Origin of the sequence: Parendozoicomonas haliclonae, from assembly GCF_900174585.1 — a bacterium.
GTDB lineage: Bacteria > Pseudomonadota > Gammaproteobacteria > Pseudomonadales > Endozoicomonadaceae > Sansalvadorimonas > Sansalvadorimonas haliclonae.
Map to the genome: position 1 here is coordinate 632246 of NZ_FWPT01000002.1, position 57671 is coordinate 689916.

Annotated in this window: 51 protein-coding genes and 1 riboswitch (2 of these 52 running past the window's edge); of the genes, 21 read left to right on the forward strand and 30 right to left on the reverse strand. The window is 51.0% G+C overall.

Annotated features, from left to right (window positions below):
• The 3 genes in view from EHSB41UT_RS06070 to EHSB41UT_RS06080 are tightly spaced (at most 2 nt apart) and all read right to left on the reverse strand, a layout consistent with a single transcriptional unit that may run on beyond the window.
• A protein-coding gene (locus EHSB41UT_RS06070; RefSeq protein ID WP_087107812.1) for an MlaD family protein crosses the window boundary here: on the reverse strand, positions 1–822 show its 5' portion. The gene continues 69 nt to the left of window position 1, outside the view; only the first 822 of its 891 coding nucleotides appear in the window; it begins with the start codon at positions 820–822; the stop codon falls past the left edge of the window.
• Complete coding sequence (locus tag EHSB41UT_RS06075; protein WP_087107814.1) at positions 822–1622, reverse strand: ABC transporter ATP-binding protein; 801 nt, start codon at positions 1620–1622, stop codon at positions 822–824. The genes EHSB41UT_RS06070 and EHSB41UT_RS06075 overlap by 1 nt, the downstream gene beginning before the upstream one ends.
• A gap of 2 nt (positions 1623–1624) precedes the next feature.
• A complete protein-coding gene (locus EHSB41UT_RS06080; RefSeq protein WP_087107816.1) occupies positions 1625–2710 on the reverse strand; it encodes an MlaE family ABC transporter permease in 1086 nt (361 codons plus the stop codon).
• Between the two features lie 236 nt (positions 2711–2946).
• Here EHSB41UT_RS06080 and EHSB41UT_RS06085 point away from each other — a divergent pair, with 236 nt between their 5' ends.
• The 6 genes from EHSB41UT_RS06085 to EHSB41UT_RS06110 are packed head-to-tail and all read left to right on the forward strand — an operon-like array spanning position 2947 to position 10466.
• A complete protein-coding gene (locus EHSB41UT_RS06085) occupies positions 2947–3468 on the forward strand; it encodes a GspH/FimT family pseudopilin (RefSeq protein ID WP_165767164.1) in 522 nt (173 codons plus the stop codon).
• Between the two features lie 2 nt (positions 3469–3470).
• A complete protein-coding gene (pilV, locus tag EHSB41UT_RS06090) occupies positions 3471–3920 on the forward strand; it encodes a type IV pilus modification protein PilV (RefSeq protein ID WP_087107818.1) in 450 nt (149 codons plus the stop codon).
• A complete protein-coding gene (locus tag EHSB41UT_RS06095; protein WP_087107819.1) occupies positions 3917–4825 on the forward strand; it encodes a PilW family protein in 909 nt (302 codons plus the stop codon). Before pilV ends, EHSB41UT_RS06095 begins: the two co-directional genes overlap by 4 nt.
• Positions 4822–5247, forward strand: coding sequence for a hypothetical protein (locus EHSB41UT_RS06100; protein WP_087107821.1), 426 nt, complete (start codon positions 4822–4824; stop codon positions 5245–5247). The genes EHSB41UT_RS06095 and EHSB41UT_RS06100 overlap by 4 nt, the downstream gene beginning before the upstream one ends.
• Before the next feature lie 18 nt (positions 5248–5265).
• Positions 5266–10017: a pilus assembly protein gene (locus EHSB41UT_RS06105; protein ID WP_165767165.1), complete on the forward strand. Its 4752-nt coding sequence runs from the start codon at positions 5266–5268 to the stop codon at positions 10015–10017.
• 50 nt (positions 10018–10067) lie between these two features.
• Positions 10068–10466: a type IV pilin protein gene (locus EHSB41UT_RS06110; protein ID WP_087108003.1), complete on the forward strand. Its 399-nt coding sequence runs from the start codon at positions 10068–10070 to the stop codon at positions 10464–10466.
• A gap of 21 nt (positions 10467–10487) precedes the next feature.
• On the opposite strand, the gene EHSB41UT_RS06115 is transcribed toward EHSB41UT_RS06110, so the two are convergent.
• Positions 10488–10997 (reverse strand): TIGR00645 family protein, encoded by a 510-nt coding sequence (locus EHSB41UT_RS06115; protein ID WP_242667243.1) that lies wholly within the window; start codon positions 10995–10997, stop codon positions 10488–10490.
• Between the two features lie 176 nt (positions 10998–11173).
• On the opposite strand from EHSB41UT_RS06115, the gene gcvA reads away from it, so the two are divergent.
• The 6 genes from gcvA (at position 11174) to EHSB41UT_RS06145 (ending at position 18059) form a co-directional block, all read left to right on the forward strand.
• On the forward strand, positions 11174–12091 hold the full coding sequence (gcvA, locus tag EHSB41UT_RS06120; RefSeq protein WP_087107825.1) for a transcriptional regulator GcvA: 918 nt from the start codon (positions 11174–11176) through the stop codon (positions 12089–12091).
• Positions 12092–12203: 112 nt separating this feature from the next.
• Positions 12204–13598 (forward strand): aminomethyl-transferring glycine dehydrogenase subunit GcvPA, encoded by a 1395-nt coding sequence (gene gcvPA, locus EHSB41UT_RS06125; protein WP_087107827.1) that lies wholly within the window; start codon positions 12204–12206, stop codon positions 13596–13598.
• Positions 13598–15196, forward strand: coding sequence for an aminomethyl-transferring glycine dehydrogenase subunit GcvPB (gene gcvPB / locus EHSB41UT_RS06130; RefSeq protein WP_087107829.1), 1599 nt, complete (start codon positions 13598–13600; stop codon positions 15194–15196). The genes gcvPA and gcvPB overlap by 1 nt, the downstream gene beginning before the upstream one ends.
• Positions 15189–16337 (forward strand): ATP-NAD kinase family protein, encoded by a 1149-nt coding sequence (locus tag EHSB41UT_RS06135; protein WP_165767166.1) that lies wholly within the window; start codon positions 15189–15191, stop codon positions 16335–16337. The genes gcvPB and EHSB41UT_RS06135 overlap by 8 nt, the downstream gene beginning before the upstream one ends.
• Before the next feature lie 66 nt (positions 16338–16403).
• The gene (locus tag EHSB41UT_RS06140) at positions 16404–17180 is read left to right on the forward strand and encodes an SDR family NAD(P)-dependent oxidoreductase (protein ID WP_087107833.1); all 777 of its coding nucleotides are present in this window, start codon (positions 16404–16406) and stop codon (positions 17178–17180) included.
• A 120-nt stretch (positions 17181–17300) separates the two neighbouring features.
• On the forward strand, positions 17301–18059 hold the full coding sequence (locus EHSB41UT_RS06145) for a transporter substrate-binding domain-containing protein (RefSeq protein WP_087107835.1): 759 nt from the start codon (positions 17301–17303) through the stop codon (positions 18057–18059).
• A 113-nt stretch (positions 18060–18172) separates the two neighbouring features.
• Here EHSB41UT_RS06145 and lipA read toward each other — a convergent pair whose 3' ends face one another.
• The 11 genes from lipA to EHSB41UT_RS06200 all read right to left on the reverse strand — a co-directional run bounded on the left by lipA (position 18173) and on the right by EHSB41UT_RS06200 (position 29133).
• The gene (gene lipA, locus EHSB41UT_RS06150; RefSeq protein WP_087107837.1) at positions 18173–19168 is read right to left on the reverse strand and encodes a lipoyl synthase; all 996 of its coding nucleotides are present in this window, start codon (positions 19166–19168) and stop codon (positions 18173–18175) included.
• Positions 19161–19931, reverse strand: coding sequence for a lipoyl(octanoyl) transferase LipB (gene lipB, locus EHSB41UT_RS06155; RefSeq protein WP_087107839.1), 771 nt, complete (start codon positions 19929–19931; stop codon positions 19161–19163). The genes lipA and lipB overlap by 8 nt, the downstream gene beginning before the upstream one ends.
• A 98-nt stretch (positions 19932–20029) precedes the next feature.
• A complete protein-coding gene (locus EHSB41UT_RS06160; RefSeq protein ID WP_207626571.1) occupies positions 20030–20323 on the reverse strand; it encodes an HP0495 family protein in 294 nt (97 codons plus the stop codon).
• A 128-nt stretch (positions 20324–20451) separates the two neighbouring features.
• On the reverse strand, positions 20452–21672 hold the full coding sequence (locus EHSB41UT_RS06165) for a D-alanyl-D-alanine carboxypeptidase family protein (protein WP_207626572.1): 1221 nt from the start codon (positions 21670–21672) through the stop codon (positions 20452–20454).
• A gap of 149 nt (positions 21673–21821) precedes the next feature.
• Entirely contained in the window at positions 21822–22667 is an 846-nt protein-coding gene (locus EHSB41UT_RS24925) for a septal ring lytic transglycosylase RlpA family protein (protein WP_106408273.1), read from the reverse strand.
• 1 nt (position 22668) lies between these two features.
• Complete coding sequence (gene mltB, locus EHSB41UT_RS06175; RefSeq protein ID WP_087107845.1) at positions 22669–23757, reverse strand: lytic murein transglycosylase B; 1089 nt, start codon at positions 23755–23757, stop codon at positions 22669–22671.
• Positions 23758–23969: 212 nt separating this feature from the next.
• Entirely contained in the window at positions 23970–25109 is a 1140-nt protein-coding gene (gene rodA / locus EHSB41UT_RS06180) for a rod shape-determining protein RodA (RefSeq protein WP_087107847.1), read from the reverse strand.
• Positions 25109–27013, reverse strand: coding sequence for a penicillin-binding protein 2 (mrdA, locus tag EHSB41UT_RS06185; protein WP_087107849.1), 1905 nt, complete (start codon positions 27011–27013; stop codon positions 25109–25111). Before mrdA ends, rodA begins: the two co-directional genes overlap by 1 nt.
• A gap of 18 nt (positions 27014–27031) precedes the next feature.
• A complete protein-coding gene (gene rlmH, locus EHSB41UT_RS06190) occupies positions 27032–27499 on the reverse strand; it encodes a 23S rRNA (pseudouridine(1915)-N(3))-methyltransferase RlmH (RefSeq protein ID WP_087107851.1) in 468 nt (155 codons plus the stop codon).
• Between the two features lie 2 nt (positions 27500–27501).
• Positions 27502–27849, reverse strand: a complete 348-nt coding sequence (gene rsfS, locus EHSB41UT_RS06195) for a ribosome silencing factor (protein WP_087107853.1) — start codon at positions 27847–27849, stop codon at positions 27502–27504.
• Positions 27850–27894: 45 nt separating this feature from the next.
• Positions 27895–29133 carry a glutamate-5-semialdehyde dehydrogenase gene (locus EHSB41UT_RS06200; RefSeq protein ID WP_087108009.1) on the reverse strand — a complete coding sequence of 413 codons (1239 nt, stop codon included), beginning with the start codon at positions 29131–29133 and terminating at the stop codon, positions 27895–27897.
• A 137-nt stretch (positions 29134–29270) separates the two neighbouring features.
• Positions 29271–29370: riboswitch (purine riboswitch) on the forward strand.
• A 96-nt stretch (positions 29371–29466) separates the two neighbouring features.
• Between EHSB41UT_RS06200 and EHSB41UT_RS06205 the strand changes: the two genes are divergently transcribed.
• On the forward strand, positions 29467–30492 hold the full coding sequence (locus tag EHSB41UT_RS06205) for an adenosine deaminase (RefSeq protein WP_087107855.1): 1026 nt from the start codon (positions 29467–29469) through the stop codon (positions 30490–30492).
• A 54-nt stretch (positions 30493–30546) separates the two neighbouring features.
• Here EHSB41UT_RS06205 and EHSB41UT_RS06210 read toward each other — a convergent pair whose 3' ends face one another.
• The 6 genes from EHSB41UT_RS06210 to EHSB41UT_RS06235 all read right to left on the reverse strand — a co-directional run bounded on the left by EHSB41UT_RS06210 (position 30547) and on the right by EHSB41UT_RS06235 (position 40172).
• Positions 30547–31890, reverse strand: coding sequence for an OprD family outer membrane porin (locus EHSB41UT_RS06210; protein WP_165767167.1), 1344 nt, complete (start codon positions 31888–31890; stop codon positions 30547–30549).
• Between the two features lie 158 nt (positions 31891–32048).
• Positions 32049–32342, reverse strand: a complete 294-nt coding sequence (locus tag EHSB41UT_RS06215) for a hypothetical protein (protein WP_087107859.1) — start codon at positions 32340–32342, stop codon at positions 32049–32051.
• Between the two features lie 14 nt (positions 32343–32356).
• A complete protein-coding gene (locus EHSB41UT_RS06220) occupies positions 32357–33652 on the reverse strand; it encodes a reductive dehalogenase (protein WP_165767168.1) in 1296 nt (431 codons plus the stop codon).
• 179 nt (positions 33653–33831) lie between these two features.
• Complete coding sequence (locus EHSB41UT_RS06225) at positions 33832–34635, reverse strand: response regulator transcription factor (protein ID WP_087107863.1); 804 nt, start codon at positions 34633–34635, stop codon at positions 33832–33834.
• Between the two features lie 212 nt (positions 34636–34847).
• Positions 34848–36398 (reverse strand): ATP-binding response regulator, encoded by a 1551-nt coding sequence (locus EHSB41UT_RS06230; RefSeq protein ID WP_087107865.1) that lies wholly within the window; start codon positions 36396–36398, stop codon positions 34848–34850.
• Positions 36399–36470: 72 nt separating this feature from the next.
• A complete protein-coding gene (locus EHSB41UT_RS06235) occupies positions 36471–40172 on the reverse strand; it encodes a PAS domain S-box protein (RefSeq protein WP_133060415.1) in 3702 nt (1233 codons plus the stop codon).
• A 190-nt stretch (positions 40173–40362) separates the two neighbouring features.
• On the opposite strand from EHSB41UT_RS06235, the gene EHSB41UT_RS06240 reads away from it, so the two are divergent.
• Complete coding sequence (locus EHSB41UT_RS06240) at positions 40363–41247, forward strand: SDR family oxidoreductase (RefSeq protein ID WP_087107869.1); 885 nt, start codon at positions 40363–40365, stop codon at positions 41245–41247.
• 81 nt (positions 41248–41328) lie between these two features.
• Here EHSB41UT_RS06240 and EHSB41UT_RS06245 read toward each other — a convergent pair whose 3' ends face one another.
• From EHSB41UT_RS06245 to EHSB41UT_RS06250, 3 genes are all read right to left on the reverse strand, one after another.
• Positions 41329–42021 carry an OmpW/AlkL family protein gene (locus tag EHSB41UT_RS06245; protein ID WP_087107871.1) on the reverse strand — a complete coding sequence of 231 codons (693 nt, stop codon included), beginning with the start codon at positions 42019–42021 and terminating at the stop codon, positions 41329–41331.
• Between the two features lie 91 nt (positions 42022–42112).
• Complete coding sequence (gene ccoM, locus EHSB41UT_RS24930; protein WP_278248141.1) at positions 42113–42238, reverse strand: cytochrome c oxidase subunit CcoM; 126 nt, start codon at positions 42236–42238, stop codon at positions 42113–42115.
• A gap of 299 nt (positions 42239–42537) precedes the next feature.
• Positions 42538–43239: an OmpW/AlkL family protein gene (locus EHSB41UT_RS06250; protein WP_242667244.1), complete on the reverse strand. Its 702-nt coding sequence runs from the start codon at positions 43237–43239 to the stop codon at positions 42538–42540.
• A 331-nt stretch (positions 43240–43570) separates the two neighbouring features.
• Between EHSB41UT_RS06250 and EHSB41UT_RS06255 the strand changes: the two genes are divergently transcribed.
• Positions 43571–44422, forward strand: a complete 852-nt coding sequence (locus tag EHSB41UT_RS06255) for a DUF72 domain-containing protein (protein WP_087107874.1) — start codon at positions 43571–43573, stop codon at positions 44420–44422.
• 3 nt (positions 44423–44425) lie between these two features.
• On the opposite strand, the gene EHSB41UT_RS06260 is transcribed toward EHSB41UT_RS06255, so the two are convergent.
• Positions 44426–44791 carry an AAA family ATPase gene (locus EHSB41UT_RS06260; protein WP_087107876.1) on the reverse strand — a complete coding sequence of 122 codons (366 nt, stop codon included), beginning with the start codon at positions 44789–44791 and terminating at the stop codon, positions 44426–44428.
• Between the two features lie 97 nt (positions 44792–44888).
• On the opposite strand from EHSB41UT_RS06260, the gene hrpB reads away from it, so the two are divergent.
• The 3 genes from hrpB to EHSB41UT_RS06275 all read left to right on the forward strand — a co-directional run bounded on the left by hrpB (position 44889) and on the right by EHSB41UT_RS06275 (position 49961).
• Complete coding sequence (gene hrpB, locus EHSB41UT_RS06265; RefSeq protein WP_087107878.1) at positions 44889–47417, forward strand: ATP-dependent helicase HrpB; 2529 nt, start codon at positions 44889–44891, stop codon at positions 47415–47417.
• A gap of 148 nt (positions 47418–47565) precedes the next feature.
• Complete coding sequence (locus EHSB41UT_RS06270; RefSeq protein ID WP_087107880.1) at positions 47566–47931, forward strand: hypothetical protein; 366 nt, start codon at positions 47566–47568, stop codon at positions 47929–47931.
• A 122-nt stretch (positions 47932–48053) separates the two neighbouring features.
• Entirely contained in the window at positions 48054–49961 is a 1908-nt protein-coding gene (locus EHSB41UT_RS06275; protein ID WP_133060416.1) for a hypothetical protein, read from the forward strand.
• Here the strand turns inward: EHSB41UT_RS06275 and EHSB41UT_RS06280 are convergent.
• On the reverse strand, positions 49945–50667 hold the full coding sequence (locus tag EHSB41UT_RS06280) for a TVP38/TMEM64 family protein (protein WP_087107884.1): 723 nt from the start codon (positions 50665–50667) through the stop codon (positions 49945–49947). The genes EHSB41UT_RS06275 and EHSB41UT_RS06280 overlap by 17 nt on opposite strands.
• Positions 50668–50720: 53 nt before the next feature.
• Here EHSB41UT_RS06280 and EHSB41UT_RS06285 point away from each other — a divergent pair, with 53 nt between their 5' ends.
• Entirely contained in the window at positions 50721–51452 is a 732-nt protein-coding gene (locus EHSB41UT_RS06285; RefSeq protein ID WP_087107886.1) for a ferredoxin--NADP reductase, read from the forward strand.
• Between the two features lie 84 nt (positions 51453–51536).
• Positions 51537–52340, forward strand: a complete 804-nt coding sequence (locus EHSB41UT_RS06290; RefSeq protein WP_087107888.1) for an SDR family oxidoreductase — start codon at positions 51537–51539, stop codon at positions 52338–52340.
• A 4-nt stretch (positions 52341–52344) separates the two neighbouring features.
• Here EHSB41UT_RS06290 and EHSB41UT_RS06295 read toward each other — a convergent pair whose 3' ends face one another.
• Positions 52345–53652, reverse strand: coding sequence for a VTT domain-containing protein (locus EHSB41UT_RS06295; RefSeq protein ID WP_165767169.1), 1308 nt, complete (start codon positions 53650–53652; stop codon positions 52345–52347).
• An 88-nt stretch (positions 53653–53740) separates the two neighbouring features.
• Here EHSB41UT_RS06295 and EHSB41UT_RS06300 point away from each other — a divergent pair, with 88 nt between their 5' ends.
• Complete coding sequence (locus EHSB41UT_RS06300) at positions 53741–54637, forward strand: class I SAM-dependent methyltransferase (protein WP_087107892.1); 897 nt, start codon at positions 53741–53743, stop codon at positions 54635–54637.
• A 1-nt stretch (position 54638) separates the two neighbouring features.
• On the opposite strand, the gene EHSB41UT_RS06305 is transcribed toward EHSB41UT_RS06300, so the two are convergent.
• The 3 genes from EHSB41UT_RS06305 to EHSB41UT_RS06315 form a co-directional block, all read right to left on the reverse strand.
• Positions 54639–55946, reverse strand: coding sequence for an alpha/beta fold hydrolase (locus tag EHSB41UT_RS06305; RefSeq protein ID WP_087107894.1), 1308 nt, complete (start codon positions 55944–55946; stop codon positions 54639–54641).
• 452 nt (positions 55947–56398) lie between these two features.
• Positions 56399–57376, reverse strand: a complete 978-nt coding sequence (locus EHSB41UT_RS06310) for an NAD(P)H-dependent flavin oxidoreductase (protein WP_087107896.1) — start codon at positions 57374–57376, stop codon at positions 56399–56401.
• A gap of 108 nt (positions 57377–57484) precedes the next feature.
• On the reverse strand, positions 57485–57671 hold the 3' portion of the coding sequence (locus tag EHSB41UT_RS06315) for a DUF4870 family protein (RefSeq protein ID WP_133060417.1). It continues 140 nt past the right edge of the window; 187 of the gene's 327 nt are visible here — the last part of the coding sequence; its start codon lies off the right edge, out of view — the gene reads right to left on this strand; it ends in the stop codon at positions 57485–57487.

The following is a 57671-nucleotide window of genomic DNA, read 5'->3' on the forward strand; positions in this document are numbered from 1 at the left end:
TTCAACAGCTGTAGCCGCATGCGTCAGGCTTTCCAGACTTTCATTCAGGCGATAGATCAAAGGTGAATCCGGCGCCAGATGCCCATCTATCTTGGCCGTTGCCCCCTTCACCGAATTCATGCTGTCTTTCAGGCTGGTCATGGCTTCTTCCAGGTCCTGGCCTATCGCATCGGCACTGCGGCCCAGCTTGTTGGAAGAGTTCTCAATCGCCACCAGGGTCTTGTTCATTTGTGCAGGCAGGTTCTGGAAGTCCGGCGAACTGGTCAGGTTGTGGATATCGTCCAGCACCTGCTGCAGATGATCCGCCATCTGCACGAAGTCGATATCGTTAAAATCGTTCAGCTTTTCCAGATCACTGGGCACGGTTGGAATCTGAGGATGAATGGTATCCACCAGAATGGTCTGGGGTTTGTCCCGGTAGTAATCCAGCTCAATATAGAGACGGCCGGTTAAAAAACTCTGCATCTTGAGCTTGGCAGACAGGCCATCATCCAAAAGAATATCTTCCAGCCCGCCGTGGGTCTCTTCATCAAAGTCAATCCGGCCAGGATCAATATTCACGACAATGGAATTCAGCGGGGTATTGGAACTTTTATAGAAGCGGGCTTTCACCGTAACAACTTCACCAATCTGAACACCTTTCAGCGTGACCGGTGCGCCGGTTTCCAGACCTTTGACCGAGCTGTTATAAACCAGCTCGTAACGCATATCGTCTTCATCCCAGAAATCACCACCGCTGACCACCAGCGCCATACCCACGCCCAATGCCAGCATCAGGATAATAAACAGTCCGACCCCCACAGCCCGGGTACTGGTATTCATTATTGTTTGTCTCCCTGACGGCTTGCCATTGGTTGGCCCGCTTCTCCCCGCGATAAAAACGAACGTACAATGTCGTGGCGGCTGTGTTCCCGAAGCCAGACCGGACACCCGGTGTCCAGCAGCGTTTTAGTCTGGGCATCTAGAAACACACTGTTGGTGCCTACTGAAAAGATGCTGTCCAGTTCATGGGTAACCATAACCACAGTGGCGCCCGTGGAATCCCGCAGATTCAGAATCAGTTCATCAAGCCTGCGAGCACTCAGTGGATCCAGCCCTGCTGATGGCTCATCAAAGAAAAGTATATCCGGATCAAGCGCTATTGCTCGGGCAAGCCCGGCCCGCTTGCACATACCGCCACTGATCTGCGATGGGTAATAATCCTCATAACCTGCCAGCCCCACCAGCGCGAGCTTGAAAGCAACCCGTTCGCGAATCTGGCTTTTATCAATACCGGAATAATGCATGGGCAAAGCCACGTTCTCTGCCAGCGTCATTCCACTGAAGAGAGCGCCGCTCTGGAAAGTGATGCCCCATCGGGCCCGCAGAGCCTGTCGGGTCTTTTCGTCACCCGCCGTATAACTCTGACCATCGTAAAGAATCTCACCAGCGGCCGGCTCATAGAGCCCGATCAGATGCTTGAGTAGGGTACTTTTTCCACAACCACTGCCGCCCATAATGATAAAAATATCACCCTGGTTCACAGTGAAGTTCAAATCCTGCTGAATCAGTCGCGTACCATATTTCATGGTCAGGCCATGGATAGCAATGGCCGGTTCTTCCTGCTCAAAGGTTCTGCTCATACTCAGATCCCCATATGGAAGAACAGGATATTGATACCGGCATCAGCCACCACAAACAGCACAATCGCCATAACCACGGCTCTGGTAGTTGCCTGCCCCACCGCAGCAGAAGAGCCTCCGCAGCTCATACCCGCCTGACAACCGGACAACACAATCAACACACCAAACACCAGCCCCTTGAAGCAGCCTACGGCCATATCAACGACGCCGAATGACTGAATCAGCTGCGCGATATACAGCCGCGGTGTCATATCCATACCAAGCGCGACAACCCCGCCGCCGATCATGCCCAGAAAGAAACTATAAATGCACAACAGCGGCATAATAATGATCATCGCCAGTAGCCGGGGCATGACCAGAAAGTCCATGGCGTTAATGCCCATAGTGCTGAGGGCATCCACCTCCTCATTCACCTTCATCGCCCCCAGTTCAGCGGCCCAGGCAGCGCCGGTTCGACCGGCCATAATCACCGCCGTCATCAGCGCGCCCATCTCCCGAACCATTCCCAGCCCGACCAGATTGGCGACATACACCTCGGCACCAAACTGCTGCAGCTGAATAATTCCGAGATAGGCCAGAATCATGCCCACCAGAATACTGATCAGTGTAATAATCCCAATGGCCTGAGGCCCAGCCTGATGCAGAGCAGCAGACACATCGGTCAGACGTATATGGCTGCGCCCAATAAGAAAACGACCAAAGGCCAATGCCATCTCACCAATAAAGGCCAGAGTTTCCACGGCTTCGGTCAGCGTCTGATAAAAAGGAGCAAAGCGTTTGCTGAAACCTGCCTCAGGCTTTACCGGAGGAACCGCTGTCGCCAGAGTCATTGTTTGCTGTATAGCTTCCGGCATGGCAGAAAAGTCCAGCCGAGTCTCATTCTGGCTTGCCTGCAGTTCCAGCTGATAGAAGAAAGCGGTTAGCTGACTGTCCCAATGAAAGTCATGCCCCGGAATAAGCCTGATGGTGCTGGATGAACTGGTGATTTGTTCTTTAATTTTTCGGCAGGACTTCGCATTCATCACTCGCCAGTCGCCGGAGAGCGTGATCGATAAATGTGATGCGTCATCCTGATGGAATGAAATCATATTTTTTTTGGCTGCCTGTAAATTCAAGGCAAAATTTGTCTATTTATTATCCTAAATACTAATTGAACATACTGCTGATCTCTCGCGCAAGACACACCTCAAAATTAAGTAACCACTCACGCTGAAAAACCCTTTCCAGAGGTGACCAATATTTTTGATACAGAGCATACTAATGCCGGGAGTGCATGATATGATGCCGACTCATCTGATCTTGCTTGATGTTTGTTGTAGGCAAAATGAAGATAATAAAAACAAGTTCAGGCTTTACCCTTGTCGAAGTAATGGTCGTCGTCGCCATTCTATCCATTCTTACAACGGTTGTAGCGCCCAGCTTTTCTGATTTTATCAACAGGAACAGCCTTGCATCCGAAAGTAACAGGCTGAGTTCCCTGCTACGCTTTGCCCGCTCGGAAGCCATTCAGCGTCAGACCCCTGTCATTGTGTGTCTGGGTGAAAAGATTCCAGCCAAAGATACGAATACCGTTTCCGTGCGCTGCCTGAAAACAGCCGGTGACGATCCGTCTGAGCCGAACTTCCTGATTGCTGGTTTTCATGCCGACAATGATCGAAGCGCCTTTAACAGCAGTGAAACACTGCAAGCTCTACCACCTCTATCCGGCAATCTGGACATAACTCTGAACGACATTATCTTTTCCAAAGATGGCTCGACACGGAATACGCAGGCCATCGAACTCAAGGACGGCAGTGACAAAACAACCACCATCACTCTGAACGCTGCAGGACTGGTCATCCATTAACAATGAAGAATGTCCATAAAAAATCCGGGGTAGACACTGGCTTTTCCCTGATCGAAGTGCTGGTTTCCCTGCTGATACTGTCGATCGGCATTCTGGGTATGCTGGCCCTGCAAGGCTACTCGATGAAGTCCAACATAAACACGGAGCAGAAAACTCATGCCCTGCTGATTCTGGATGGTATTGAGGAGACGGTACTGGCTGACGCTGACAATAAAGGCAAAGCCATCTGTAAGGCCGATGCCCTGAAAGAATTTTCTGAAATGTTGTCTGATATTGATCCGACCGCTGAGCTGGGTCTGGAAGGTGGAGCAGGCGCGCCCTGCCCGACAGGAATATATAACAATCTGACCGTTTATAAGTTCCAGATCACTTTCCAGCAGCTGACTGGATTAACTTCAGCTTCCCGAACCGGGCCGGAAGAAATTGTAATGACCCGGGAGGTAAAAATATGAGCCTCCGGCATATTCACTCTCACCAGTCAGGTATTTCTCTTATTGAGCTGATGATTACTCTGGCGATCAGCTCAATACTGGTACTGGGTATCACCCGTTATTCTATTGATGCTCTAGCTTCACAACGTACCGTAACCAGTCAGGTCAATATTCAGGACTCTGCCCGGATTGCCATGGAGCGCCTGCGCAGGGATATCCAGCGTGCCGGCTATCGAGGCTGTAGTGATACCGTCAGAGTCATTGATGAAAAATCTGATGAAGCCGAGCTCTTGCTGGCCGGTGTCACTATTACCGGTTCAACGACCAATCCCGTGATTACAACAGCCTATCTGGCTCCATTGCTTGAGCAAACGGTGTCGCTGTCAGCTTCCACTGACCGCAAAAAAATTCTTCTGAACACCCCTGCTGATGTTTCCTTTGAAGAGCGTGAGGCTGCACCTCTCTTTATTGGTAACTGCCTGTCGATCCAACAGATCAGTCCAGCCAATATCACTGATGGAGACAGAGCCATTACTCTCGTCAGTGGCAATAACATTCCGGACTCTCAGGAAACCATCAATGAGCTGCTGATTGATCTTCAGAACGACACGCTGTCTGACAATGTCGTTTTGTATGAATACCACGAGAGTACCTACGCCTACTCTATCCACTCGCGCTGTGATGATCCGGATACTTCTCTTGAAGATTGTCAGGATGCCAGCAAGGGCGATGAAAAACCGTCTCTACGATTAAACGACGTAGCCTTTACTTCGGGTCTCGAGCGTGATGGTTTATCTGTCAAGGATATGGGTAATCAGGTCTACCAGATCAGGCTCAATTTCAATGATGAACTCCGCAATGAGACCAACAAACTCGGACTGTTCACAATGACGGTTAAGGCCAGAAATCTCGGAGAAGAGCCATGAATCATTTCAGGCAGCAGGGCGCCACTCTTATCGTTTCGCTGGTCATGCTGTTGGTGGTCACACTTGTCGGCATGTCGGGTCTTTACGACATTACCGTGCAAAACAAACAGGTTCGGTCTATTGAAGAAAGCCGCCTGTTCTATAACGAAGCCAATACCCTATTTGGTCAGGCCATGAATAAATTGCTGATTGATCCGGGGGCTGAGGATGTCTTTAGTTCCAGCCTCAGCGGTACAGCCAATACCATGGTCTATTCCGATGATGAGCGGTGCTTTGGTACAGGCAATGACCTGACCCAGCCTTACTCCTGTCGCTTCCTGCAAACCTCCGTGGGTTTTGCAGACGGGGATAAGCCGGATCTGGACGGCCCCCATGGCAGTTACACCCTGCACTACCAGTTCCGAACTTTTACCAACGAATAATCGAATAGAAAAATGAGAATGCAGAATAAACGCTCAGGGCAGGTTTTCAGCATTGTCCTTGCCACGTTTCTGGGGGCCGGCACCTTTCATTCCGCGATAGCTGACGACACAGAAATATTTTTTGGCGGGGCCGCCGGCAGTAACGATCTGATAGCACCTAACGTACTGTTTGTGCTGGATAACTCGGGCTCGATGTCCTACAGCATCTGCAATAGCTGGAACTGCCCTTCGGATCTGAAAAACAAGAACCGTATGGATGTCTTGCAGGAGTCTTTCTCAGCGTTGATGGACAGTACTGTAGGTATGTCCATCAACGCTGGCCTTATCCGCTTTCACGACAACAACAGTTATCAGGATAAAAACGGGGTTTATCACCCAGTCCTCAATATCAATGATCCTGCGGGTGTTAATCCGGTTGAAGTTCTGGGCACTGGCAGTGTGACTGATGCTGACGAACATATCGGCAGCGGAGCGGTTACTCTGGAATCCAACAGCCTTCGGGTTGGTACAATTACCGAGCAGGACATCGAAGCACTACCTCTTCCACTTGGTGATTATAATTCTGCAAGCGAGTACTACTCAGGTTATTACAACAGAGACTACCTCCGATTTTATAATTACTCCTATGTAGGCCTTCATTTTGAGGAGCTTGATCTGCCACCGGGAGCAATCATTACATCAGCACATATGGAGATACAGGCAACTGATGCCTACAGCTGGGAGCGATCAGGAACAACTATTGAAATCGGTGCAGACAAGCGTACTGATAGAAACCTTAATAGACAGAAAAATAGTACACTGAGTGATCGCTACCACAACCACAATATTGACCATAACAAGCGTGTGGACTGGCCAGTAGAAAACTTCAGAATTGGTAACACTGCGTGGTTTAAAACACCCGACATCCGCTCGGTTGTACAGGCTGTCGTTGATGAAAATCAAGATGATGGTGTTGATAGCATCACATTCATGATGACGAACTGGGACTGGCAAGGCAGCAGTATTGATGGCGTAATTCCTAATCACCCAGATACTGTTCCTAAACTGTTTATTACCTATAACCAGCCCAGCCCTGCTACCTTCTTGACAAGTCGAACTGCGGCTACAGTCACAGATACCGGGCAGTCGTTCAAAACCGCCATGCGCTTTGATGGCGTACCGGTTCCTCAGGGCGCAAAAATCACCAAAGCCACCTTACGCCTGACACCTGCACGCTCGAACAATACCGAAGCGATCTTTATGCTAAAGGCTGAGGATACCGGCAATTCTGCACCATTACAGGCAACAACTAAAAACATCTCAACCCGTAAGCTAACGTCCAATTTTACCCAAGGTGTACTCCCTCCATGGGACACTATGGATAATGTTGGCGGCCCCATGAGTTACGATATGGATGTCACGGCCAGTATTCAGGAAGTGGTCAACAGAAATGACTGGTGTGGTGGCAATGCCGCGACACTTGTTGTCCAGCCAGCAGCCGGCAATACAGGATCTAGAACAATAACCAGTGAAGAGGACTCCAGTGCTGACGCTCCGAAGCTGGCAATTGAATATGAAGTAACCGGCGATGAACCTGGATGCTTTAACAAAACCATCCGTTACCCCATCACTATACGGGAGGATGATGCCAGCAATAATATCGGAAGCAATTGGACGAGCCTGACGTCGAATACTCTGGATCTTGGAAGATCCAATGTAGGTCTGCGCTTCTCGAAAATGCCAGTTAAGCAAGGAGCAGAAATCCTTGAAGCCTATCTTGAGGTCTCAACCTACTATTCATCCCACGATAACAAGATTGAGCTGTCGATTTTTGGTGATAAAAGCCCGGACTCGGCCCCCTTCAATGAAAGTCAATCAGCTCTGAGTGGTCGTACTAAAACCAAGAGTTCAGTCGATTGGTCGATCAGCGGTCGATGGCAGCAGAAAACGACACTACGTTCTCCAGATATCTCCGATATTCTCAAAGAGCTGGTTGAGCAGGATGATTATCAGGCTGGGAACAGTCTAACCCTGCTGCTGAAACCGGATCGGGACTTTGGTATGAATCGTCAGATTTATGCCTGGGATCACACCCCGACACTGGCACCCAAACTGGTGATCAAGCTGGCAGAGGAAGACTACGATGAAGACGCCACACGCCCTAAAGTGCGTGATCAACTGGCCAGTTATGTCAATGAGGCCAGAACTGGTGGCGGCACACCTACTCTGAAAAAACTGTTGGATGCTCAAGGTTATATGTCCGGCTCCAACTCTCCGATTATTGATGCCTGTCAGACCAACCATATTGTATTGCTTTCCGATGGCGAGCCTAATGACTTCGAGTCCTACGATGCACAGGCAATCCGCTCCAAGACTGGTCAGAACTGCCGTTACTACAACGGAAATATCAATGATCAGACAGATTGTGGTCGGGTTCTCACCAAATGGATGGAAGAGAACGATCAAAAATTGTCACTCGCAGGCGACAACACAATTATTACCCACACAATTGGTTTTGCGGCCACCGACCAGGCCCGCAAGTTCCTTCGGGATATCGCCAGCCCCCATGACGATGGTGACTCCAAGCGTTACTACGAGGCAGACGACACTAACGCCTTGATTGAAGCCTTTGGCAGTATTCTGCAGGAAATCCTTTCCGTAGAGGCCACCTTTAACAGCGCCAGTATCTCCGTCAACCAGTACCGGAGCTACCAACATAATAACGAACTTTACTATGCACTGTTCACGCCTGAGAAAGCCGTCAACTGGGACGGTAACCTGAAAAAGTACAAGCTGGGTACCGAGACAAAAACAGTAAATGGTGAGAAAGCAACCTCCTACTTCCTGGTTGACCAGTTCAGTAAAAAAGCGATCGACTCTGACACTGGCAGCTTCAAGGAAGGCACGACCAGCTTCTGGTCATCCAGCCCGGACGGTAACAGAACCTCCCTTGGCGGCGCGGCCTCACGCTTGAAGCCCCCCCATGAGCGCAAAATCTATACCGATATTGGCCTCAGCGATAAAGAAAACCTGAAAGACCAGCCTTTGGAGATTGATAACAAGGCTATCACCAAAGCGCTTCTTGGGGATGCTGGCATGGACAATTCCCAGCGAAATAAAGTTATCAACTGGGCTCGTGGTATCAACCCAGAGACCGGCCTGCCACGGCAACAACTGGGTGACCCACTGCATTCCCAGCCGGCACTGGTCAGCTACGGCTGTCGTGTTTATAACCCACCGAAGGATGGAAAGGTGAAAACCTGCAAGGAAGAAGATCTGGCGCTGTTCTTTGGTACCAACCAGGGTTTCCTGCACGCCATTGACAGTGGTACTGGAGACGAACTGTTTTCCTATATTCCGGAGGAGCTGCTGGGCAACCTTGATCGCTTTGCCAACAACGAATCCATCTCAACCGATGGCCAGAAAGTTTACGGCATAGACGGCAGTCCTACAGTATTGCGAATTGACATCGATAAGGATGGAAACATCGAAGCCTCTGATGGCGACAGAGTTTATCTTTATGTAGGCATGCGCCGTGGTGGCTCTTCCTATGTGGCGCTTGATATCACTAACCGGAACGATCCAAAACTGCTTTGGAAGCTGAATATCAACACCAAGGGCATGTCCCGACTGGGGCAAAGCTGGTCCCGTCCAGATCTTACCAAGGTGCTGATTGGTGATGGTGATGGTGATGACAATGTTCGTCATACTTTGGTATTTGGTGGCGGCTATGATGCCGACACTAACGATGCCATGAGCAAGGCAAGGCAAAATCATAACGCCGGCAATTCCGTCTTTATGATCGATGCCCTGACCGGTGAGCTCCTATGGAGTGCCGGTAGGCATGCCGATGCCACCCTTAAACTGGACAAAATGAAATACAGCATCCCTGGGGACATCACTATTCTGGACATGAACTTTGATGGCTTTGGGGACCAAATCATCTTTGCCGATATGGGCGGACAGGTCTGGCGTCTGTTTATCGACCAGCAGGCCGGCAAGAAGACCAAAAAGGTTACCGTTGCACCATTTGGAGGTACTGGAAAAGACGGGGCTGCGGGTGTAGTGGCAGATCTGAATGATGGAACCAAAGCCGGTAACCGTCGCTTCTATATGAAGCCTGTCACCGGTCTGACTCAAGCAGGTGATCGTACGCTGTTCACCATCGGAGTCGGCTCTGGTTATCGGGCTCACCCGCTGGATGAGATTGTTGATGACCGATTCTACGTGCTGAAATCCGAGGCCATCTTCAATAACACCCAGGCCACCACTATGGTCGAATCGACGCTTTATGATGCAACAGATAACAAAGCACAAAAGGGAACCGAGGCAGAGCAAGAAGCGGCCAAAGAATCGCTGGCACTGATCAAAACCGATAAAAACGGCCAAAAGATCGAAGTTTCCGACGGCGGCTGGTACATCCGTCTGGAAGCCCCCGGTGAGAAAGCCTTATCGGATATCTCCCTGATTGATGGTTACTTCAGCTTTGTAAGCTATGAGCCCGAAGCCATAGCCAGCAGTTGTAAGGCCGTTCAGGGTGTGAATCGTTATTACAGTTTCAAAGCCTCCGATGGCACTGCACCGAATGCTGAACGTAAAACTGTGGTTGAAAACACCGGTATCATCTCGTCCACACGCTTGGTTGTGGTGAACAAAGGCGAGCTGATAGGTGCAACAGAAGGTGCGACCGGTCTGGTGCCTTTGGAATGTGTGGGAACCGAGTGTTTCCCTAAAGATTCCACTTCGACTGTTCGCCAGACCGGCTGGATAGACCGTAAAACCCAGAACTGATTTATTGTTCAATGAGCCCCGAGAGGGGCTCACTTTTGTGATTTAGAACTATGCAGAAAAGTGTCCGGGGTTTTTCCCTTGTTGAGCTTATGATCGTTGTTGCCATTATTGGCATATTGTCCGCTGTCGCCTATCCATCCTATCAGAACTATGTCACTCGCAACGCCTGTGAAGACGCCAGGGGAACACTGTTGGCAGCAGCCAGTGCTTTGGAGCGTTATCGGTCGGAAAATCGTGGCTACACGGGAGCCGTAGCAGGCACTCACTTCCCCGATAGAAGCCCTGTTGATGGCGGCACTCAAAACTATACCATCGCTTTTGATACCGCCCCGACAGCCATTACCTTCACGTTGACGGCAACCTCCAGAGCAGGTAGCAACTACCCCGCCATTACTCTGAACCAGTCGGGTGTAGGTTCCGTTGATGGCGGTGCATTTTCCTGCCAGTAATAACCTTCACGACTTACAACCTTATCGCCCGGATTGCTTACCTGCGATCCGGGTCGCAAATGACATCCCCAGCGCTGACACCACAAAGACCAAATGAATCACGGTGTACCAGAGAATCTTATCGTTTGGGATCTTCTCCACATCCATAAACACTCTTAACAGATGAATGGAAGATATCGCCACGATGGAGACAGACAACTTTGTTTTAAGAGTGTCGGCATCCATCTTGCCTAGCCATGTCAGCTCTCTATCCTCGGAAGCCATATCAATCTTGGAAACAAAATTTTCATAGCTGCTGAGCATCACCATCAGCGTAAGACCGCTGACCAGCACCAGATCCACAACCCCAAGCGTCGCAAGAATTAATGACTTATCACTGATCACCGTGATATTTGCCAGTAATTCAAACATGGTCTGGTAAAACTTTATGAGGACTGCAACAAGAACAAGGCTCAAGCCTAAATAAAGAGGCGCCAACAACCAGCGCGAAGAATAAATAAGAGACTCAAGAGACTTTTCCAGTGCTTTCATACAGGTCTTTCCCCATCCCCATGGAGATTGCACTGTAGGGAAAAGCCACATAGGGAGATAGAGCCTTCCAGCCGGATCGGTCAATTCATTGATCTACGCTAAGAATCCATCCGATCTGCGTCGTCTTTGTGTTCTCTGGTAGACTCCCAAAAGAACCACCTTGGGACACAATAATAATGAACAGAAAGCTCCCTAATCTAAAAGCACTGGCAGCCTTTGAAGCTGCTGCACGCCTTGGCAGTTTTACCAAAGCCGCTGACGAGCTTTTTGTCACTCAGGCCGCCATCAGCCAGCATATTCGCCAGCTGGAAGAGAGCCTTGAAGTCCCACTGTTTATTCGTAAGCCCAGAAGCCTGAGCCTGACCCGAGAAGGGTTGCGCCTGTTGCCATCACTGAGCAGTGCCTTTGATCTGATGGCTGACTCTCTGGATAAGATCAAAAAGAAACCCGACAATAATCGCTTAAGTGTCTCCCTCACCCCCGCCCTTGCCGCCAAGTGGCTCGTTCTGCGTTTGCCAGAGTTCTGGCAGCAATTTCCGGAGATTGATCTGCGACTGCACCACTCCATTTCTCCCGTGGATTTTGTGAATGATGATATTGATGTTGCCATTCGCTGGGGAGAAGGCGACTGGCCCGGTCTGACGGCTGAATTTCTTATCCCCGGGGAGCTGGTTCCCGTGTGCAGTCCATCTCTGCTGGTAGGCCGTAAGCCGCTGGCCAAACCTTCCGATCTTGTGCATCACACATTGCTGCATGAAGACAGCCACGATGATTGGGAGCAATGGCTCAAGATGGCAGGAATCGAGAGTGTCGAAGGCACCAGTGGCCCGATCATAGACGACAGCAATGCCCTGCTTCTGGCTGCAGCCGATGGTCAGGGTGTAGCCCTCGGGCGCACTGCATTTATTCGGGAAGACCTTGCCGCCGGACGGCTGGTGAAACCTTTCGATCTGGTGTTACAAAAGAGTCAGGCCTATTACCTGGTTTACCCAGAAGGGGCGCAGCAATCAGCCGGTTTTCAGGCTTTCCGTACGTTTCTGAAGCAACAGGTGAAAGCCTCCTTTCCAAAGCATAAAGCACTAGAACCTGCTTAGCCTGCACATAAGCTCTACTTATCCGTGACGTTAGAAAGACTCGTTTGTGAGGCCGTTTTCTGCTGATTAGCATGAAAGACACTGTTCACAAGAGCGCACAAACGGCACGTCTATGAGTACGACACAGAAAAAGACCGTCTACCCCTACATACCCAACTCCACCCCTCAAGCCCGGCAATTTATGCTGGATGCCGTGAACGCCAAAAGCGTTGACGAGTTCTATGCCGATATTCCCAAGCATCTGAAACTGGATGGTCTGCTTGATCTGCCAGCTCCCAAACTATCCGAGTTTGGGCTTAAGCGTCATGTGCAAAAGCTGCTGAATAAAAATACCAGCACCGAAGATAATCTGAGCTTTCTCGGCGGTGGCTGCTACCAGCACCACGTGCCATCCGTCTGCGACGAGGTTAACCAGCGCAGTGAGTTTGTGACCGCTTACGCCGGCGAACCTTACGACGACCATGGTCGTTTTCAGGCTCTGTTTGAATATACCAGCCTGATGGGTGAGCTGCTGGAAATGGATGTGGTGAACGTACCCGTTTACGATGGTTTCCAGGCCGCAGCTACCAGCATTCGGATGGCCTGCCGCTATACCGGCAAACGCAAGGCGCTGATCTCCGGAGCCATCAACCCTGACAAACTCAAGATGATAACCACCTACTGTCAGGCCGATGTGGATATCCATGTTATCCCCGTCGATCAAAAGACCGGCGGCCTCTGCCGTGCCAGCCTGAAAGATCTTCTCGATGATCAGACCGCCGTTGTTTACTTCGATAACCCGAACTATCTGGGCGTGATTGAAGATGGCGAAGCCATTTGTTCGCTGGCGAACGAAGCGGGAGCCGTACCGGCTGTTGCTGTTGATCCCATCAGTTTGGGAGTGCTTGCTCCGCCCGCCAACTACGGTGCGAAACTGGTCACCGGAGATATCCAGCCTTTGGGCATGCATATGCAGTTTGGTGGCGGTCATGCCGGATTTATCGCCAGCCACGATGAACCGGATATGGTCATGCAGTATCCCTCCCGTCTGTTTGGTATCGCGCCCACAGAAGTTCCTGGTGAATACGGGTTTGGTGATGTCGCCTTTGAACGAACCTCCTTTGAAAAAAGGGAGAACGGTCAGGAGTATGTCGGCACTGCCGCTGTGCTCTGGGGTATTACTGCCGGCGTCTATCTGGCCACTATGGGACCGCAGGGGATGCAGGAGATTGGTGAAGGCATTCTGCAACGTAACTGTTATGCCAAGCAGCAGTTGAGCAAGCTGCCGGGTGTAAACGTGCCTCACTTTGATCAGCCGCACTTCAAAGAGTTTGTCGTGAACTTTGACGACACCGGCAAGACGGTCGCCGAGATCAACCTTGCTTTGCAGGAGAAAGGCATCTTTGCCGGCCATGATCTTTCTGCAGACTGGCCCGAGCTGGGCCAGAGCGCTCTCTACTGCTTTACCGAGGTTCATACCCAGAACGATATCGACACACTCTGCCAGGCACTGACGGAGGTCCTGTAATGAATTATTCCGATACTGATATCCGCAAGCATCGTCATACAGACGGAAAACCTAACCTGCGTCGCTTTCATCAGGCTCGCTGGGATGAGCCGGTGGTGATGGAACTCTCCGCTGAAGGCGAGCGTGGCATTCTTATTCCGGAAGCGGAACAGGCTGTTCGTGATGCGGCGGCTAATGTCTACGACACATTACCCTCGTCTATGCGTCGTAAGAACGCTCCGGCACTCCCTGAGATCGCCCAGAACCGTGTGCTGCGTCATTACCTGAGATTATCCCAGGAGAATCTGGGGGCGGATTTGCAGGTCGATATTGGTCAGGGTACCTGTACCATGAAGTACAACCCGAAAATCAATGATCAACTGGCCTACTCGCCCAAGATGGCTGAGCTGCACCCGCTGCAGGATGAAAGCACAGTGCAGGGTATTCTCGAAGTCATGCATGAGTTCGAGAAGATCATCAAAGCTATCTCCGGTATGGATAAAGCCAGCTTCCAGCCACGCGGTGGTTCGGCAGCGATCTATGCCAATGCCGCAGTGATCAAAAAGTACCACGACGCCCAAGGCAATACCCACAAGGATGAGATCATTACCACCATGCTCTCTCATCCGTCCGATGCTGCCTGTGCCAAGCTATTTGGCTTCAAAATCATCACCCTTTATCCGGATGATGACGGTTACCCAGATATTGAAGCTCTGAAAGCAGCCGTGTCTGAGCGCACCGCCGGTCTGATGATTACCAATCCGGAAGATACCGGTATCTTTAATCCGCGCATCCAGGAATTTGTGGATATCGTCCATGAAGTGGGTGGCTTGTGTGCCTATGACCAGGCTAATGCCAATGGCCTGCTGGGTATTACCCGTGCCCGTGATGCCGGTTTTGATCTCTGCCAGTTCAACCTGCACAAAACCTTTTCTACGCCTCATAACAGTGGCGGCCCGGCTGTCGGCGTACAGGCGGTTACCAAAGAGTTGGTGCCTTACCTGCCCGGCCCACTGGTTGAAAACGATAACGGTCGTTATTACCTGAACGATGATCTTCCCCACGGTATCGGCAAGGTCGCAGCCTTCTATGGCGCGGCCTCTGTTGTTTTACGTGCCTATGCCTGGGTGATGAATCTTGGGGCCGAAGGCCTGAAGGAAGTGGCTGAAATCGCAGTGCTGAACAACAACTACCTGATGGGCGAAGTGCTGAAGATCAAAGGCTCCAGCGCCCCCTGGGCAAAAGGCAAACGTCGTATTGAGCAGGTACGTTACAGCTGGGAAGAACTGCATCGCGATACCGGCATTCACTCCGAGCAGCTGGGCCTGCGTATGGCTGACTATGGCCTGCACTACTGGACCAGCCATCATCCTTATCTGCTCCCGGAACCGGCCACCTTTGAGCCAACCGAGTCTTACTCCATCACCGATATGGATGAGTATGTGCGCACGCTAAAAGCCGTTACTGAAGAGGCTTACAGCAATCCGGCCATTGTCCGCAGTGCCCCCCATAACTGCCCGATCCACAAGATTCGTCATGATAACTTTGATGATCCTGAACGTTGGGCCGTGACCTGGCGCGCTTACTGCCGCAAGCATGCGGATAGCAGCAATGGCTAAGGCTATTGCCAAACCTATGACCATTGGCCTGATTATCAATCCTGTCGCCGGACTCGGCGGCAGGGTTGGTTTGAAAGGCAGTGATGGCATAGATATCCAACGCCGCGCCCGCGAACTGGGCGGTCAGGGTCGTGGTGTCGAGCGCACCATCAGCACACTGAACAGCCTTTCTACTGCAAGTGATGTGGAGATTCTGACCTGTCAGGGCACAATGGGAGAAGATGCGGTAAAGACCGCTGGCTTGAATGCCAATGTCGTATTCCCAATATCGCCTTACCGGCAGCCAACACCGTCCGATACCATGGCTGCGGCCCGCTGGATGGTCGAACAGGGTGTCAGCCTGATTGTGTTTGCCGGCGGCGATGGCACTGCTAGGAATCTGCTGGATGCCGTTGGAGATCAGGTTCCGGTTCTGGGCATTCCGGCCGGAGTTAAGGTGCAATCTGCCGTATTTGCTATCAGTCCCAAAGCTGCTGGTGAGCTGCTCAGCCGATTTATTCAAGGTTCTATCCGCTGCCAAAGCTCGGAAGTTATGGATCTGGATGAAGAGGAACTGCGTCAGCAAAGGGTATCAGCAAGGCTTTATGGCTACCTACAAACACCGGTCGACCGTTGTCTGACTCAGGGAGCTAAAACCCGTAGCAACACATCGGATCATGCTTCAGCCCTGGCCATTGCCGAAGAGATGGCGGGAGCCATGTGCCCCGACACGCTTTATTTGATCGGGCCGGGTATGACCACCGCCGCACTGAAAGAGAAGCTCAGGATTGATGGCTCACTGATTGGTGTTGATCTGGTCTGCAATGGTCGTCTGATTGCCAAGGATGTATCCGAGCGGGAGATACTCTCAGCCATTGATGCTCACAGGGGGCCGGTACGATTGCTGATTACCTGTATTGGCGGTCAGGGTTTTCTTTTGGGGCGTGGCAATCCACAAGTCAGTCCGGAGGTTCTCAATCGGATTGGCTTCGGCCGTATTACCGTTCTGGCCACCACCAGCAAGCTGACAGCCCTGCATGGCAAGCCGTTGCTGGTCGATACCGGCAGCAGTCATGTTGACCGTATGCTGAGTGGTTACATCCCGGTTATTACCGGTTATCGTGAACGACAGGTCTACAAAGTCAGCGATAGCCTGCTCTAAAAATAGCCGGTCATGAAATAACAAGAATAAGGCTCCCGTGGAGCTGTTTATAGACAAGGAAAGACAATGACAACAACAAGATTTTCCGGCTCTGTCGCCATCGTTACCGGAGCCGGTGGCGGTATAGGACGCGCAACCGCCCAGGCCTTTGCCCGAGAAGGTGCCTCTGTCGTCTGTGTGGATATCAACCAGCAGCTGCTCGAAGAGACCACAGCATCCATTACTGCGGAAGGCTTACCTGCCACCGCCGTATGCTGTGATCTGACCTCCGCCGAAGAGTGTCGTAGTGTGGTAAAGACGGCACTGGATAACTACGGCCGCATTGATGTGCTGTTTAATAATGCCGGCATCACTCGCCGCACCAATACCATTGATACCACTGAAGAAGAGTGGGATCGGGTGATGGCAGTGAATGTGAAATCTATCTTCCTGCTCAGCAAATATGCGCTTCCAGTTATGATTGAGGCCGGTGGTGGCAGCATTGTGAATACCGGCTCTGGCTGGGGTCTGGTCGGTGGTAAAGATGCTATCTCCTACTGCGCCTCCAAAGGTGCGGTGGTGATCATGACCAAAGCCATGGCAGTGGATCATGGCCCACAGAATATCCGGGTGAACTGTATCTGTCCGGGTGATACCGATACCGGCATGCTTCGCAATGAAGCCATCCAACTCGGCAAGCCGGAAAACTCTTTGGTTGAAGAAGCGATTGAACGCCCGCTGATGCGCTGCGGCAAGCCGGAAGAGATTGCCCAGGCCGTTCTTTATCTGGCCTCAGATCAGTCTTCCTTTGTTACCGGCACCTCATTGGTGATTGATGGTGGTGGTCTTGCCGGCTCATCCTGATATCTTGAAGGTGGCATTTAATTTGCTCTGAACAAAGAAAGGAATACATCGTAAAAACCCATAACTCGTAGTTATCGCAGTAGCAGTAAAAAAATAATAAACACAAAAAGAGATCAGCTTATGAAGCTCAAGAAACTGTTGCGTACCCTTGCTATTACTTCGGCAGCCGTGCTGCTTCCACTCACAGGTCAGGCGCAGGACAAAGTCCGCATCGCGACCGAAGGTGCCTGGGCACCGTTCAACTATGTGGATGAGTCCGGCGCACTGGTTGGTTTTGATGTTGATATTGCCAATGCCCTCTGTGCCAAAATGAACACCTCCTGCGAGATTGTGGTGCAGGACTGGGACGGCATGATACCGGCACTGAACGTGCGGAAGTTTGATGCCATTGTCTCAAGCATGTCGATCACCGATGACCGTCTCAAGATAGTAGACTTCACCGATAAATATTATTCCGGTGGCCTGCGTTTTATGGGTCCGAAAAAGTCTGAGATCACTCCGACGAAACAAGGTTTGCAGGGCAAAACCATTGGTGCTCAGCGCTCCACCATTGCCGGCATGCATCTCGAAGATAATTATGCCGATGTGGCTGAGATCAAACTCTACGACACTCAGGAAGCAGTTTATCTTGATCTGGCAGCAGGACGTCTTGATGCGGCACTGTCTGATGAACTGCCAACGTACGACTGGCTTAAGAGTGACAAAGGCACCGCCTTTGAATTCAAGGGCGAGGCTTTTGCCAAGAACGATATTATCGGTATCGCCATCCGTAAGAATGATCCTCTGAAAGAGAAGCTGAACAAGGCTCTGACAGAGATTATTGCCGATGGCACTTATGCCGAAATTAACGCCAAGTACTTCCCATTCCCGATCTACTGATCACTTGGCCCTGTGTAAAGAGATGACACTGGCTCCCACGCTCCTGCGTGGGAGCAGACCCTGCGTTCCCACGCAAGAGCGTGGGAACGAGCCACATAAATGACAGCTTTTAATTACAAGCCAACATTATTCTTTTGCAGCACCTGTTCTGCACGATAACTGGAACGCACCAGTGCACCGGACACCACTTCCAGGAAACCACGGTCGAGGCCCCACTGGCGGTACTTATCAAACTCCTCAGGAGTGACATAACGCTCAAGGGCAATATGGTTTTTGGTCGGTTGCAGATATTGACCAAAGGTCACGATATCCACACCAATCGCACGCAGATCATCCATAGCTTCAATAATTTCATCTTCCGTCTCACCGAGACCCAGCATAATGCTGGTTTTGGTCAGAACGTCAGGATTGTGCTTTTTTGCATGCTCCAGAACCGCCAGAGTCTGTTCATAGCTGGCGCGCGGGTCACGCACTGGATGGGTCAGACGACGAACAGTTTCTACATTCTGGGCAAAGACAGAGATACCACTATCAACAACCGTTTCCACATCTTTGAGATTGCCCAGGAAGTCTGGGGTCAGAGCTTCTACGGCAGTGTCCGGGTTCTCTTCAATCACCTTTCTTACGACAGCGGCATAGTGACCGGCGCCACCGTCTTTCAGATCATCACGGTTTACCGAGGTCAGAACCAGATACTTCAGCCCCATCAGCTTTACGCTTTCTGCGGTATTTTCAGGTTCCTGCTCATCCAGCCAGCCTTTAGGGTTACCGGTATTCACTGCGCAGAATTTGCAGGCGCGGGTGCAGACATCACCCATCAGCATGATGGTGGCAGTACCGGAACTCCAGCACTCATTGATGTTCGGGCACATGGCCTCTTCACACACCGTACTCAGCTTATGACTGTGTACCGTCTGCTTTACATTCTTGTATTCGGTGCCGGAGCTAACCTTGATACGCAGCCATTCCGGCTTACGCTGGATTGGCTTCTGGGCTTCGTTATTCTGGCTGGCTTTGATGCCACGCTTGATCGCATGGATGCCCTTATCCGTAACAAATTTACTGCCGGAGGGCACCTGGACGGTTGGGATAATATTGGATTCACTCATAGGAATTGTGTTCTTCCAGGCTTTGTTCATCACGACTGGCTTCTTGTGAAAGCTGGTCTTTTATCGTGTCCGGCAGTCCTGCCGTATTCCCTGCATAGCTTATTTCAGAATAGTCAGTGAGCTCTGCAAGGTTGGTAATAAGACTTTTGCAGATCGCTTCAATATCCGGTGAAGATGAAGCAGCGGGCATCATATCTCGCATCTGAGTCACGGCCATGCCGGCATAGCCGCAGGGATTAATGCGCTGAAAAGGAGAAAGGTCCATATCAACATTCAAAGACAGACCATGGAATGAGCAGCCTTTGCGAATGCGCAATCCAAGTGCGGCAATCTTGGCTTCACCACTCATAATGCCGTTGGTTATTTTGACATAAACACCCGGAGCATCTTCACGGGGATAGGATTCGATACCAAACTCCGAGAGCGTTTTAACCAGCGCCTTCTCCATAGAAGAAACCAGTTCCCGCACCCCGAAACCTTTACGGCGAACGTTTAACAGGACATAAACAACCTGCTGACCGGGCCCGTGATACGTCACCTGACCACCACGATCAACCTGTACAACAGGAATATCTCCTGCTGCCAATACATGTTCTGCCTTACCTGCCTGCCCCTGGGTGAACACCGGCGGGTGCTGCACCAACCAGAATTCATCGGTAGTGCTTTCTCCCCGGTCATTGGTGAACGCGGTCATGGCCTGCCACACAGGCTCATAGTCCCTCATCCCCAGATCGCGGACAATCAATTGCTCCGCGTTTGCCATTCATTACTTCCTGTTATCTTTTTACTTTATCAAAGCCGGCCTGTGGTCTGCTTATTTGTCATATCCACAGGCAAGCTGTTCTGCTGTTTTTACAACGATTACAGAACCATACGAACACGATCGTCTTTTTTCAGATCTTCGTGCAGAGCGGAAAGCTGATCAGGACCGGTCGCGTTGATGGTGACAACAACAGCAACAAACGTACCGTTACGACTGTCGCGCAGGTTGTAGGTACCATCATGATCCGGTGCATGACGCTTGATCACTTCCAGAACAAACTCGTGGAAATCATCCTTCTGGTTACCCATGACACTGATACGGTAATCACAGGGAAACTCGATCTTTGGTGGTTCTTGCTGCTCGGTCAGTTCAGTCAGCTTTACATCAGTCATAATACTTCTCCGGGCTGCATAGTTCAGATTTGTTAATCTGAACTACACAAAATAGGAACTTTCTGGTGGGTAAGTATACGCTGCAGACTGCCGTTACCAAAACAGTACGGTTATCTCTGACTAACGGACTAACTAAACAGCCCACTGAAGAACTGAACAAGTGAATCCCAGAACCACTTCAGGAAACCGCCCTCAGCAACTGGCTCCAGAGCAACCAGATTTTGCCGGGCTATCTCCTCATCCCCAACCTTTACCACCACCGAGCCGACAACCTCACCTTCGAGAACAGGTGCTTCCAGATTTCCATTTACCACTACAGAAGCTTTCACTTCCTTGCCCGTCCCGCGTGGCACAGTAACAACAAGATCTTCCAGTAACCCTACAGGTACCTGGTTGACCTGCCCTTTCCATACTCTCAGGTTTTCCAGAGCGACACCGGCCCGATGTACATCCACATTTTCAAAGAAACGGAAACCATATGTCAGTAGCTTTTGTGTTTCAGCGGCTCTTGCCCGCTCCCCGGCGGTGCCCATAACGACAGCAATCAGCCTGCGTCCATCCTTCTCCGCAGAGGCAGCAAGACAGTAACCAGCGGCATCGGTATGACCCGTCTTCAATCCATCAACGCCAGGGTTGCTCCATAACAAACTGTTACGATTTGGCTGAGGATTCATGGGTTTGCCGGTGCGTTTATCCACCCCGTACTGAAATTCTTTCTGGTCATAGAGTGGGTAGTACTCGGGATGGTCATAAATAATATGTTTGGACAGAATGGCAAAATCCCGAGCGGAACTGTAATGCCCCTCGACGGGCCAACCGGAAGAATTCTTAAAGGCTGAGTTATTCATCCCCAGCGCTTTAGCCGTGCCGTTCATAATCTGGGTAAAGGCACCTTCACTACCGGCCACATACTCCGCAAGAGCCACACTGGCATCGTTCCCGGATACGATGATCACGCCCTTAAGAAGATCCTCAACAGAAACCTTTTCGCCAACTTCAATAAACATCAGCGAGCCTTTCATCCGCCAGGCTTTCTCGCTGACCGTAACCAGATCATCCCGGGCGATATTGCCGGCGGCCATCTCGTTGGTCACGACATAAGAGGTCATCATCTTGGTCAGACTGGCAGGCGGCAGACGCTCATCGGCATTCTTTTCTGCCAGCACCTCACCACTCTGGGCATCCATCAGAATGTAACTGGCTGCAGAAATTTTCGGAGGCGAGGGAATCATCCCCGAAGGCAAGGCCTGAACCAGCGTTGCCGACAACAAAGCAGATGCAGCAATAAACGCGAAAAGAAGGAATCGGAAACGGGTAACAAGTGACGGAGACAGGAAGAGTTTGTTCATTGCTTATTCAGTCTGGATTATTGATTGTGATGACCGCTCTCCGTAACAAACAAACCCTGTAGGGTGACGCAACTCCCAGATTACGAGCCTTCCCGGATTACGAGCCTTAACCGCCTAAAGAGTAGTCGGTTAAGGCTTAATCAACATATCTAATCAAAAACCCGCTGTCCACGACCGAGCTGGTTAGACTCCAGACTCTTCTGAACAGCCGCCAGTTGCTGGTCGGATGCCAGAGGCCCTACGCGAACCCGGAACAGGCTGGCATCATCGGCAGGCACCACCACCACGGGTTGTTCCAGTAGAGACAGCAGCTTCTTCTGCAGATTATTGGCACTGTCACGGTTGCTTAAGGCCGCCACCTGCAGATACAGCAAACCATCCGCATCGGTTCCCTGATGGGAAGGCTTTTTCTGTCCCTGCTGATGGAAAGCCTGCAACCCGGCTGGTGAGGTATCAATCCCTTCAATGTGAACTTTAGCGACACCCTTATCCTGGTAGCCCAACTTTTTGGCTGCAGCCCAGGACAGATCAATAACCCGGTCACCATGGAAAGGACCACGATCATTCACCCTCACCACCACACTCTGACCATTTTCCAGATTGGTAACCCGGGCATAGGATGGCAACGGCAAGGTTTTGTGCGCCGCTGTCATCGCATACATATCGTAGATTTCCCCATTGGCAGTCTGGTAGCCGTGGAACTTCTTGCCGTACCAGGATGCCGTGCCCTTTGAGGTGTAGCCGGTTGCCGATTTGAGCGGCGTATAGCGCACACCATTCAAGGTGTAAGGATCATGTTTAACCCTGCCCTCCGGAGCCCGGGGAATGGCATCGGGAATGGTGGCAACGTCAATATCCTGCAGATGGCTGTCCTGCTCCAGATGGTAACGTTCTGCCTGGATTTCCTCCTGGCTTTTCCCGGCACAACCAGCCAGCAGAACAATACAACCCGCTACAGCAGCCTGCTTGATAACACTCATTCTAACGGTATCCATGTCACTCATTTCTTGCCAGAGTCTGCCCTGATCTGGCTTTCAGCTTTTTCTCGACCTGACTCCCCAACTGCCAGACCGCCATCGCATACAAATCACTCTTGTTGTAACGGGTAATCACATAGAAGTTGGTCATGGTCAGCCAGTGCTCCGGGCCTTCCTTTCCATCCAGCTTGAGGCCACGCACACGGGCACTGTCCGGCAGAACCTGAATGGTCTGCCAACCCAGCTGACTGGCTTCATTTACAGAGCGGGTCGGACGTGGGTTATCACTTAACAGACCATCGTATTTCTGCCCGCGAATGCTGGCCTTGGCGGCTACCGGTTTGCCTTCTACCCAGCCATGACGGTTCAGATAAGAAGCAATGGAACCAATGGCATCGGCAGGTGACTGCCAGATATCGGCCTGACCATTACCATCAAAGTCGATGGCATAGGCGCGATAGCTGGAAGGCATAAACTGGGGAATACCCATGGCCCCGGCGTAAGAGCCTTTCAGCTCCAGCGGATCAAAGCCCTGCTCTTTAGCCAGCATCAGAAACTCTTTCAGCTCTTTCTTGAAGAAAGTCGCCCGGCGCGGATAACCAAAGCCCAGAGTCGAAAGAGCATCAACAACCCGGAAGCCGCCACTGTTGCGGCCAAAGCCGGTTTCAATGCCCAGAATCCCGATAATTACAGCTGGAGATACACCATAATCCTTGGAAGCCTTCTCAAGGATGCTGCGGTTCTTGATCCAGAAATCGACACCCTGATCGATACGGGCATCATTAATAAACAGGTTGCGATATTCCCACCAGGTCAACCGACGTTCGGCCGGCTTACTGATCAGCTCAATAATCCGTGGCTGGTATTCAACTTCCTTGAATACCTTTTCCAGGGCTGTGCGCGAGAAACCGCCATCCTTCACCAGCTCATCGATAAAGCCGGCGATATCCTTGCGGTCAAATCCATCAGGTTCATTACCAAAGGCTGGCGTGCTGATTGCCGTTCCAACGGCTGCAGCCAGTACGACTCCCTGTAACGCCCCCTTTAACGAACCGGCCAGCCATTCCTTCAAACTCACTAACCGGCTGGAGCTATCGTTTTCTTTCATAAGGGCCATCCTTTACCGAAATGCTCGGCAGTAGCTCGTGTGAACACCACACGAGTGCGAATTCACTTACCGGAATACTACTTAGCATTTTCAGATAATGACAAGTGAAAAACTGTTACTTCTGCATTTGTTGCAGTTTAGCAGTGCAGGTTTTGCAGCATAGAAAAAGCACTCTCCCCCTGATACCAAAGGGAAAGCGCTTTGCTGAGAAGTTATCGACCGAGGAAATTACGGTGGGTATGAGCAGCCATCAGCAGGCCGAAACCGGCCATCAACGTCACGATGGAGGTTCCACCACGGCTTACCAGCGGCAAAGGAACACCCACCACTGGTAGCAGGCCACTCACCATGCCAATATTTACGAAGATATAAACAAAGAAAGTCAGTGTCACACTACCGGACACCAGCCGCGCAAACATATTCTGGGAATGGAGGGTAATAAAGATGCCTCGTCCAAGAATCAGCGCATAGGCCGCTATCAACACCAACACACCGACCAGCCCGAACTCTTCCGCCAGTACCGCAATAATAAAGTCGGTATGACTTTCCGGCAGAAACTCCAGATGGGACTGTGTACCCAACAACCAGCCTTTGCCATAGAGCCCACCGGAGCCAATAGCGATCTTGGACTGGATAATATTCCAGCCGGAACCCCATGGATCACTCTCCGGATTCAGAAAGGTCAGCACCCGCTGTTTCTGGTACTCCTTCATGATGAAGTTCCACATCACGAAACCGGCAGGAACCGCCAGCACCACAGCTCCGAAAATCAACCGCCAGCGCAAACCTGCCAACAAAAGTACAAAGATCCCAGATGCCGAGATCAGGATGGCCGTTCCCAGATCCGGCTGTTTGAAAATCAATACAGCCGGGATACCAATCAGAATCAGGGAAACAGCAATGTCTTTGTAGCTGGGCGGCAGAGGCTTACGACACAGCCAGGCGGCCACCGTTAACGGCATTACCAACTTCAACACTTCCGAGGGCTGAAACCGGAACCCCGGCAGCTGAATCCAGCGCTGAGCACCTTTGGCACCATAACCCATAACCAGCACGGCCACGAGCAGAACCACACCACCGATGTAGGCGATCGGTGCCAGACGAATCATGATCCGTGGAGGAATCTGAGCCACGATAAACATGGCAAAAAAGCCGACGACCATGTAGACCGCCTGCCGCATCACCATATCCATATCCTGACCGCTGGCGCTGTACAGAATAAACAGTCCAGCTGAACAGAAGGCCAGCAGGGTCATAAACAACACTGGATCGATATGCAAACGACTGCTGAGAGAAGGCGCTTCTCTCAAGTCCAGAGTCGGATCCAGTTGGCGAATAAAATCCTGAGACATTACTGGCCTCCCGTCTGTGCAACCGGCTCGGTGGTCTGAGCCGGCAGTGGGGTTGGTTCTTCCGGACGAGAGAACGTACCGTCAGCATTCATCCGTGGCAGCAGCCAGGCATCCATAACCTTACGGGCCACGGGAACAGCCATCTTAGAGTCATTCTCGACAATAACCGCCAGAGCAATCTGTGGATCTTCCACCGGTGCAAAGGCGATAAACAGACCGTGGTCTTTCTGGAACTCTTCCAGCACCCGGGCTTCCTCTTCCTTGATATCCTGGGGAATACCAACAACCTGAGCCGTACCGGTTTTACCGGCGACTGAATACTTCCGGTTCTTGCCCATCCGTATATGAGCTGTACCACGTGGATGATCGACCACATCGATCATGCCCTGTACAACCACTTCCCAGTCGTCTTTATCCTTCTCGACACTAGGCTGAACCTCGACCGGCTCAACACCAATACCCGGCTTGGCCAGACGCGGCTTCACCACCTTGCCACGGTTGGCAATAATCGCGGTGGACGTCGCCAGCTGCAGCGGTGTGACCAGCATATAACCCTGACCGATACCAGCAATAACCGTTTCCCCCGGATACCATGGCAAGCCACGTGCTCTGCGCTTCCACTCGCGGGAAGGCATAAGGCCGGGGCGTTCCGCAGCAGTATCCAGACCGGTTCTCCTGCCAAGCCCGAACATGGTCATATATTCATGGATGGTATCGATACCCATCTTGACCGCGACATCGTAGTAATAGGTATCGTTGGAACGGGAGATGGCACGACGCAAATCCGTCCAGCCATCACCAGTCCGTTTCCAGTTCCGATAACGATGGTCATCCCCGGGCAGCTGGTAATAGCCTTTATCAAAAATCCGGTATTCGCTGTCGATGGTCTCACTGTCCAGTGCCGCAAGAGATACAAACGGCTTGATGGTCGAGGCCGGTGGATATTCACCCAACGTCGCCCGGTCATACAACGGACGGTTGATATTGTCCCGCAGGGCACTGTAATCCCGGTAACTGATACCCGTCACAAACGCATTGGTGTCGTATGACGGTGAACTCACCAGCGCCAGAATGCCTCCGGTCTTTGGATCGAGCGCCACCACCGCACCACGTTTGCCTTTCAGGGCTTCCATGGCTGCCTTCTGAAGATCCAGATCAAGATACAGATGCACATCTTCACCCTGTACCGGATCAACCTGGTTCAGCACCCGCAATACACGACCACGAGCGTTAGATTCCACTTCCTGATAGCCCGGCTCACCCAGCAGAACAGGTTCGTAGAACTTCTCCAGCCCGGTCTTGCCGATAACATCAGTACCTTCATAAAGCTTGGGATCGATATTCTTAAGCTCACGGTCATTGATCCGGCCAACATAACCGACGGCATGAGCCCCAACGGCTTTGTCCGGGTAGTAGCGCACCAGCTGAGCTTCAACATTTACCCCCGGGAGACGATGATGATTGACCGCCAGACGGGCGATCTCTTCTTCGTTCAACCGGTATTTCAGAGTCACACTGTTGAAGGGACGGGTCTGGTAAACACGTTCCTTAAAAGAGGCGATATCATCGGGCTCGATATCAATCAGCTTGCTGAGCTCTGCCAGCGTGCCGTTCATATCCTTGACCCGTTCCCGGATGATGGTGAGGTTATAACTGGGTCGGTTTTCGGCCAGCAGACGCCCTTTGGCGTCATAGATCAGACCACGCACCGGTGGAACGGTACGCAGGTAAATTCGGTTCTCTTCCGATTGTGTTGCCAGTTCATCATGTTTGATGACCTGTAGATAAAACGCCCGCGCAATCAGGCCACAGGTCATCAGAATCATGACCACAACGGACAACAGTACGCGGAAGTTGACCAGCCGGCGTTCTCCCGGATGGTCTTTTATTGTGTCAGCCGCCATGCCTTAACATTTATTAATTTAACGATGGTAAGGATGATTATTCAGGATACTCCAGGCACGATACAACTGCTCGGCTACCAGAATACGCACCATTGGGTGAGGCAGGGTAAGAGGGGAAAGTGACCACTTTACATCGGCGCTGTTGGAAATTTCCGGCAACATACCTTCCGGGCCACCCACCAGCAGACTGAGGCTATCACCATTATCGTGCCACTGGCCAAGTTTATCCGCCAGCTGCTCCGTGCTCCACTCTTTTCCTTTAACCTCAAGGGCAATCACCTTGTCGCCCTTGCCTATCGCGGCCAGCATCTGCTCCCCTTCCTTGGCGCGGAAGCGCTGAACATCGGCACTTTTGGTGCGCTTGTTCAGAGGAATTTCACAGAGCTCCAACGACCAGCCCGCCGGCAAGCGGCGGGCATACTCGTTATAGCCTTCGGTTACCCAGCCGGGCATTTTCTGCCCGACGGCTATCAAACGAATCCGCATGATTATTCAGCTTCAGCTCTGTGCTCAGCGGTGGTTTCCCACAGACGCTCCAGATCGTAGAACTGACGTGCGGAAGGCATCATCAGGTGAACAACTACTTCACCCAGGTCAACCAGAATCCACTCAGCCTGATCTTCACCTTCCATACCCAAAGGCTGGATGCCCTCATCCTTGCAGCTCTTGACCAGGTTATCGGCCAGAGACTTAACGTGGCGGCTGGAGGTACCGGATACGATGATCATCATATCGGTTACGTCCGTCTTGTCGCTCACGTCGATAACGGTAATGTCCTTGCCCTTGATGTCTTCCAGTGCGTTTACAACAAAGTCTTTCAGTTCAGCGCTGTTCAAAATATTTCTTCAGTCTTTATCAAGTTCAAATTAAAGCATGCCTTCTCAGCGACGGATTTGACCATCGCCAAGAACAACATATTTCTGCGAGGTCAGTCCTTCCAGGCCAACCGGGCCGCGGGCGTGGATCTTGTCGGTAGAGATACCGATCTCAGCCCCCAGGCCATATTCAAAACCATCAGCAAAACGGGTGGAGGCATTCACCATCACCGAGCTGGAATCCACCTCCCGCAGGAACCGGCGGGAACGGGTGTAATTCTCGGTCACTATCGCGTCAGTATGATGAGAACCATAGTGATTGATATGGGTAATCGCCTCATCCATATCCGCAACCACGCGAATGGCCAGCACCGGAGCCAGATATTCCGTGCTCCAGTCTTCTTCCGTAGCCGGTTTGGCCTCGGGAATCAGCGCACAGGTCTGCTCACAACCACGCAGCTCCACCTCTTTCTCGGCATAGTCCTTCGCCAGAACCGGCAGGATCTCTGCGGCAACCGCCTGGTGAACCAACAGAGTTTCCATGGTGTTGCAGGTGCCGTAACGGTGGGTCTTGGCATTCACCGCGATATTACGCGCTTTCACCAAGTCAGCATGGTCATCAATAAACACATGACAGATACCGTCCAAATGCTTGATCACCGGAACTCTGGCTTCCTTACTGATGCGTTCAATCAGACCTTTGCCGCCGCGCGGTACGATCACATCCACATACTCAGGCATAGTGATCAGTTCACCCACTGCAGCACGATCAGTTGTGCCGACAACCTGCACCGCTTCCAGCGGCAAACCTGCCTGACGCAGGCCGTCCTGCAGGCAGCGGGCAATGGCACGGTTGGAGTGAATTGCTTCACTGCCTCCACGCAGAATCGTGGCATTGCCGGATTTGAGGCACAGACTGGCGGCTTCCACCGTTACGTTCGGGCGCGACTCGTAAATAATGCCGATAACCCCAAGGGGCACGCGCATCTGACCAATCTGAATACCGCTGGGGACGTATTTCATATTGGTGATGCTGCCCACCGGATCCGGCAGCGCCGCAACCTGACGCAGACCTTCGATCATGGTGTCGATACGGTCCGGCGTTAACGCCAGACGGTCAATCATGGCTTCGGTCAGGCCATTGGCCCGGGCATTATCCAGATCCTTCTGGTTGGCGGCTTCCAGCTCGCTGCGTGAAGCATCGAGAATTTCAGCCGTAGCCAGCAAGGCCAGGTTCTTTACGCTTGCCTCAGCACGGGCAACAACCGTTGCTGCAGCCCGAGCCTGTTGGCCAAGGCTCTGCATATAAGCACGAACATCTGCGGTATCGGCGACAGTCACAACTCTTTTCCCCAGTCAGAGTCTGTTTGGTAACCGCTCATTATAACGACTGGTGCCCGCAGCTCATAGCTGAAACATCCACATTGGTGTAACTGCTCTCTCCACCTATAATTATCGGGCCTCGTATAACCTCGGGAATAAGGCTCGAGGGTCTCTACCAGAAACCATAAATTTCTGATTACGACCTGCTTGTAAGAATGAAGCTGTATTAACTCTGCTTTTCTTTTTGCCGGCACGTCTGTCTTTTACGGGTCGTCGCTGCAATCAGAAAAGCTATTCACAGGAACAGAGATTCCAATGAACGCATCTTCCCAGCACGCCTTTATCGCCGGTCTGCCTAAAGTCGAACTCCACCTGCATCTGGAAGGCACCCTTGAACCCGAGCTGATGTTTGCCCTGGCCGAACGTAACCAGATCAGCATTCCCTACAAGACCACCGATGAAATCCGGGCGGCCTACAAATTCCACAACCTGCAATCCTTCCTTGATATTTACTATCAGGGTGCTGGCGTACTGATTACCGAGCAGGATTTCTTTGACCTGACCTGGGCCTACCTGGAGCACTGCAAGCAGGATAATGTTATTCATACCGAGGTGTTTTTCGATCCACAGACTCATACCGACCGGGGTATCAGCTTTGATACTGTTATTCAGGGTATCCATCGCGCGCTGGAGCAAGGTCGGGAAGAACTTGGCATTACCAGCAAAATTATTATGTGCTTCCTGCGCCATCTGGATGAAGACTCAGCCATTGAAACCCTGAATCAGGCTCTACCCTACAAAGACTGGATTATTGGCGTTGGGCTGGACTCCACAGAGATTGGCAATCCACCTCACAAGCATGAAAAGGTCTTCGCCATGGCCAGAGAGCATGGCTTTCTTACCGTATCCCATGCCGGCGAAGAAGGCCCTGCGCAAAACATTATCGATACACTGGAAGTGCTGAAGACCAGCCGCATAGACCACGGCGTTCGTTGTGCGGACGATGAACAACTGGTGAATCAGCTGGCTGAAGACAGAACACCTCTCACCGTCTGTCCACTCTCCAACACTGCCCTGAAAGTCTTTGAGGAGATGGAAGAGCACAACATTGTTGAGCTGTTAAGAAAAGGCCTGTGCGTCACCATCAACTCCGATGACCCAGCCTACTTTGGCGGCTACATGAACGACAACTTCAATGCGGTTGCGGATGCTCATGCCATGACCGAGCAGGAAATCGCCCAGTTTACCTTCAACGCCATTGAAGCCAGTTTTATTACTACTGCTGAAAGAGAACGACTGCGTAAGATTACTCAGGATTATCTCGACAGCTTCAAGGCTTAAGTTATCGAAACTCGCCGGCAATATGCCAGCCGGCGAGTTTACTGCGATTGGTCGTTAAAAGAGTTTAACCGTGTAATCAAAGATGATGCGACCGCCCTGATGGTTGCCAAAGCCACCACCATCACGGTTGTAACTTGCATGCAGCCACAACCCCTGCATTGGGCCCTGGAAGATTTCATAAGTCACACCGGCAGCAACTTCCCAGGCTGAGTCATCAGTCAGAGGCATATACATATTGAAGGTCTCGCCGAAGGTCATCATATCAGCATCCCAGCCATAAGCAGCCATGGTGTTGACTGACAGTCCCTCAATCCCCAAAGACGCAAGTGAATAAATCCCACCAAGGGAAACGGCCTTCATATTGCCATGGGTGAAGTCGTTCCAGATCATATTGGTATTGTTATTCATCGCATAGATGCCATCTGAGAAGTAGACATCGTAAGGCTCATCGCCAACCTGGCTATACCCACCAAGCAGAGTCAGATCCTGACCAATCTGGGCCATCAGATTCAGGGCCACCATATCGGCTTTGTGGTTTCCGTCCCGATAATACTTCCCACCTTCCTGATCCTGATACAGGAGCTTGGCTGCAACAAAGTTATCCCCAACCGGCATACCGGCTTCCACCGTGTACATAGTCTTTTTCAGATAATCTTTCTGCTCGCCGTAATGGATTCCAACAACCGGCGTTTCACCCTGCTTACCAAAGGTCATACCGGCAAATTTGATCGGAGCATCTGTTTCTATGCCGTAAGGCATCAGCTTATCGGTGCTGCTGGACATCTCGGAACTGAAACTATCCATATGTGCCACATAACCACTCACCATTTTATAGTGGCCATTCAGCTGTATACCTTCATAGGTTTCCGGGAGTGCCGTATCCATCTCGGAAATCACCATTGGCAAATTCAGGGTCATGCGTCCAACACGACCATCCATTCCCATCTCTTCATTTCCAAAGCGGAATTTAAGATTGGCCACACCAATTTTACTGGCACTTTTGACATCATTATTAGCCCACATCTTTGGCATAAAATCATGACCACGGCTTTCCAGAACCTTTGTCGTATAAGCGCCAAGATCAAAGCCTACAGAGTCCCAAAGCCAGCCTGATTCAAAATTGGTCCAGAGCGAAAGGGCAGAATCCCTGCGCTGCAATTGGCGGTAGAATGCCTTATCTGGGTGGCCTGTTTGCCCTGAGCGATAGCTATCCCGGCTATAACCAACAAAGCGAAACTTGGCATCGACACTGGCATCATCAAAAAATGAGTACCCAGTTTCCATATCGATAAGATTCAGTTCTTTTTTTGCTTCTGGCGCAAAAGGGCTGGCCTGAGCAGAGAGAATAAAACAACTGGCCCCGATACTCAGGGCAATGGCAGCTTTCTGAAAGTTCATAGGAACGACGCAATCCTGTTTTTTGAGCACGCACTGATCCATCCCGCTGAACAATCAGAAGGCGCACCCTTTCATTAAAATTGATTGAGAAACTTCGACTTCAGGACGACACTCCATCAATACGATGGAGTGTTTTAATCAAAAGGCTCGTGTGTTTTTCACTTGATTTGCTGGAAGGCCAAGCGACCACCCAGCGTCGTCAATACCAGACCTGGCAGAAAGATCACCATCAACCCCATACTGCCGGCCTGAGGCTCCCCCTCCAGCACCGAACTGACACACCAGGCAATAGCCGCAATCATAATAAACAGGCCACTGCCTATGATGGACAGGCTATTCCAGTGTACCGGGTGGCTTTTCTTCAACCAGAAAAGACCACCAATAGACAACGTTGTCAGTACGCCCAGAATAAAGAACAACACTTCAATGCCGGTAAAAATTCCAAGAAACATTATCCTGCTCTCCGTTAAGCCCGACCGTCGTACATTCTGCCTTCGCGGCTCCAGAACTTGTCCGGTGCCTTTGAATCGAAGGTGTCACCAAAGCCAAACCAGATATCCATTTCCCGCATAAAGGTATGTACAGGCCCCGGCATAATGGAGTTCATCTTCTCAATCATACGGTGCTGCCAGAAGTCCGGCTTGTTGTAAGGGCAGGAAGTAATACAGGTCGCGCAGTCGGAACCACTTTCAATCCAGTATTCCCGGCACTTGCGGGCATCGGAGTACCACTTTTCAATACCAGGGTTGTGGAAATACTGGAAACCACCCTCTGGCGGCTCGAAGGATGGTTTCTCTGCCCGACTCAAAGCCTTGGAAGGACAGGCATCCGAGCAACGCTGGCAACGCTCACAGAAAGAACGAACACCGAATGTTTTTGCCTTGTCGTACTCCACCAGATCAAGATCGGTATAGACCTTGGCCAGACGTACCCGTGGGCCGTACTTGTAAGTGACCAGCAGCCCCATACGGGAAGATTCACCCAGACCGGCAGCGATGGCATAAGGCACACTCAAGCCGAGATCATTACCGGATGCGACGGCGTTATAGCCAATCCCACGCAGGAACTCAGCGACCATACCGGCGGTATGCTGCATACGGGCATAACCAACAGATGTAGCAGCACTGGACACTTGGGTCGGACCAGCTGAGAGACTTTCATAATCCATCTCAAAAGCCAGAACGATCACAGTCTTTGGCTTGAAAGGAAAATCATCTTCCCAGGTCAGATTCTCACCGGTGATAAAGTCATGGTGTACGGCAAAGTCCCAGCGCCAGTCCTGCCTGGTGATACCCACCATATCGGCACCGTAAAGACGGGCTGCCCGCTTGATCACATCCGATGCCTGCTGAGGGGATTCAAATGGATAAGGCTCGCCTTGTGGTTTGAAACCCCACCCGTATTCCCCCTGGTTCGGCTGGCAATACATGGAATAGCCAGTGTTGCGAATCTTTACGCTCCAGGGAGCGTAATTGAGAGACGTTTCAAAAGGTCTGAACCCCGGCTGTGTTCTATCGATTTCGACATAAGGTTCTTCAGCACCATATTTAGCCATATTACGATGGTAGGTCTGAATAAACTCGTTGAACTCAGGGTTGAATTGCTTGTAGTCCGCGTTGACAGGATACGGAAAGTCATCGTGCTCAATCACAGGAAAGCTGGCGGATCCTGCTTCAACACCTGCAACCGGACTGGCTTCGCTGCCAGCCCCAAGCGCTTTTCCAGCAAGCAGTATAGAGCCACCTGCAACTCCAAATTTCAACAACCCCCGCCGGCTAAGGTTAGCCGTGGTTTGCTCCGCATTTTCCACAGACATGGTGTCACCAAGAATGATTTGTCGAATAACATGCGGCAGGATTGTGAGATAAAAAAAATGAAATGGAGACTGGGAAATTTCATAGCCTGTATTGACTAAAACAAGCCTAAATACATCTTGATGACTTAGTTTGTAAGTATTCCGTAAAGATAAGCCTGGCTTATCAAATGCGTACGATTCTTCGCATTAAGTTTTTGCCGCATGGTATTCAAGTGATACTCAACGCCCTTTTCAGAGAGCTCTACCTTATCGGCAATAACCTTTGTTGAGTAACCTGCTGCCAGAAGTTTCATAATAACCAATGCATGGTCATGGATATGCAGAGAAGGACTCACTGGTACACTGAACAACTCGGAATGCAAGGCTTTCAGCTCAATACAAAGCTGACGCATCTCTCTGCAGAAGTGCTGCTTTCTCGTAGAGAACCAACGCTCAAGTTCTCTATTCCCCAACACACTATGGAAGGAAAAACGGAGCTGCCAGAAATCCTGCGGATTATGAGTTTCCACTCTCGTACCACCAGAGACAGGGACTACCAGGGTGGTTTTCAGACCATGCTGAACGTAGTTTTTATGGGTACCTTTGGGGGCAGCACCGAAATTGTAAAGAAAGCTTTGCCGGGCATTGATATATTGTAAAAAATTCAAATCGTCAGCTGCAAAGCTCTTCATATATTCCGCATTAAAAGCATCAACCGTTTCCACATATTCGCTATGGGTAAAGTCAAAGCGTGGACCAGAGATAGTGTCATCCACGAAAAATGGCAGCAAATCATCAGTGCTTGAACCAGCAGGCACAGATCGCAGATTCATCGAAACCAGTCCGGAACCATCAACACGGGAAAGAAATAAATCAAACAGTGATTCCAGCGGCTCTGGTTGTAGACAGGGGGCAACAAACGCCAACTCATTCGATGAAAACTGCGTCACTCAAATACCTGATGCGCTTTTGCTTAAGAGGTGAAAACTAATGAAGATCTCAATCTTCCAGGGTTATGTTAAGCAGCGCTGAATAGAGCCATGTTGATACAGGTCAGAAGCGACTCTTTTTATCGATATGGAGAAATACGTAAAATTATAATTTTCTTGTCTATAGCAAACGGCTGGCTTGATTCTCTAGCTCAAGCCAGCAGGAGGGATGATTAAAGCGCCGGCACAGTAAACCAGAAGATAGTGCCACCCTCAGGGTTACGCTCAAACTGCAGCGTTCCACCATGAGCCTGAATAATGGAGTAGCAGACCGACAAACCAATACCCATACCGTCTACTTTGGTGGTGTAGAACGGAGTAAACATCTTTTCATCGGCGTCTTCAGCCAGACCGTAGCCTCTGTCGATCACCCGCACCTGAACAAAGCGATCATCGAGCCTGCGGGTTTCTACTTTTACGCCAATGTCCCGGGTTGGCTGATTCTTCATCGCTTCCATGGCATTACGAATCAGGTTCAGCGCAACCTGCTGAATCTGTACAGGATCGATGCGAACCTGAGGCAGATCATCAGCAAGGCTGAGATGAATCTCGACCTGATTATTGCGGGCATCCACTTCAGCAAGATTGACAATATCTTCGACGACCCGGTTGATATCAACCGTTTCCAGATGATGATCAGGCTTGCGGACAAAACTGCGGATACGGGAAATAATACCGCCGGCACGCTGTGCCTGGGTGACGATCTTCTCCATGGCTTCATTCAGGAAAGCCTTGTCCAGAGGTTCACGATCTAGAGCACGGCGACAGACCTGGGCATAGTTGTTAATGGCTGTCAGGGGCTGGTTCACTTCATGGGCAAACCCCGATGCCATTTCCCCCATACTGCTCAAACGAGACATATGGGTCAGCTTGTCTTTCTGCTCCTGAATCTCCTTCAGCGCATGTTCCAGGTTTTCCTGCTGCTGCTTTTTCTCACTGATATCCCGAAAAACGATCACAGCCCCCGTTATTTCCCCTTCTACCAGAATCGGCGTACAGGAGATATCGATAGGCACTATGACCGAATCTTTACGACAACCGCTCCAGTCATCTCGTGTCTGACTCAGGCCATATTTCAGCGTTGGCTCCAGAAGCGCTTTTTTCAGGGGGACCTGCGTACCATCCTCATCAATAAGTACGTGGTCATAAAGAAGCTTGCCAACCAGCTCCTCCTCGGTGCGACCTGATATGCGACAGGCGGCAGGGTTGGCAAAGACAATAACGCCATTGATATCAACTTCATAAATGCCCTCACGCATGGTTTCCAGAAGACGCTGGTTGGTCGCTTCCAGTTCACGGTTTCGGGCAGCCAATGCCTGTTCCAGCCGATAAATTTTCAGCTGGTTCTCAACCCGGGCGATGACTTCCTCAGCCTGAAACGGCTTGGCAATATAATCAACAGCACCACTTTCCAGACCACGCACCTTGTCGTGGGTATCATCCAGTGCCGAGAGGAAGATAACGGCAATATCAGAGGTTGCCTGGTCGGCCTTCAGACGCTTGCAGACTTCATAACCATCAATCCCCGGCATCATGATATCCAGCAGCAACAGTGCCGGCTTCGCCTTATTGGCAATCCGCAGGGCATTCTCACCATCTTTGGCGATCAGCAACTTATAACCCCGACCACTCAAGGTCTGTAACAGAACCTGCAGGTTGGTCGGGTTATCATCAACGAGTAGGATTTTTTCATCCTGCTCCATGCTTTTTATCTCTTCTGACATGGTATGAGAGGCCTGATTTCATAAAAATACGTACCCGCATAAGTCCCCCCAGCGGGCATACAGTATAGGTCGCTAAACTTCAGCTGCCGGTTCTGAGCACTCCTCAGAGCCAGCCAATACTCTTAATTGCTCGATCAATTGCTCCAGCCCTTCAAAATCCAGACTGTCGCAACACTCGCGAATCGAGTCCGCCCAATGGCGGGAGGCCTTTTCCTCTACCCCGGAACAATTCATCAACTCATCTGCAATGCTGGAGATCTCGCTGATATCACCAACATCAACGACATCAGTCAGGCGATCAGCTAACAGTGTCGCCTGCTTTGCACTGAGCACCGTCACATCAGGCTGACTGCCCAACACCGGCTCGACGGCATTCTGCTCAATCCAGCACAGGTTCAAATGCCGACGAATCACCTTGAACAGCTCTTTGCTGCGGAATGGCTTGCCAATAAAGTCAGCAAAGCCCCAGCGCTTCATATCATCAAACAGGGACGGGTAAACACCGGCCGAGATCGCAATCACCGGAACATCTTTATTATCATCATGTCGCTTCAACATCCGCGTCGCCCGAAAGCCACTCATATCAGGCATTCGCAAATCCATGAACACCAGATCGACACGTTCACGGGCGCAAATCTCAACCGCCTTACGACCACTGTCCACAGAGATGGCCTTAAAGCCAGCACCCACAAGGAGTTGCACGAGGATATGACGGTTGGTTTCACTGTCATCAACAACCACAACCCGCACGTCCTGGCCATCTTCCAGGCACCCCGTACCGGTGAGTCTCTGCAGGTTGCCTGTGTCGTCTGATGACTCGATGACATCCAAAGGAATGCAGAACTGAAAATGACTGCCTTTACCCGGCTGGCTGGTTACCGAGATTTCACCGTCCATTGCTGCCGCTATCCGCTGACTGATCGCCAGCCCAAGCCCCGTCCCCCCCTCTCGACGACCACCGTCGCCTTGACGGAAAGGTGCAAAAATATACTCGATCTGATCCTGAGGGATTCCCATACCGGTATCGGTGACATCAAAACAGAGCCAGTTTTTATCCGCACTGACTTCAAGCCTTACCCAGCCTTCATCCGTGTACTTGATGGCATTGCCCAGAAGATTGATCAGAACCTGTCGCAGCTTGGTTTCATCACCTTTCACCATCACCGGAACATCCGGATGAATCACCAGTTGCATAGGCAAGCCACGAATCTCAGCCCGCTGGTAGAGAATCTGTTCAACCGAATCCACCAGCACCGGTATGTTGACGGGCTTGTTATTCAGCTCCAGATTGCCGGATTCCGCTTTGGTAAGATCGAGAATATCGTTAATGAGTGTCAGCAAGTGCTGACCACAGGTTTGAATACCCTGAAGCTGGCTATGCTGCTCCGGCGCCAGTCCTCTCCGGGCCAGCAACAGCTGAGCGTAACCAAGAACACCATTCAAAGGTGTACGCAATTCATGGCTCATATTGGAAAGGAACTGGGTTTTGGCTTCGTTTGCAGCCTCAGCCTCATCCCGGGCCTCAGCAAGAGCAACAGCCGCAATCCTCTCCCGGGTTCGATCACGCAGCATACCTTCAATGGCAGTGACCCGACCCTGATCATCAAACGCTGGTGACTCCAGCACTTCAAGTACACAAATCGAACCGTCTGCTCTGCGTACTTCAACCTCATAGCTGGGATGAATCTTGCCGGAGGCTACCGAGAAAAAGACATTGCGGATCATATTCCGGTCAGCCTCGGTGTGGATATAGTTCGCGCTATTGCGCTTAAACTCCTTTACCGAGTAACCCAGAATACGTTTTACCGAGTCCGTGACGTACACATAATCACCATCCAGACTCTGGGTATAGAAAATATACTCCTGCTGAAGGGACTCGATCATTCGCCCGAAGCGGGCCTCACTGTTTTTCAGCGCACGCTCTGCCGCTCTGCGATCACTGATATCCCGCATAAAGATCGAGATCAGTACACCATCCGGCGTTTCTATCGGGCTCAGGGTCAGTTCGACCGGAACTTTGCTGCCATCACGGCGGCTCACATCCAGCTCCAGACCATTGCGGATATGAAACCCCTTACGTCTATCGGGGTTCATATGCAAAAACGGAAAGTCTTTTCTTTCGGTATCAGGGAACAGCTTGGCCAGTGGCTTGCCTATCAGGGCGTAACGCTGGTTATCCACCAACATTTCTGCACGGGCATTAACCATAGTGATACAGCCACTTGTGTCGGTGATGACCATGGCATCAGGCGCAGATTCCAATAGCCCACGAAAACGAGCAGCATCACTGACGCGTCGGGTAATATTCCGCCCCATACCTTCAGCCCCGATAATCCGACCTTCAAAGTCGAAGATCGGCACCTTGACCACTTCCATGTAGCTGATGCGCCCATTACCGTCATGAAGCTCAACTTCATAAACCCCGGATGTAGCGCCATTCAGCACATCACCGGTGACTCGCTTGGCTTGAATATTATCCGGGGAGTCGGTGTAGTAGGTCGTGTAGTGAGAGCAAAAGTCCTCAACACTAATGCCTATACAGCTTTGAACGGAGGGGCTGGCATGGGTCACAATGCCATCAGCATTATGAGTGAAGTAAAAATAGTCAGGTGAAAGCGCTTGAACGATATGCTCAAACGATGCTGTTCGCATCTTCCATTCAAGTTCTTCCCGCTCTTTTAAGCGGCGGGTCATATCAGAGAATCGATCCGCCAGGTGGCTAATTTCATCATTGCCACGCAAATCGATTCGGGTATTCAGCTCACCCGCGGCAACTTTTTCCATGGCCCGGTCAAGCAGACGAAGCGGTCGCACTATACGCCCACCGGAGAACCAGGCCCCTATAAAGATCAACACCCAGGTAATAAACAGAGTGACCGCTTCAAACAGGATTTCCTGACCTACATAGTTGTAAACGGTTTCCTTGGAAATATTACCGACTAAAGTCCAACCCGTTTCCCCCAGCTTGGCGCGATAGAGCACCTTCTCTCGCCCGGCGACATGAGCGGTCACGATAGACGTATCCCTCATATCCATATAAGCCATGGCGTCTTTCAGTTCCTGGGCCATCCAGTCTGAATACAAGGCTTCATTGGAGTAGTACGGCGAATCCGTAAAAAAGATAGGCTGATTTTCTTTATTGAGCAGTACCAGCTGTGGCTGAATGCCGGAAGGAGCTTCCCAGGTGCGAGCCAGATCGTTGAGAGGGATAAAGGCTAAAGCAGCCCCATCGGTTTTACCCAGATCGTAACGAACTGCATAGATATAGCCCGTTCTTTGCTCATATTCGATAGTAGACGAATAAAGAGTGATCTGATGCGACCAACCACTCTCCTGCCCACTTTCCATAAACTGGTTGAGCCATGCCTCAAGCGCCCCTTGCCTGGACATAGTCAGCTGTTGCCAGCCTTCCTGGATACGGTCCTGAAAATGGACTTCCAGAGGCGCATCTGGCTTTCTGACCGCGACACCAAAGCCGACCGATAAGTTATCGAACGCTGACTGAACATCAGCGGTCATCAGATTATGCTCTTGCTGCAATGTCGACATAACCTGTAGCTGGAAAGCCACTCCGCGTGCCAGACGCTTATTGTCACTGAGCAGTCTGCCCAGCTGTTCGGCATTAATGGAGACCGTATTCATCAGGTGACTTTCCAGATAACGGGTCTCATTCCGAATATCGCGCATCAGCGAGGTGATGAAGATCAGGTTGTAAATCAACGTGACGGGGATAACCGCGAAGAGAACGATTTTTTGCCTTATCGATAGGGTCACAGTAATACTCAGGCGCCGTCTTTTTGTGGAGCGAAACGCAATAGGGGGTAATTCATATAAGTAGAGGCTGTTTTAAATTATCGAACCTGCCCGCCGGCACATATAGGTACTATCCACACAAAAGACTCAATGACCGGCTTTTGGTATGCTTTTATGTTCATACCCTCAATAGCCCTGCTGCGGAATACGGATGGAAGTTCTTGTTATTGGTGGCTCCGGCCAGATAGGCCGCGAACTGTGTCACCTGCTGGAAGAAGCAGGTATCAGCTTCATGGCACCTGATCGTGAAGAGTTTGATCTGGAGAATCATAAGAACGTCAGCCGACAGATTAAAAAGTGGCACCCGGATATTGTTATCAACACCGCCGGCTACCGTGATGCCGGCCATGCCACTAACGAACCTTCCCGCTGCTTCAGCATCAATCGGGACGCTGTCTCCAATCTGGCCCGCGCCTGTGCCCTGCAGAACTCAGCCCTGATTCAGATCTCCTCCTGGCGGGTGTTCGACGGGAAAAAGAAAGAAGCCTATTCCGAAAAAGACACCCCGAATCCTGAGAGTGTCCTTGGTAATGCCTTCTGGCAGGGTGAGCAGCAGATTCACCAGCACTGCCCAAAACATATTATTCTGCGTCTGTCGTGGATTATCAGTGAGAAGGGGCATAACCGGGTGACCCGACTGCTGAAGAGTTTTGAGGAAGAGAAACTGGCCGGCACCTGCCCAAACCATAAAGGCTGTCCGACCACAGCAATTGATGTGGCCCGTGTGCTGTTAGGAATCACTCAACAGATCAGTTGCGGGATTGATGTCTGGGGCACGTATCACTACAACGCATCAGAAACGATTGATGAGTACTCACTGGCAGAGATTGTGCTGGCAGAAGCCTCACAGTACCGGGATATCCAGATCGAAACCCTTCCCGTGGATGAAAAAGAAGATCAGCTGGTGATTAACGCCAGTCTGGATGGAACCAAGCTCAAGCATACCTTCGGTATTAAACCACGTCCGTGGCGCAGTGCTCTGGCACAGCTGGTCCGAAATTATTATCAGAAGGACGAGCAAGAAGAAGCGGTATAAAGCGGATAACAGAAAAGGCCATCACTTCAACAGTGATGGCCTTTTGCCTGCCGAGGCAATGATTAGATCTTCAACAAGTGATTAGAACTTGTAGTTCAGACCAACCATGTAAACCATTGGGTCCAGCTCGACATCAACCTTGTACTTGGTTGCACCATCAGGGCTTTTGAAAGTCGCTTCGGTATCAATATCAATCCACCATACCGCAGCATTGACACCCAGGTTATCAGTCAGAGCATAATCAAAGCCTGCCTGCAGAGCCAGACCCCAGGAATCATCCAGATTCAGGCTCTTGAAGCTGCCTTTATGGTTGCTCTTGAAATCTTCACTAAAGAAAGTGGTGTAGTTAATACCAGCGCCAACATAAGGCTGGAATGCATCACCGGATGCCATTGGGTAATACTGCAGAGTCAGCGTTGGTGGCAGGTGTTTTACATCAGCCAGCTTGCCCAGAGAGGCCAGGCCACCCTTGGTTTTGATGGTATGGCTGAAAGGCGTAGCGGCCAGCAGCTCAACACCCCAGTTACTATCAAGCATATAAGTGAAGGACAGACCCAGCTGGGTGTTGCTGTCTACATCAACAGTTGTTGGGTTTGCAGGGTTAACAACCGCACCATTCGCCTTCAGGTTTCCGCTATCAACATCCGGAGCAACAGTGGCGGCACCGGTACGGATTATCAGATCGCCAGCATCATAAGCAGCAACAGTGCCGGAGAAAGTGAGAGCGGCAGATACAGCTACAGCAAGGCCGGAGAGCTTGATAATATTTTTCATAATTATGCGTCTTCTGTGTGTTTGATTATTTGTGTTGTGTGTTGGTTTTATTTATTAATTTTGAAAGTGCATGGCTTTGAAAGTGCCCGGATCAGGAATCCTTCTGATCCCGCTTGCGGTGGCTGTCTTTATAAACAAACCAGCCGAAGCCTCCCATAAAGGCCACGACCAAACCCACAGTTGCAACGCCGGCGATTACCAGTGCTTCAAATGGCATGATCCACTCCCAGACTATGATGGAGAGTATCGCTGGCTATCGACTGCTATTGCCTGATCAGCCTACAGCATGACACTCTCAGTTTGTAATTCTTGTGTGATGAGTCTTTATTTCGTGTTGTGCTCACCTCTTGTAATAACCTTAACCCCTGTACGGTTACTACCTATTGATTCATGTCAAAAGTTTTCCCGATTAATAAGAATTTCGGGCATCGTTTAAGGTTTTGATTAATCAAAAACAAAAAATTAAACAATAAAAAAGACCTCTAAAAAGAGGCCTTTCATTTAACTTTCAATAAGTTAGAAAGAATAACTGACGCCCAGCGTGTAAATCATCGGATCAAGCTCCGCATCCAGCTTGAAGCGGGTTCCAGGAAATGCTCCAGCCCCCGTAAAGGTGGCCTGTGTATCTACATCCGCCCAGGAGATAGAGGCATTCAGCCCGACATTGTCAGCCAACGCATAGTCAAAACCGGCCTGCAACGCGAGCCCCAGTGAGTCATCCAGGTCAAGATCGGTAAACGATGTCTTATTCGTACCCTTGAAGCTCTCATCATAGAAGCGGGTGTAGTTCAGCCCCAGCCCCACATACGGTTGAAAAGCCGAGGCTTTTTCCATGGGGTAGTACTGCACCATCAGGGTAGGCGTCATATGTTTTACATCAGCCAGTTTACCAAGGCTGGACAGCCCACCTTTGGTGGTAATCGTATGATTGAAGGGCGTTGAGGCCAACAGACTCAGGCCCAGGTTATCAGACAGCATGTAGGTTAAAGACAACCCCAGCTGACTATTATTGTCGACATCCACAGTCGTAGGTGCACCGCCAACATTAACGTCAGCGCCACCCGCTTTCAGATTGCCGCTGTCGACATCCGGCGTAAACTGCATACCACCGGCCCGCAGAATCATATCTCCCTGCTGATAGGCCAAAGTGGTTGTCGCCATCATCAAACCGGCAGCAGAAAGAGCAATAGCAGAGATATTTTTTACAAGAGCTTTCAATTTATCATTCCTTTATTCAGGCAAAAGTATTCCCTCAAGCTAATAAGCCTGGAAAGAAACAATGGGTACCGCGCACTGTAAAACTCTACGTACAGTCTGAGACCATTATCATGAGGGCAGTTTGGTTGTTCGGGTTTTGGCTATCCAAGAGTTTTTGTCGTTGTTATTTATCTCCACTCGCTGATGCACTTTCCATCATTACGCCATCAGAACAAAAACAGATCACTTATTACCAATAAATGACTTCATGCTCATTCGTACAAGAAAATATTGACGATAAGCCAATAGCATCTCAGGATTAGCGCACCAGAGGTTAGTGGGAACAACAAAGATGATATCCCTCGGACTGGCACAATGGTCAACGCCGCAATGGCGCGGTCAATTGTTTTCCAATGACGATGAGGGGCGCAGAACCTTACATCAGTACAGTTCTGTCTTTCATTGTGTTGAAGGTAATACAACATTTTACGCTTTGCCCAAGCCGGAGACCGTCAGCAAATGGGCGGAAGAGGCTGGCAAAGGTTTTGAATTCTGCTTCAAGCTGCCCCGGGATGTGACTCATACCGGCACACTGGACCCGCATCACGAAGAACTAAAAATTTTCTTTGAACGTCTGGCTCCGCTGGAACCCTACTTTGGCCCTTTTATGCTGCAACTGCCGGCTAATATGGGTGCGGATAGCCTGTATGAACTGGAAACCTTTCTGGACTGCCTGCCTCATCAATACAGTTATTCCCTTGAAGTTCGCCACCCGGTGTTCTTTGAGAAAGGCGAAGCCGAGCGGCAGCTGAACCGGATGTTGGCGGCACGCGAGATCAACCGCACCTGTATGGATACACGGGCACTGTTTTCTGTTCCGCCAAGCAACGAAGCCATTATTGATGCCCAGAAGAAAAAGCCTCATCTGCCGGTTCATGCGGTCGCAACTGCAGACCGGCCAATGATTCGCTTTATTGGCTGCATGGAAGTGGAGACCAATACCGAATACTGGCAACCCTGGCTGGAGAAAATCAGCCAATGGCTTCAGGAAGGTCGCAGACCGATTGTGTTTATCCACACGCCCGACAATCTGGAAGCACCACTGCAGGCCAAAGCCTTTTATGAACAGCTGCAGCAACACTGTTCATTACCGGACTTGCCCCCTTTCCCTGGAGAGAACAATCTGCAGGAGGATTTATTTTAGAACTTAATGCTCCTGAAAACGTCGGCGCATCAGTTCAACAGTTTCATCGGGAACCCCATGAATATTCGGGTAGTTTCCGTCTGCCTTAATAATCCGACAGGGAAAGCCTAATTTTTTGTAGGCTTTCATCTCCCACAGCCGAATAAAGGTGTTGGCAACCACAACATCATTACCCGCCTCAAGATGCTCCTTGGTCCGGCGCAGGCAATCCTCATGGGCTTCAGCAATACGACTGCGGTCATATTCATAACCGTTTACCGCTTCAAAAAACTGGTCGGCCTCACAGAGAATATGATCAGGAAATCGGCTTTTGGCCAGAGTTGTCTTCCCGGAACCCGGCACACCACGAATTAAAACAAGTTCAGGCAATGTCTTTCCCTATATGATTTTCCGACAGGTATAAACTCTGCTTCGGACAATCGTTAGAATACTCTTTCCCGAATTGCCCCAGAATACCTGATATTCAATGCCTGCACTGCCTGATCACCTTCCCGTCTGCGCTATTCTCCCTGAACTGCGTGAAACGCTTACTCAAAACCATCGTGCTCTTTTGCAGGCACCTCCCGGAGCGGGCAAAACCACTCTGGCTCCCCTTGACCTGTTGAAGGCCGACTGGCTGGGTAATCAAAAAATCCTGCTGCTTGAACCCCGTCGTCTGGCTGCCCGCTCCGTAGCACGCCGCATGGCCGAGCTGCTGGGAGAAAAGGTCGGTGAAACCATCGGCTGGCGTATGCAGCTGGATACACGGGTTGGCAAGAACACTCGTATCGAGGTTGTTACAGAAGGGGTGTTAACCCGGATTCTGCAATCTGATCCGGCGCTGGAAGGTATCGGCTTAATTATCTTTGATGAATTCCACGAGCGCAGCCTGCAGGCTGATCTCGGCCTCGCGCTGGCTCTGCAAAGCCAGGACGGTTACCGGGAAGACGACAACCCACTCAAGATTCTGGTGATGTCGGCCACGCTGGCCACGGAAGAGATGAGTGCGTTTCTGAGTTGTCCGGTGATTCAGAGTGAAGGCCGTAGTTATCCGGTCAGTTGCTACTACCGTGAACGACAGATTCCCAAGGATGACCGCCGTGAACTGATCAACCAGTGCGCAGCGACAGTTCGTACGGCACTGAACAACCATGACGGCAGTGTGCTGGTATTCCTGCCCGGTGCCGGTGAAATACGACAGGTTGCAGAAAGTCTGGAAGACTCCCTGCCTGCCAATGTCAGCCTGCATCAACTCTATGGCGATCTGGATAAACAGGCTCAGGATCGTGCCATCCAACCCCCACCAGAAGGCCAGAGAAAGATCGTACTGGCCACCAGCATCGCCGAATCCAGCTTAACCATTGAAGGCGTGCATATTGTTGTGGATGCCGGATTGATGCGGGTACCGCAGTTTGATCCGCGCTCCGGTATGTCCCGGCTGGACACTGTGCGAGTCTCCCGGGCCAGTGCCGAACAGCGTGCCGGTCGGGCTGGCCGTCTGGCTCCCGGACACTGTTATCGCCTGTGGACCGAATCCGAGCAACAACAGCTGGTTGCTCATACCGCTCCTGAGATTTCAGCTGCCGATCTCGCCCCTCTCGCACTTGAGCTACTGGCCTGGGGTGTGAGCGATACTGCCGAACTGGACTGGCTGACATTGCCACCAGCACCGGCCATGTCACAGGCGACGGGCCTGCTTGAGAAGCTTGGGGCAGTTCAAAAGGATGACGATCATATCCGGATTACCCGCCATGGGCAGGCTATGGCCGGGCTTGGTCTCCACCCCCGCCTGGCCCATATGGTGCTGATTGCCAAAGAACATCAGCTTGAATGGCTGGCCAGCCTACTGTGTGTGTTGCTGAGTGAACGTGATCCGTTGGCTGGCAACCGGGATGCGGGTGTGGATATCAATCTGCGGCTGTCGGTACTTGAAGGTCAAAGCATTCCCGGGCTGTTTGTTTCCAAAGGACAACTCGGCCGTTATAAGCAGCTGACCAGCCAGTGGCGACAACGTCTTGGCTCACCCAAGAGAACCGATTACAACAATGAGGATATTGCTCTGCTGCTGGCCAGCGCCTATCCCGACCGCATAGCCCTGCGTCGTTCACAGGATGGTCGCTACCTGCTCAGTAGCGGTCAGGGCGTAACCTTCCGCAATGCCGAGCCACTGTCTACTGAAGAGTTTCTGGTAATTCCCTCCGTGGGTGGACATAGCAACCAGCGGGAAGCCAGTGTTTATCTGGCTTGCCCGATCACACTGGAGACCATTGAAGAGCTGTTTGCCGATCAGATCGACACTCTGGACGATATTCGCTGGGATAAAAAAGCCAAAGCCGTTGTCGCCAATAGGGTTGAACGCTTTGGAGCGGTTACGCTCGAAAGCCGTCCGATTCGAGACTTGAGCTCTGAAATCCTCACCCAAGGCCTGATTGAAGGCATTCGGGATGCGGGACTCTCCGTTCTGCCTTGGGATAAGGAGAGCGAACAATTCCGTCAGCGGGTGATGTGCCTGCAAACTGTGGATAACAGCTGGCCGGATTTCAGTGATCCGGCTCTTCTGAACACTATGGAAGAGTGGCTGGCGCCGTTTATCGATGGCCTATCCCGCCTTGAGCACCTTAAGAAGGTCAATCTGAGCCAATGTCTGCAGTCCATGATGGACTGGTCCCGAATGAAGGAGCTGGATAGAGAAGCTCCGGAGAAGCTGGAAGTACCCAGCGGCTCCCATATCCGTATTGACTACAGCAACCCGGAAGAACCCAAACTCGCGGTTAAACTGCAGGAGCTGTTTGGCCTGCTGGAAACGCCAAAGCTGGCTTATGGAAAGATCCCTCTGACCATTGAACTGCTCTCCCCTGCTCAGCGGCCGGTTCAGAAGACCCGAGACCTGCACAGTTTCTGGAATAACACCTATCAGGATGTGAAAAAGGACCTTAAGGGCCGCTACCCCAAGCACTACTGGCCTGAAGATCCTTTTACCGCCACTGCGACTCGTTTTGTACGCCCACGGGACTGATCCTCTCAAGAGGAGGGATATGACGGGAAACTGTCATATCCCCTTCAAACATCATTAACTCCCCAAACCAACCGGGCAATTTCAGCCTACGGGCGTTGCTAAGCTTCCATTGACTTATTTCAACTGCCAGACAGGGAGAGATCAGGCAATGTTCAGTCCGCATTTAAAGTCATGGAAAGCTCTTATCGCCGCAGCCAGCCTGGGTTTTCTGGCCACCAGCGCAACTGCTGATATCAAGATTGGCGATTCTAAATCCACCCGCTTTGGTAAAGGCGAGTCTGTGACCACCAATTGGTCCACCCTGCACAGTAACCCCCTCGACAACACCTATCAGGAAACTGTCAGAGTGATGTCTGTCTGCGTAAATGGTCGCAGCTTTGTTGTGTCCATGGGTATGGCCGGTATCTGGGACACGTCTAATAATGCCGGTGCAGGCGCTGGCGGCGGTACTGGTATTGTGCAGGTTTTCGATACCGATGCCAGTGGCAATATGGTACCGGTCACCTGTAAATAACACGGTTTATTCTTATATTGGAAACCGGCTCAGTGCCGGTTTTTTTATTCCCATGATGTGTTGAAAAGCACAGCATCTCGACTACCTTTCTCTGTCCGCTTAATACCCGATACAGGTGTACCATGATACTTATTCGTGACTTGGTACAGAGATGCTTGCTACCAAAAACATTGTCGTTTGCTCGTCCACAGTCTGATGCCAGAACATCACGCGGGGTTCGTTTATCTGTTCTGAGTGCATTGGGTTTCTATCTTGTTTCTGGAATATTAAGCGCGGCTTTTGCCTCCCCGGTCCAACCTATCTACCTCGTCGTCTATACCGGACATATCGCCAATACTCAGGAAGGCAGCAACGTCGTTCTCGGTGCTGAGCGAATCCCGGCAAAAAGCCTGATGATCGGTGAAGGTGAAGATCCAGAATTACGTCTCTACTCCTATATTCAAACCAGTCCTGACTGTGCAACAACCGGAGCCTGCTCTCCTGTTTCCATACAAACTTCAACCCACTTCAGTGATATTACCGGTGAAGGAGCTGGCCGGGAGTTTTCCGTCCATACCGCCCATATTCATCTTGGCAACAACCTGCCTGAGGGATTCAAACCTATCGGTTTCCTGAATAAAGGAATAGATGAAGAAGAGAAACTGGAAAGTGGTGTTTCCGTATTTATGCGGGATGGAACTCTTTTTCCTCTGCTGGAAGTCACTGTTCCACAAAAACCAGAAAAACCATCCACAGATAAAAAAGAGGCTCATCACACGCTTGTCGCTGGCCGATTTGAACCACCTTCCCATTATCCGGTTATCACACTGGGGACTTTTCCACCAAAAGGTACGCTTGTTGTGGATAGTGGCGACTACCGCCATGGACTGGCGTTGTTCAGTCAGTCCAGCCGTACCTTTAAAACGGAAAAGAACGAAAACCCCACAGAATCCCCCGTGCTTTACTATTCCGGTAAAAAGACTCAAGGCAAAGAGCCTGATGTCAAAGCTATCTCATTGCTTCCACACACTGTTGATACAAAACCCTCCTCTTCTGAGCCTGAAACTTCATCCGATATGACTGATATCCCGGATATGCATGTTGATATCACAGGCTCTACGGCGCCCGTGCACAAACTGCTTAATACCCCAGTGATTCAACCAAAATCACCGATGGTAAAAGGGGTGCCGGTCGAGGTTGAGTATTATGCGCCGCCGGATCAAATCCCCTCAAATCCGTTTCTTGGGCTGTACTCCCAAAACAGACAGGCAGGCAATGACTATAAAGGGTTTGCCAAACTCACCAAGGGAACAGAGCACTCTGGACCACATACGGTATCGATAACCCCAAACCTGAAATCGGATGACGAACAGTGGGTGCATTTTTATATCGGTGAGAATGCGTCAGGTTATATGTCCTCCAACTATCAGCTGACAGATATAAAGAGTGCCTCTTTCCATGTAGCCGACAAGCCTTTGCCTGAGCCTATGGAAACAGAGCCAACGACCGCAACGCTCACAGTCGCCCCTTATGGCCATATGACCAGAACAGCACGCCTCAGCGATAAAAATCAGCAGATTCTTGAAATGCAGAGGAAAATGGAAACGGTTGAAAAAGAGGCAAAACTCAAGCAGGTAGACAGTGATGAAACCGTAGCTCAGGTTATGCAAAACCTAACCGAGCAAAACGAAGAGGTTCTCAAATTACAAACTCAGATCAAGGAACTCTCTCTGGAGAACCAGAGAATGAAAAAGAATACTTCCGGTGCGTCTGCACCCCAGCCTCAAACCATGCATAAGGACAAAAAACTGACCTGTAAGCTCTGGACAACCAAGGGCGGGCAGTGTGATCAAAGCAATACCTGGAGCTCCAAAGCCTACATCAGCCATCTGGACAGAAAACATGCTTCACAGACTATCATAACCAGTGAAGACATCTGTCCAGGCTGTAATGGAAAAGTTCAGGATATCCTTTACGGCAGCAACGATATGAGTGCTTTCAAAGCCCATATCCATGCCTGTCAGGGCTTTAACCCTATGAAGCCGCAATAACCTTTTGCACACGTCGGATCACAATCCAGACCAATGCAGAGACGGTGATGACTGTACCAATACCCATCCACAGGGCTTCCTGCTGACTGCCACCGCTTTCAAGCAGTGTCAGGAAGTCTCTGGACTGACTGCCGATCCAGAGCGACAACAAGGTGCGAGGCAGCATACCGGCAGCACCGGCCAACAGATACACAACAAACGGCACTTTAAGTGCCGACATCAGCAGATTCATCAAACAAAACGGCAAAGCGGGTGACAACCGAGCCAGTATCAACATCGCGGCCGGTCGCTCGGCAATATCCTTGGCGACCTTTTGTGCCACAGGATAGGTTTTCAGACTGTGGATAAAGTGCCCACCATCCAGCAACCGACCGATACCGTAGCCCAGAGCTGACGCAAAAATATAAGCCACTATCAGGAACAGTACGCCCTGAAAGCCAAAAAAGAATCCGGTGACAATCGCAACAAAGGTTGTTGGTGTGAGCCCGGCAGCCATGGTCAATCCAGAAAGCAACACAATGGTCGACCCGGCGTCTGCCACCCACAGGCTGACACTTTCATGATTTAACAATAACCAGCCGGCCAGTACCGAACTGAAGATGAGAGGCATACCCGAAAACAGGATCATGCCGCTGGCCAGGCGCCAGTTCTCCTGCAAAAGCGATCGCATAGAGGAAGGTTTTACCGGGGAGTTGTTCACGTTCATCCCGGGATTATGCCATTCTGAGGGGGAGGTCGGTAAACAGAACAGGACACACAATGCCCAGGCCAACCTACAGCATGGAACTTGTCAGCAAAGAGCAGCTCGCTCCGGCAACCATCGGTCTTACCTTTCAGGTCACCAATCCCCCGGCATTTGAAGCCGGACAGTTTGTCTCTATTCACTTTACCTTCGAGGGAGAAGAGCTCAAACGCAGCTACAGTATTGCCAGCTCCCCTGAACAGCTTACAGAAGACGGAACGCTTGAAATAGCTGTAGGTCTGGTAGCTGACGGCAAAGCCAGCCAGTTCTTTGAACAGGCTGAAGTCGGGCAAACTGTCGAGATGTCCGGTCCCTTTGGAGTCCTTACTCTTCCTGAACAACTCCCCTCACGCCTGATTTTGGTGGGCACAGGAACCGGTGTGGCACCCTATCGCGCCATGCAGCCTCAACTTGAAGCTTTGGCTCAACAGGGGCAGAACATTCATATCCTGATGGGAGCAAGAACCCGTAACGACCTATTCTATCAGGCCGACTTTCAGCAAATGGCAGACCTCCAAACGGTGACCTATGAAGCCTGCCTCAGTCGTGAAGACAGCGTTGATAAGCAGGCCGGTGAGTATGCCGGTTATGTTCAGAAACGCTTATCAGAATTGCCACTCACACCCGGAAATGATCTGATATTTCTGTGCGGCAATCCCAATATGATTGATGACTGTGTTACCCAGCTTACGGAAGCGGGCTTTGGGCCACGTCAGGTGAAACGGGAGAAATACACTTTCTCCCGTTAATACATTCATAAGCCTGCCATCCCATTTCTGCGTTTCCTTTCAATCTGTGTTAACAATAAAGGCATCGCAGAAGGAGACTCTCCCATGCCCCGTTACCGAAACAAGACTGTTGTGATCACAGGCGCCTGTGGTGGTATTGGCCGGGCGCTGGCCCTGCGGTTTGGTGAAGCAGGTGCCCGTATCGCTCTGATTGATATCCGGGAAGAACAGTTGGCGGCATTCTCAGAACATCTGCAAAGCCGCAATATTCAGGCACAGGGTTACCTGTGTGATATCAGCGATGCTGAGCAGGTGGAAAAGACATTTCCCCAAATCATCAGTGATCTGTCATCTATTGATGTGTTGATCAATAATGCCGGTGTCGTTCACCACTCCAGTTTTGAAGACACCCGCCCAGAAGTCTTCCGACGTTTAATGGACATAAATTACTTCGGTGCCCTGCACTGCACCCGCGCCGCGCTCTCAGAACTGCTAGCAAACCAGGGGCAGATTATTACCATGAGCAGCATGTCCGGCTTTGCGCCACTCTGGTATCGAAGTGCTTATGCAGCCAGCAAGCATGCCCTGCATGGTTTGTTTGACTGCCTACGAATAGAGATGCGGGATAAAGGCTTGAGTGTGATGTTGGTTTGCCCGGGTTTTACCGCCACGGATATATACAGAAATGCTCTACAGGCCGACGGCTCGGTTTCAACGAATCTGGAAATGCGCGGTAAAGCCACCACACCTGCCGATGTTGCCGAAGAAATTTATAACGCTGCCAAGGCTCGCCGCCGGCTACTGGTGATGTCCAATGTCGATTGGCGAGCCCGCATTATTGCCCGCCTGTTGCCAGGGTTCTTTGAACGGCATCTGGCACACAGAATCAGCGGTGTTCGGATCAACTGATTGATCATGTCCAATAAACCACTGCGGCACAAAAGATGGCCAACTGACCCAACCGCCAGTAAAAGTTATTCCGGCTGAGCGCCAGAGGGTGCTTGTTTTCCCAGATCAGCCACAGCATAAAGAAGCTCAAGCCGAGGCCAAACCCACCCAGCACATCCACAAACCAGTGTTCCCCTTTATAAACACGGCTCTCACCCACCAACAAGCCAATAAAGAGCCCAAGACTCCACAACCAGGGCTTATAACGGTCCGACAGATAGCGTCCGATATACCAAAGTGGCCAGAGTGTCAGAAAGATCATGCAGGCAGTATGTCCGCTGGGATATGAGAAAGATGTGGACAAGGCCGGTTCAGGACGGGGAAGCGCATAAAGAAGCTTCATTCCTTCAAACGTTCCTTTCAGCGCCAGAGCAATGACCAGATAAACAAAGAAATTCATAACCGCGGCCCGGTTGCGGGCATGCAACGCATCCAATCCCAGCCAGAACAAGGCAAAGAGAAACATACCAAAGGTCGGAAAGAACTCTCCTGTTGCTGTCACCGCTGAGAATAATTTATCCAGCAATGGTGTGTGCAAAGAGTAGGTATGGTCGAACATATAAGTGTTCAGCTCCATACCCGCCGGCAGCATAGCCAGCACTGAGATGCCGATGGTGTAGATCAGTGCCGTAAGAAAGCCTGTGCGATACAACTTGTCTGCGGAAATCTTAATCAACAAATAACGGCAGAGATAAGCGGCATAGACGGCAATAAACAACAGAACAGTGGTTGCTACCAGCCACTCCACTGGCAAGTGGTCTTTCCAATGCAGTGAAGCCCCGACAAAGTAACCCGGCAATAAATACACCGGTGCCCAGACCAGAGAAGAGAGAACATTCACAATAAAGAAGTAACGGGCCGGCATACCCATCATCCCGGCCACAAGGGGAATCACCGGCCGGATAGGGCCAATAAAGCGTCCCAGAGCAATACTGACACCACCATGCCTATCAAAAAAGGTTTCACCCTGGTTCAGCCATTCCGGATGCGAACGAAACGGCCACCAGCCCCGAATACGATCGTGGAACTTGTAGCCGAGCAGAAAACTAATCCCATCCCCCAGCAACGCACCGATAAAGCCTGCCAGCAGCATGCTCCACACATCCAGCACACCACTACCGGCCAGTGTGGCTGCAGAAAACAACATCACAACACCGGGCAGGATAATCCCCACCAGCGCCAGTGATTCTGCAAAAGCAATCAGCCCGATAATAAAGGCCAGCCACTGTTGATGCGCCGCTAGCCAATCTGCCAGTCCACTCAGTTCTGCCACGCCATTCCCCACCAATAGCTGAGCTGTTATTCTCCGGAAAGAATAAGAAAAAACAAATGCCATTCCGACCGTGGCCAGGAATCACACGATGTCGCTTCTTTCAAACTCCAGCTCTGAATCCAATAACGATACGTCTACCGATACCTCCCGTATCAGCATCAGCGCGCTATACACCGGCCACGTCTGGTACCGCAACGGACTGTCACTGCCCGCCCTTTATTCTCGCCTTGGTCAGGCCGGCTACTGGGCACTCCGACCAGTGAACAGTTTTATTCGTCTGCTGACCGGCGCTGATATCGAAACCTTCCTGCTGGAGCGGCATAAAGTTATAGACCATCAAACCGCACAATTAATAGCCCAACATCCGGATCTTCAAATTGTTGAGATTGCCTGTGGTCTTTCGCCCCGCGGAGCCCGCCTGATGTCACGATACAACAATGAGGGATGCAGCCTGAGTTATATTGAAGCGGATCTGCCGGATATGGCGGCCAGAAAACAACGCATGCTGCAAAACCTCGGACTGCTTAGCAGTGAGCATCAAGTCAGGAGCTGCAATATTCTCGAAGAATCCGGTGAAGAAAGCATCGAGCAGATACTGTCCGGCCTGGATCATGATCGTCCGGTACTGATTATTACCGAAGGTTTGGTGAACTACTTTGATCTGCCGATGATCGAAGCCGTCTGGGGCCGAATGGCTAAAGCTTTAAAAGCCTTCCCGGCCGGGTTTTATATTACCGAGGTTTATCCAGATCTTAAGGAACACCCTTTCTACCCCTGGATGCAAAGAGCTCGCAAAATGGTGGCAGCCCTGACCCGCGGAGACTATCCGCTGCATTACGCCAATGAAGAGGTTATGAAGAAAGGATTTGAAGGTTGTGGCTTCCAACAGGTGCAGGTGATAGATCCATCAGAGCTTTATGACACACTTGGGCTGCGCCGTCTGGAGATCGACAGCGCTGTCCGGGTGGTAGTAAACCAAGCCTGATTTACAAGGCAACCGCCTGCTTTTCAATCAGCTGCTGTTCTACCAACGTATCCTCCAGTGCCAGCTCCGGCATTGGGGACTGTGGAATAAAGTAACTGTCGTCCAACAGATAATTGCGGAACACCTCGGCCTTGCTCAGATCCATATGGATAAACTGGCAGCGAACCTCATTGCCATTTTGTTCAAGAGTATGAATTGGCAAAGCCAGATTGATCGCTTCAATATGCAACTGCAGCTTACGGGCTGGCAGCGGCTCATTATCCTTTCGACTCAGCGTGACCCGCGCACCAAAATAATTAATATCTTCAATCCGGCACTGCAGACCATCACCACTTTCCGTCTTGATAATGCACGCACTGCTGCGAATCGGCACCAGGCGCGGACTAATCCGAGGCTGCAAGGCCAGCGCTTCAGCACGCTTGTAAATGGTGAAGTCCTTGCCGGTCTTCAGGCTGTCGCCACGGGCAAAGCCCAGAAATAGCGCACAGGTGCCTTCGCGGCGGGCAAAGATACTCATATGGTCGGCATCCCGAATCAGCGCAAAGGTGGCCTGTTTGCAGCTCAGTGAGAAATGCGCATTCTCATGGGGCATGGTGAAGTGATCGAGTTCACCGGTCGCGACCAGTGTCGGGCAGGCTGGAAACTGTTCAAAACCATCAAAGTCCAGCAAACGACGCGTGTTCTGTAAAAAGCGTTCACGCTCACTGTCTGCCAGACGAAGAACCTGACGCAACAGCAGTTTACGGTGCACGCCTCCCATACCGGTGCGGTCAATGTGATAACCATTGATCATGGTGGAAACCGCACCGTGAGCAAACTGTTCAAGGGAGCCTTCACTACAAAGATGGAACGACTCTTCCAGCATCAAGCGCAATGCAGGTCGGCCTTTGGCTGTCGTACCGCTCAACAGTAATCGGCCAATACGCTCCGGATAGTGAATGGCAAACATACTGGCCACCAGCGAACCGTACGACACACCAATCATATGGGCCTGTTCAACATCGCAGGCATCAAGGAATTGAGGAATCAGATCAGCCAGACCTTTGATATCCAGCTCAGGGGCCAGCTGCAGATTATTTCCCTGGGATGGCAGATCAAGCAGGATTACCGGGAAGTGTTCCAGCATCGTCGTCACTTCATAACGAAAGCTGCGGAAGTTCTGGAAGGCACCCGAAAGGAAGATCATCGGGGTCGCATGGAGGTTTTCCGGCCGGGAGTAGGCCTGGTACTCAATAGTCCACTGACCAACCTGAAGAGCACGGGGAGTGTCGTCAAGTTTTCGGGCCGAGAAGTCCAGATCGTATTCCATGGTTTTCGCCCTGATACAGACCACTTTAAGCCGGTGCCCATCAAGCGGAGCATGGTTTCTGCTCCTCCAGTGTCAGCCTCTGCAGACATCCGGAAATCACCCGCGTGGTTCTTGTTGTCATTTCAGAGCCGGCACCACACGACTCTGGTAGTTTTTATCGATGGTATACATTTCATCAAAATATGTATACCTGACAGACCTGACTGCGCATACCACAAAAAATAAACACAAAGGCACAAAGCTATTTTTTTGTGGCGCTCTTGCAAAAAGCTGCGAAAAACAGCCGCAGGCAAATCTGGATAGTAAGGAATTCTTACACAATGGGATGCTTGTACATTGGCCTAAATATGAGAAAGGGCGGCAACTCGGTAAATCCGTTTTCGGGGAATTAACGAAAAAAACGAGTCAAAGGAAGCAAACGCTGCTGAACAACGTCTGCTTCATAAAGGCGATTAACGCTGCTGATAGACACCAGACAAACGCTGGAAAGCAGCATCGTACTCAGCGGATAACCGAGCCACCAACTCAGCCGCCGTCTGAACCTCGGTTACCCGACCAATACCCTGCCCGCAGCCCCAAATATCCTTCCAGGCCTTGCTGTCAGTATTACCGCCTGAGCCAAAGTTCATCTTGGACGGATCACTTTCCGGCAGGTTATTCGGATCAAGCCCAGCCTTTTCAATAGACGGCTTGAGGTAATTACCATGCACACCGGTAAACAGGTTGCTGTAGACAATCTCTTCCGCGCCGCAATCCACCAGACACTGCTTGTAGTCATCCTCTGCCCGCGCTTCTTTGGTCGCAATAAAGGCAGAACCTACATAACCAAGATCAGCCCCCATAGCCTGTGCGGCCAGAATGGCATCGCCGGTTGCGATAGAACCGGACAACAGCAAAGGTCCATCAAACCAGCTGCGGATTTCCTGAATCAAAGCCAGTGGTGATTGGGTACCAGCATGGCCACCCGCCCCGGCAGCGACAGCAATCAAACCATCGGCCCCTTTCTCAATCGCCTTGCGGGCGAAGGTGTTGTTGATAATGTCGTGCAGAACAATCCCGCCATAGGAATGAATCGCTTCGTTCACCTCAACCCGTGCGCCCAGGGAGGTAATCACAATGGGCACCTCATACTTCACACACAGCGCCAGATCTTCCTCCAGACGATTATTAGAGCGATGCACGATCTGGTTGACCGCAAAAGGCGCAGCCGGTTTATCCGGATTGGCCTGGTTATAGGCATCCAGCTCTTCGGTAATCTGGATCAGCCACTTTTCAAACTCCCCTTCCCCGCGAGCATTCAACGAAGGAAAGGAACCTACAACACCGGCTTTACACTGGGCAATCACCAGCTCAGGGCCAGAAATAATAAATAAAGGAGAAGCGACGGCAGGGACCGACAAACGATTCTTTAAAATCTCGGGAAGAGCCATGGGACATCCTTTAATAGTGGATTGTTATTCTCGCCCACCATTATGGGTGCACCCACAGCGTTTGAACATGATCAGTTGTTACAGCCGATTGATGATTCCTGACAGCATTTACGGGAGCCGATCATTGGAAAACTGATACCAACCCATCGCCACACGATAAATCAGCCAGATCTGATTCAGAAACAGCACCAGCCAGCCAATCAGAATAAAGGTAAGAATAAAGCCAATCACCCCGACCAGCAGATTGATCCAGAAGGTTCGGACAATCCAATCATAATGAGCCAGCAGCAGATAA

What these genes read in the sequence shown, in the direction of transcription:
- EHSB41UT_RS06240 (WP_087107869.1), top strand. Translation starts at nt 40,363, where the DNA reads ATGGAAGTTCTTGTTATTGGTGGCTCCGGCCAGATAGGCCGCGAACTG.
- EHSB41UT_RS06275 (WP_133060416.1), top strand. Translation starts at nt 48,054, where the DNA reads ATGATACTTATTCGTGACTTGGTACAGAGATGCTTGCTACCAAAAACA.
- lipB (WP_087107839.1), bottom strand. Translation starts at nt 19,931, where the DNA reads ATGGCAAACGCGGAGCAATTGATTGTCCGCGATCTGGGGATGAGGGAC.
- gcvA (WP_087107825.1), top strand. Translation starts at nt 11,174, where the DNA reads ATGAACAGAAAGCTCCCTAATCTAAAAGCACTGGCAGCCTTTGAAGCT.
- hrpB (WP_087107878.1), top strand. Translation starts at nt 44,889, where the DNA reads ATGCCTGCACTGCCTGATCACCTTCCCGTCTGCGCTATTCTCCCTGAA.
- EHSB41UT_RS06300 (WP_087107892.1), top strand. Translation starts at nt 53,741, where the DNA reads ATGTCGCTTCTTTCAAACTCCAGCTCTGAATCCAATAACGATACGTCT.
- EHSB41UT_RS06215 (WP_087107859.1), bottom strand. Translation starts at nt 32,342, where the DNA reads ATGTTTCTTGGAATTTTTACCGGCATTGAAGTGTTGTTCTTTATTCTG.
- EHSB41UT_RS06135 (WP_165767166.1), top strand. Translation starts at nt 15,189, where the DNA reads ATGGCTAAGGCTATTGCCAAACCTATGACCATTGGCCTGATTATCAAT.
- EHSB41UT_RS06115 (WP_242667243.1), bottom strand. Translation starts at nt 10,997, where the DNA reads ATGAAAGCACTGGAAAAGTCTCTTGAGTCTCTTATTTATTCTTCGCGC.
- gcvPB (WP_087107829.1), top strand. Translation starts at nt 13,598, where the DNA reads ATGAATTATTCCGATACTGATATCCGCAAGCATCGTCATACAGACGGA.
- EHSB41UT_RS06245 (WP_087107871.1), bottom strand. Translation starts at nt 42,021, where the DNA reads ATGAAAAATATTATCAAGCTCTCCGGCCTTGCTGTAGCTGTATCTGCC.
- EHSB41UT_RS06110 (WP_087108003.1), top strand. Translation starts at nt 10,068, where the DNA reads ATGCAGAAAAGTGTCCGGGGTTTTTCCCTTGTTGAGCTTATGATCGTT.
- EHSB41UT_RS06075 (WP_087107814.1), bottom strand. Translation starts at nt 1,622, where the DNA reads ATGAGCAGAACCTTTGAGCAGGAAGAACCGGCCATTGCTATCCATGGC.
- EHSB41UT_RS06085 (WP_165767164.1), top strand. Translation starts at nt 2,947, where the DNA reads ATGAAGATAATAAAAACAAGTTCAGGCTTTACCCTTGTCGAAGTAATG.
- EHSB41UT_RS06255 (WP_087107874.1), top strand. Translation starts at nt 43,571, where the DNA reads ATGATATCCCTCGGACTGGCACAATGGTCAACGCCGCAATGGCGCGGT.
- EHSB41UT_RS06080 (WP_087107816.1), bottom strand. Translation starts at nt 2,710, where the DNA reads ATGATTTCATTCCATCAGGATGACGCATCACATTTATCGATCACGCTC.
- mrdA (WP_087107849.1), bottom strand. Translation starts at nt 27,013, where the DNA reads ATGGCGGCTGACACAATAAAAGACCATCCGGGAGAACGCCGGCTGGTC.
- EHSB41UT_RS06230 (WP_087107865.1), bottom strand. Translation starts at nt 36,398, where the DNA reads ATGTCAGAAGAGATAAAAAGCATGGAGCAGGATGAAAAAATCCTACTC.
- mltB (WP_087107845.1), bottom strand. Translation starts at nt 23,757, where the DNA reads ATGAAAGAAAACGATAGCTCCAGCCGGTTAGTGAGTTTGAAGGAATGG.
- EHSB41UT_RS06105 (WP_165767165.1), top strand. Translation starts at nt 5,266, where the DNA reads ATGCAGAATAAACGCTCAGGGCAGGTTTTCAGCATTGTCCTTGCCACG.
- rodA (WP_087107847.1), bottom strand. Translation starts at nt 25,109, where the DNA reads ATGTCTCAGGATTTTATTCGCCAACTGGATCCGACTCTGGACTTGAGA.
- EHSB41UT_RS06100 (WP_087107821.1), top strand. Translation starts at nt 4,822, where the DNA reads ATGAATCATTTCAGGCAGCAGGGCGCCACTCTTATCGTTTCGCTGGTC.
- lipA (WP_087107837.1), bottom strand. Translation starts at nt 19,168, where the DNA reads ATGAGTGAATCCAATATTATCCCAACCGTCCAGGTGCCCTCCGGCAGT.
- EHSB41UT_RS06280 (WP_087107884.1), bottom strand. Translation starts at nt 50,667, where the DNA reads ATGAACGTGAACAACTCCCCGGTAAAACCTTCCTCTATGCGATCGCTT.
- EHSB41UT_RS24925 (WP_106408273.1), bottom strand. Translation starts at nt 22,667, where the DNA reads ATGGATACCGTTAGAATGAGTGTTATCAAGCAGGCTGCTGTAGCGGGT.
- rlmH (WP_087107851.1), bottom strand. Translation starts at nt 27,499, where the DNA reads ATGCGGATTCGTTTGATAGCCGTCGGGCAGAAAATGCCCGGCTGGGTA.
- EHSB41UT_RS06310 (WP_087107896.1), bottom strand. Translation starts at nt 57,376, where the DNA reads ATGGCTCTTCCCGAGATTTTAAAGAATCGTTTGTCGGTCCCTGCCGTC.
- EHSB41UT_RS06205 (WP_087107855.1), top strand. Translation starts at nt 29,467, where the DNA reads ATGAACGCATCTTCCCAGCACGCCTTTATCGCCGGTCTGCCTAAAGTC.
- EHSB41UT_RS06290 (WP_087107888.1), top strand. Translation starts at nt 51,537, where the DNA reads ATGCCCCGTTACCGAAACAAGACTGTTGTGATCACAGGCGCCTGTGGT.
- gcvPA (WP_087107827.1), top strand. Translation starts at nt 12,204, where the DNA reads ATGAGTACGACACAGAAAAAGACCGTCTACCCCTACATACCCAACTCC.
- pilV (WP_087107818.1), top strand. Translation starts at nt 3,471, where the DNA reads ATGAAGAATGTCCATAAAAAATCCGGGGTAGACACTGGCTTTTCCCTG.
- EHSB41UT_RS06160 (WP_207626571.1), bottom strand. Translation starts at nt 20,323, where the DNA reads ATGACTGATGTAAAGCTGACTGAACTGACCGAGCAGCAAGAACCACCA.
- EHSB41UT_RS06200 (WP_087108009.1), bottom strand. Translation starts at nt 29,133, where the DNA reads ATGCAGAGCCTTGGCCAACAGGCTCGGGCTGCAGCAACGGTTGTTGCC.
- ccoM (WP_278248141.1), bottom strand. Translation starts at nt 42,238, where the DNA reads ATGCCATTTGAAGCACTGGTAATCGCCGGCGTTGCAACTGTGGGTTTG.
- EHSB41UT_RS06305 (WP_087107894.1), bottom strand. Translation starts at nt 55,946, where the DNA reads ATGGAATACGATCTGGACTTCTCGGCCCGAAAACTTGACGACACTCCC.
- EHSB41UT_RS06095 (WP_087107819.1), top strand. Translation starts at nt 3,917, where the DNA reads ATGAGCCTCCGGCATATTCACTCTCACCAGTCAGGTATTTCTCTTATT.
- EHSB41UT_RS06145 (WP_087107835.1), top strand. Translation starts at nt 17,301, where the DNA reads ATGAAGCTCAAGAAACTGTTGCGTACCCTTGCTATTACTTCGGCAGCC.
- EHSB41UT_RS06140 (WP_087107833.1), top strand. Translation starts at nt 16,404, where the DNA reads ATGACAACAACAAGATTTTCCGGCTCTGTCGCCATCGTTACCGGAGCC.
- EHSB41UT_RS06165 (WP_207626572.1), bottom strand. Translation starts at nt 21,672, where the DNA reads ATGAACAAACTCTTCCTGTCTCCGTCACTTGTTACCCGTTTCCGATTC.
- EHSB41UT_RS06270 (WP_087107880.1), top strand. Translation starts at nt 47,566, where the DNA reads ATGTTCAGTCCGCATTTAAAGTCATGGAAAGCTCTTATCGCCGCAGCC.
- EHSB41UT_RS06210 (WP_165767167.1), bottom strand. Translation starts at nt 31,890, where the DNA reads ATGAACTTTCAGAAAGCTGCCATTGCCCTGAGTATCGGGGCCAGTTGT.
- EHSB41UT_RS06285 (WP_087107886.1), top strand. Translation starts at nt 50,721, where the DNA reads ATGCCCAGGCCAACCTACAGCATGGAACTTGTCAGCAAAGAGCAGCTC.